The sequence below is a fragment of the Loktanella salsilacus genome (genome assembly GCF_900114485.1).
Taxonomy (GTDB): domain Bacteria; phylum Pseudomonadota; class Alphaproteobacteria; order Rhodobacterales; family Rhodobacteraceae; genus Loktanella; species Loktanella salsilacus.
Genome location: NZ_FOTF01000003.1, coordinates 1 through 57,671 on the forward strand (window position 1 = coordinate 1; position 57,671 = coordinate 57,671).

Genomic DNA, 57,671 nt, shown 5'->3' on the forward strand with positions numbered 1-57,671 from the left:
AAATCCCCCGCGGTCTGTGTTTTTTTGGTGTGGTGATCATAGCGTGAGCAAAACACCCGATCCCATCCCGAACTCGGCAGTTAAGTGCCACCGCGCTGATGGTACTGCGTCTTAAGACGTGGGAGAGTAAGTCATTGCCACACCTAATAAACACAGACACGTATCTCTCAACGATATAAAACAAACAAATACAGCGACATATGGACAAAAATAACGTCCAATAATGGCGCGGGATGGAGCAGCCCGGTAGCTCGTCAGGCTCATAACCTGAAGGTCGTAGGTTCAAATCCTACTCCCGCAACCAAATATACCCAGCAGTAACAACAAGCTACACGCCACCCTCGGGTGGCTTTCGGCGTTCGCGATTTGAGTGGTGCTACGCTGGTGCTACGTTTGTGGTCTGGCGGTGTACTCATTTCGCTAGCACCATGGTATAGATGTGACACATCTTTAAGGTTGCATGAAAAATCGTGATGCAACTTTTAGTGTGGCTACCCGCAGAGGCGTCTGCGATCTAGGTTTGGCTGGCTGACTGGTAGTCCCTTCTATCAGAAGCTATCGAGGCTAAATTTAGAGGTAGAGCATGGATATCGTAATTGAGAACTGCAATAATATTGATAGAGCATCTATAGCTATCAAAGAAAACTTTCTGAACATAAAATTTGCGGCGAATGGTACGGGAAAAAGTACCATAGCAAAGGCTATAACGCTCAATGCGGCTGAATCGGGCGACTTAAAGTCTCTGATGCCGTTTAAGTTTATCGGAGCGAATACGACGTCCGATTTCGCTGGCCCAGTGATTTCTGGAGCTGATGAGATAAAGTCTGTTGCCGTATTTGATTCCTCATATATCGATACTGTCTTGTTCAAGAAGGAAGAGTTGCTCAGTAATAGCTTTGAAATCCTAATTAAAAATGAAGAATATGATGAGAAGTTTGCTGACATCGAAGCACATTTTGCTGATCTAAAGTCTGTATTTTCGAATGATCCAAGTATTGATGAGATGCGCGAAGATCTTTTGACGCTGTTTAAGGCGTTTGGTAAGGCAACAAAGACATCCAGCTACTCAGCTGCGTCGGTTATTGGAAAGTCGACCGCAAAAGGAAATAAGATTTCGAATGTCCCGGCTGGTCTTGAGGCGTATTCTCCATTTCTTCAATCGGAAGAAAACGTTCAGTGGCTTAAGTGGCAAATGGAGGGGAAGCGGTATCTAGCTTTATCCGATGATTGCCCATACTGCACTCAGCCTGCAACGGATAAGCACGAAACTATTCTTCGGATTGACGAGGAGTACGACACCAAAACGATCGAGCATTTAAACGCTTTAATCGAAATTATAGAAAGTCTATCTGACTACTTTTCCGACGATGCAAATGGCACGCTTTCAAGCATTATCGAGAGTCAAACAGCATTGACTGACGAGGACAAGCTGTTCTTGAGTTCAATCAAGGATCAAATTGAACTACTTAACTCCAAGCTAACGGCATTGCAGGGAATCGATTTTCATAATCTTAAAGATGTAACGGATTATGATGCAAAGATTTTAGACCTAAGAATAAATATGGATCGGTTGCCGAGCATTTCTTCGAAATCGACGTGCGCGATTGTGAGTAAGTGCAATGAAAAACTAGATTTGATAGGAGCGAAGATAGGTCTCTTGAAGGGCAGTATCGCGGCTCATAAGAGACAAGTGGCTACTTTGATAAAGTCCAATGAAGATAGCATTAATGAATTTCTAAAGGATGCTGGCTTTGACTACAGTGTTTGTGTTGAATCGGCGGATAGAACTTACAGGATGCGTTTGAGGCACAATGATTTTTCATCTTTTGTTGAGCAAGGTTCTCAGCATCTTAGTTTTGGTGAAAAAAATGCTTTTGCACTGATACTTTTCATGCATCATGTTTTGAAGACTAAACCTGATCTCATTGTACTCGATGATCCTATATCATCATTTGATAAGAATAAAAAGTTCGCCATTATCAAGCGACTTTTTGTTTCCGCAAATAGTTTCCAAAACAAAACTGTGCTTCTGATGACGCATGACTTTGAACCAGTAATTGACATGATTTACACATTAAGGGGTCACTTTGAAAGTGTATCAGCTCACTTCCTTTCTAATCGATCGTCTGTTGTCTCCGAGTTGGAAATCGGTAGGTCTGACATTATCTCTGCATCTCAAGCTTGTATGTCGGCTGTAAAATCTGACGTGCATTTCTTGGTCAAGGTAATTCAGCTCCGCCGCTACTTTGAAATATCTGCTAATAAAGGTCATTCATACAATGTTTTGGCCAGTCTGGTGCATAAGAAGGTTGAACCTGAGCAATTTGGGGTTGATGGAAAGTTGGAAAGGATGGATGCAGCTGATGTTCAGTTAGCTGTTGATGAGATTCAATCATTGTTTCCGGATTTTGACTATGAGCAATATTTGAGGTTCATAAGAGATGATGGAAATCTACATGCGCTATATTTAGAATTGGAGAATGGCTACTCTAAGCTTCAAGTCTTTAGAATGATGGGCTTGATAAACAAGAGTAATTCAAGCACTGCTAAGTTTATCAATGAAACATATCACATTGAAAACGATTATATTATGCAGCTAGATCCAACGAGATTTCAGACAGTGCCAGACCATATTCTAGCTGCTTGTGATGCAATCGTCCTAGAAGCATTTGCCTAGCTGCTTTGCGCTGATTGAAAATGGTTTCAATTTCTTTGAAGCTATCTCACGCGCGATATTAAGGCATTTTCAATAATAGATGCTGAATTATGTCGTCAGTATCGTCAGTATCGTCAGTGGAAGCACTTACTGACGATACTGACGATCAATCACGCTCTTTCAATCCTGACGATACGCTCGCCTGATTGCCCTTGCCGCGCAAAGCTGATCTCGACGCCCATGCGTCGCAGGGGTGGCATGATGCGCCGGATGGCTGCTGAGAGTTTGTTCTCTTGGCGAGGGAAGCTGTAGGGATCATCCGTTAGCAGTGGATACCTATTGCGTAGGGTGGTTTTTAGCTCTGTCGTCGTACCCGACCAGCGTACATCGTCACGCATCAACTTCATGATGGCCAAGCCTACGGGGTTGCCCTCAACCGTTGCTTGGTCGCCTGAGTCCCTGTTCGCCGCGTATGCTCCCAAAAACGCGCCCTCAGGCCATCCAAGAGCAGGTTCGGCGGCAGACACCCATTTTGCAAAGTCGGCCATCCTAGGCCGCTCTGTGAGTCGCACAGAGGTGAGGTTGCCGAGGGCGGCTGATACGGCATCTAAAAGCCCCGCCAAGATACGCGGCATGGCAGCGTCCAGCTCTTTGTTGAACTCTCCCTCAAATGCTCGCTCAGATGGCGGAATGACGGGCAAAGACACGACTATTGCGCGGTCTGCCAAATCAGGACGGCCAGCGAGATCGGGGATGCCGTTCAGTAGGCAAGGCCGGGTGGCGCTAAACAGCATTTCATCCGCGTCCGTGTGCAGCTTGCGGGTGCCAAACCCGCCACCCGTCGCGATCCGGCAAAACGCATCCGCCATCATAGGCTTGATGGTCGAAAGGTTATCAAACGCCAGCACATGGTTGTGCTTTGCGGCGATGACCAAATCTTGCTCCGTATTGGGCGCACTGCGGGCAATCGGGTTTGCAGGGTCGATAAGGTTACGTAGGACGCGTGCCGTCGTACTTTTAGCGCTGCCCTGTTCGCCGTTTAGGATCAAAATGGGATACGGCCCCTTGGGATGGAAGCAGCCGATAAGCCAAGCGACCAGCATTTGAAAGTCAGCTTCTGTGGCCGTGTTCAGGAATGGGCGCAGCAAGTTGATATCGCCGCCACTGGTGGCGGGCATTGGCAACGGTTGCATCGACCGGGCACGGGTGAAGCGGGCAGGGGGGTGATCGATGACCTGCCAGCCCTCACTGTTGATCGCGACAGCTTTCCAATCCGCGCCCCCTAAGTCTACGTAAAGGGTGCGGCCCAAGGTGCCGATCCGGTTGAACACCGGATGGGTGTCGCTGCCAAACAATGCTTGGCCCTCATAGGTCCGGCGCTGATCGTCCAGGGCTGATTGCGGCAACATTTTTTCAGTCGCTTGGTAGTGCTGGAATGACAGGTACTTTTTGAATGTCGCGGACCCGATGGGCCAATGCTCAAAATGGCCATCAAACCGCAAAGTCGCAAAGGGTTCGCCGTCCGGCGTTTTCCAAACTTCGACATCTGCTAGGCCGGGCGGCGCTGGTTTGTCGTTCTGCGATACAGGGGGCGTACCCGCGTTGGCAGCGTCCAAAGGTTCGGCATAGGATAACAGGCGATCAATCAGAGCGTTGTCCCAGCCCTCGGCAACGGCGTCTGCCGCATCCCAGCCTTTACCGTACATAGGGGAATTCGGCCCTGATTTTCCCCCATTACGTACCTTTACCTTACATAGGAGGGTTTCCGAGATCGGAACGACCTTTGGCGAGGCCGCAAAATCCCTATGTAAGGTAATGGCGGCTTTTTCTACGTAAGAGAGGCCCGGTTCATCGAGGTCGGCCCATAGCGTTACGGTCCGATTGCGTAAGGGTGAGAGGTCGGCTTTCCGCAGGGCCTGACAGCCGCCGTAGGTTGTCGTGGCGAGGTAGCCAAGTGCCGTCAAAGCATCGGCGCATTTCTCGCCCTCAACCAAGACGATAGGCTGAGCTGGGTCGGCCAGCGTGATCTTGTCGAGGTTGTAGAGTGGGCGCGTGTCCGGCGATTTCCATTCATTGCGGGCGACATCAAACGGCATGAAGAATTTGCCGCCGTCCGGCTTGTTAAACCGATTGGCGATCAAGACGGGTTTGCCGTCGCGATTGCGATAGATGTAGCTGGTGGCGGGCCTGCCAGCCTTCGGGTGGGCAAGGGTTGCTAAGGTATTGGTCATGCCGCCACTCCCAAAGATGTTGCAAGTTCGCGGGCTGCGGCGGCTTGGGACAATCGGTTGAGGTAGGCGTAAAGGCTAATTGGATCGCCACCACGGTCATCAGTCGCAAAATCGGCCCAAAGTCCGTTCTCAAGGTTTATGCGAAAAGACCCGGCGCGACGATCCGCGCGGGTTGGGTTCAAAGCGACCCACTCCCGCCCATGCATGCGACCATCCGGCAACCACTGTGCAACCAGACTTGGCAACCGTGGTAAGCAAACGGCGTTCACGGCGGCAAACTTGATATGTGTCCAGTGGTGGCTCATGTCGCATCCCCCTGAAGACGGGAGGTGACAAAATTTGCTACGTCTTCGGCGCGATAGCGCACCAGACGGCCCGTTTTGACATAGGGCAGGTTGTAGCGCTTGGTGCAGCGCCAGACGTTGAGGGTTTCTTTCGATACACCCAGATATTCCGCCACTTCGGTGGGGGTCATCAGATGCGCGATCATCGATTTAGTCATTGCAGTTCATCTCCATTACATTTGAGCAATGAGGATAAATTGTCTGCTTTGCCCGCGAATGGCCAACAAAGGTGATCGTAAAAGCTGGGGCACAAATCGTGCCTGACTCTTGCGATAAGCGGCCCGGCAGTGGTCCGCTTTAGACCAAGAGCAGACACCATGCGGCGCTAGACTTTTCGTATCGAGCGATACAAGCTAAGTAACGGTCGGCATTGAAGAAAGAAGTTGCTCATTATGCTACGGTGGATTTTGAGAGTTTTGCTGATCGGCGTCATTGGTATCGCCGGGTACACTGCTTTTGAAACCTATAAAAAGGGATACTTTAGCATTCCTGACATGCCGGACGGCTCATACGTCTTCTCCTTTAAAAGTGGCATGCGTGGGATCGTCTTGGATGCCGATGTTTCCGATCCATCCGTCGCCGATATGCCGATGTTTCTCCGGAGAATAAATTTCGCCAATCCAGACCGGATTTACTTCGAAGTACCTGCCGACCTTGCGCCTTGGATTGCAGGTGCTTGGTCAATTTGCACCTCGCCATCTGAGGAAGAACGTATCAGTTTTGCAGCTAGTTTTTCAGAAAATTTAGAACAAAAACTCGCGCATGCACGTTTCGATGCTGTTTGTCGGATTGATGTCGACGGCGAGGAAGTGGTGCGCGGCTTACTCTATTCGGTCCCAAAGTTATGAAGGTCAGCTGGTCCGCTAAGGTGACGGTTGTAACTGGCACATATTGGAATCGCACCCGCCTCAGATATTAAGGACCCTTTCTGAAAGCGGTCACAATCTTTTGGCGCGTCACTTCACCGTCGAACAGCCGCAATACAAGCTCCATGACGTCTACCGCATTTGAGGCTGTCTGGCCGTGATCGCGGTGATGCATCCCTTCCGTAAAGGGGTAGGGAGAGGCTTGCAGCCAGTATCCCTTAATCGACATTAGGAAACGTTGCAGTGCATAATCGTTCGGTATCCGTCGATCGACAGATCGCCTCCGGTATTCCAGCATTTTTTCGGCAAGCTCTTCATCGGTATCTAAACGCATATCTGGTTCGCCATCCATGCTTTCAATAATTCGAAGTTTCGGTTTTCGCAGAATGGCGGCTTCAGTCCCGACTTGAAGATCGACTAACAACTCGCATAAGTGCCCGAACGACCGCCCATCATTTCCGACTAAATCAGAAAGCGTATTGCCGTCGGGTAGGTGGTGAAGTGTTTTAATGTTGCCCAAAGCTTTTTGGACCTGCCCGATAAGTGCAGGATGATCCATCGCAGCAAGCAGGGCAGAGTATAACTCTTGTGCTTTGCTGGTGACCGCATCCAGCGCGCGATTGTCTTCGCCTTCGGATTTCTGGTTCATGCGGTGAAGTGCGCCGTCTGTATAAGCCTCAAGCGCAGCACAAAAAGCCTGCTTTAGATCGTATGAGTTGATATGGTTTGGCTCTGGGTGAATAAGCGCTGCAATCTTCTCAAGCGGCAATTCATCCACAAAACTTGAAATTTGCGGCGCGGCTTCTTTGTCAAAATCAAACCTCTGCATTGGGTGAAGGTCATTATTCAGCATTTTTCAATCTCCCCATCCTGATCGCCCCGATATCCAAACATCGCATCAGTCGCTTTGTTGACGCTTTCGCGCACTGGATCAAGGTTGAGGCGGGCGTAGATTGCGGTCGATTGCTGACTGCGATGCCCCAAAGATTTGCCGATGATGTAGCCATTGGCTCCGGTTGCCGCCTGATAACTGCCCAAGGTCCGGCGCAGATCGTGAATCCGTAAGTTTTCAATGCCAGCTTCCGCCAGTATCCGCTCCCATGCTTTTTTAGGGTCGGCCAGATGGCCGCTTTTGCCGGACCCTTCAAACACCCATGGGCTTTCCGACACCAGTTTGCGGGCGGTTAGGATGGCCATTGCCTGTTTTGGGAGGTGGACCGTTTGCGGATCGCCATTCTTGGTCTGTTCAATGCGCCACGTTGCGGCGGCAAAGTTGATGTCACGCCAACGCATTGCAAGCGTGTTGGACTTCCGCGCCCCGGTCAAAAGCGAGATCATAAAGAAATCTCGCGCCGCCTCGTTTGCCTCGTTGGCTAAGGCGGCAAAGAAGCGGGGGAGTTCGTCACTTTGCAAAAACCGATCACGGCTTTGCTCTTTGAACTTCTTGACGCCAACAGCGGGATTCTGACCCTGCCAGCCCCACTCAATCGCCTTATTGAAGATCGAGCGTATCCGCTCAAGTAAGCGGTTGGCCTGATACAAACCGTTCTCTTTGCCGACCTTGGCGTGAAGGCGTTCAATCTCGGCGCGGTCAAACGACGATATCTTGCGCTTGAACCAGCGCGACAGGAACTTGTTCACTTCGCGTTCATCATAGGTCCAAGACTGCTTGTGAACTTTGGAGTACTTTTCCAGATATTCAGTGAACAACGCGCCAAAGGTCATTTCATCACGGATGGCCCGCTTGTCTTTCTGCGGGTTGGCTCCGGTGGCAATGTCACCCTTGGCAGCGGTGGCCAGCTTGCGGGCGTTCTCTATGCTGATATCTGGGAAGCGTCCCAGCAGCAGCCGCTCCGGGCGTCCCTCAATCCGTTTGTACAGATAGAACGACTTGGTTCCGGCGGGCGTGACGGCCAAGACCAAGCCCTTTTCGCGATCGTCGTAGTAGTAATCCTTCGCGTCCTTCTGGGCAGCGGGTGCCTTCAGTAAGGCGGCTTTCGTGAAGTTCAAATGATGACTGGTCAAACCACTCTCCCAAATCCGGTGCTACGCTGGTGCTACACTCTGGAGTAATTTCGGGCAATGACAGGATACGTAGGTTTAATGAGGATATGACTTAACATATTGAACTATATATAGTAAATAATTTTCAGTAACTTGTGGTAATGATTGGCCTGTGAGGCTCATAACCTGAAGGTCGTAGGTTCAAATCCTACTCCCGCAACCAGCAACGTCGAACAAGCCACCTTCGGGTGGATTTCTGCGTTCGCGCGCAAGCCGTGGAAGCGCATCCTGTGCTTCGCCGTCCGTTCATACCGCAATTGTGGCCAGCATCGCCTGCAGGGCTTAGTTCCCCTCAATCACAGCGCCATGGTCGGACAGGAGCGACTAGGGCCGCGCGACGTGGAAAGAAGGCCTCTCACCGTCTTCCCCACGTCAGTCAAAACAAAAAGCCATTCTTTTACCGGAAGGTTACCACGGCCAGCCCATGTGGCGGACCAAAACCCCATATCTCTAAGCCCTCATTAAGCAACAAGATGCGCAAGAGGCGTTACAACAACTGCCGAACTTGCTATCGGCAGATCATGGATATTGTTCTGATCACCGCGGTCATCGCATCGCTTTTCCTTGTTATCGGTGCGGCAGAGCCATTGGCCGCCCGCCTGCGTCTGCCCTACAGCGTGATCCTTGCGCTGCTTGGCATTCTGATCGCATCAGGCGCGCTGTTTTTCCTGCGCACTGACCTGACCGATGCGCTGAATCCGGTGGCAGAGGCGATCCTTGGGCTGCCGATCCGGTCCAATGTCTTCCTGTATGTCTTTTTGCCAACGCTTTTGTTTCAGGCGACGTTGGGCATGAACTTGCGCCGTATGGTCGATGACTGGGTTCCCATTCTTGTTATGGCTGTTGTGGCAGTGGTCGTGGCGACGTTGTCGGTCGGCTATGCGTTGTCGTGGGTCAGCACCTTGCCCTTGGCGGCCTGCCTGTTGATCGGTGCCATCGTCTCGACCACCGACCCGTCGGCGGTTGTCTCTATCTTTCGCTCTATCTCTGCGCCGCGGCGGTTAGCGCGCTTGATCGAGGGCGAAAGCCTGTTGAACGACGCCGCCGCTATTGCGCTGTTCGGCCTGTTCATGGGCTTCGTGATGCTGGGCGTGCCGGACCCCGAACTTGGCGATGCTTTGGCGCAGTTTCCCGTGTTGATCGGCGGTGGTGCGTTGACCGGCTGGCTGGCGGGGCGTGTGGCGGTTTGGATCATGGCGCTGTTCGGCCGGCACGAGCTTGCGCTGATCTCTGTCTCCGTTTCATTGCCTTATTTGGCCTATGTCGGGGCGGAACAGATGGTCGGCGCCTCCGGCGTGATCGCTGTGGTTGTCGCCGGTTTGACGGTGAATTTGACGGGGCCAGGTCGTTTGCCGCCGCAGGCTTGGGCGAACCTGCGGGATGTCTGGGACCTGCTCGCGCATTGGGCTGGCGCGCTGATCTTTATTCTGGCCGCCTTGCTGATCCCGCGCCTGTTAGAGGGTGTCACGCTAAGTGATTTCGCCTTGATCGGCGTTGTTGTCGTTGCCGCGATTGCATCACGTGCGGTTGTTTTGTTCGGCCTACTGCCCTTGCTGACGCTGCTGCGCCTGTCGCCGCGGGTTGATCGGCCGTATCGCACTGCGATCTTGTGGGGCGGGTTGCGCGGGGCCGTCACCCTAGCGCTGGCTCTGGCCGTCACCGAAAGCTTTCGCGTCCCCGTTGAGGTGAAGCGCCTTGTCGGTATCCTTGCCACCGGATTTACCCTGTTCACGTTGATCGTGCAGGGTACCACGCTGCGGTCTGTCATCGGTTGGCTGAAGCTCGACCGTTTGTCACCGATAGACGAAGCGCTTTCGCGGCAGGTGGTTGCTGTGGGACTTCAGACCGTCCGAGAGGAGCTGGCCCGCACGACCGAAGCCTATGCGCTGACCAAGGAAACCGTCCGGTCCGAGGCGAAGACCTTTGGTGAGCGGTTAGATGCAGCGGTCGATGCGGCAGAGGACGCTGACGACATTCTAGACCGGGACCGCATCACGCTGGGCTTGATCGCGCTTGCTGGCTTCGAGCGGGACACCATCCTTGCGCGGGTCAAAGAACGCACGATTTCGTCTCGGATGGCGGATCAAATCTTGTCTGACGCCGACCAGCTGATCGAGGCTGCGCGTGCAGGCGGTCGCAGCAGCTATCAAAAGGCGGCACGCCGCTCTATCGCTTATGGCCGCGCGTTTCGGACGGCTGTTGTATTGCATAACCGGCTCGGGCTGTCGCGGTGGCTGGTACGCATGACGGCTGACCGATTTGAACGGCTGTTGTCGCAGCAGCTGATCTTGCGCGATATCGACGCCTTTATTGATGGCCGTATCCGCCGCATTCATGGTCGCCGTGTTGCTGACCTGTTGCACGAGCTGATCGCCCGCCGCGCTGAAGGCGTCACCAAGGCGCTGGAGGGTCTGCGCCTGCAATATCCCGGCTACGCCGAAGAGCTAGAGCGCCGTTTCATCCGCCGCACAGCCTTGCGCTTGGAAGAGCGGGAATACGCGATCATGCGCGATGACGGACTGATCGGGGCAGAGGTCTATGCCACCTTAATCGAAAAACTGTCAGGTCGCCGCGCAGAGGCAGAGGCGCGTCCGCGCCTTGATATCGCTGTGCAGCGGGTTGATCTGATCCGCCAATTCCCGATTTTCGCTGACCTTGATGATCGGGCGCTCAAGGCGCTTGGCCGCTCGCTCAAGACAATTTACGTCGATGCGGGCCGGATCGTGATGCGCAAGGACACCCCGGCGAAAAGCGTATTCTTTATCGCATCAGGCGCTGTGGAACTGGAAAGCGCCGGGCAAACGTGGCGGCTGGGCCGGGGGGATATGTTCGGTCAGATGGCCTTGCTGCTCAGCAAATCGCGCCGGGCCGAAGTGCGGGCGATCGCGCCGTCGACGTTGCTCGTGCTGGACGAGGCGCGGTTCCGATCGCTGCTGTCGCGCAGCGCGGCATTGCAGGACGCGGTGCGTGCATCTGCTATTCAGCGCGGGATCAGCCTTGATCTGCTTCCGGTCGAAAACGACAGGGCTGAATAACGGTTCTCGACAAGGCGCCAATTAGGACGCCTTGCCGTTTTAGTCTGCCTTAGGCGGCCAGATCAGGCGCTTGCTTTGCCCCGGTCATGAACGCGACGGCGTCGGACATGGTGTAGTCCTTGGGATCAATCACGCAAAGTCGCTTGCCAAGGCGGTGAACGTGAATGCGGTCTGCAACCTCGAAGACATGGGGCATGTTGTGGCTGATCAGGATGATCGGAATGCCCCGCGCCCGCACGTCTTGGATCAATTCCAGCACCCGGCGGGATTCCTTGACGCCCAAGGCGGCTGTCGGCTCGTCCAGAATGATGACCTTGGACCCAAAAGCCGCCGCGCGGGCAACGGCGACGCCTTGGCGTTGGCCACCTGACAGCGTCTCGACCGCTTGGTTGATGTTCTGGATCGTCATCAGCCCTAGCTCTGTCAGCTTGTCGCGGGCGATCTGTTCCATCCGCGAACGATCAAGCTGGCGCAGGATTTTGCCGCGAAAGCCGGGTTTGCGCAGCTCTCGGCCCATGAACATATTGTCGGCGATCGACAGGGCAGGGGACATGGCAAGGGTTTGGTAAACCGTCTCGATCCCCTCTTTGCGCGCATCCGTGGGAGAGGTGAACTTGACCTTGCGGCCTTCCAAAAACACATCGCCCTCGTCTGGGATGACAGCGCCAGACACGGCCTTGATCAAGGACGATTTGCCTGCGCCGTTGTCGCCAATCACCGCAAGGATTTCACCGGGATACAGGTCGAAGTCACAGTTATCGAGCGCGGTGACCTTGCCGTAGCGCTTCACAAGGCCGCGGCCTTTAAGAATAGGTTCCATTATGCCGATACCTTTCTGATCCACTGGTCCACTGCCACAGCGCCGATAATCAGCGCGCCAATCAGCAGGAACGTCCATTGCGCGTCAGCCCCGGCCAAGCGCAGGCCCAAGGTGAACACGCCCACAATCAGCGCCCCAAACAGCGCGCCCAAAATCGACCCGCGCCCGCCAAAGAGTGAGATGCCGCCGATCACCACAGCCGTGATGCTTTCGATATTCGCAAGCTGCCCAGAGGTCGGAGAGACCGAGCCGATGCGCCCGATCAAAGCCCAGCCCGCAAAGGCACAGATCAGACCGGAAATCACGTAGACCGAAATCAACACGCCTTTGACGTTGACGCCCGACAGCTGCGCCGCCTCTGGGTCATCGCCGACGGCATAAACGTGGCGGCCCCACGCGGTCTGTTTCAGCACGTAAGATAAGAACAGCATCAACACGACCATGAACACGACGCCTACGGTAAACACCGCGCCGCCAACGTTGAACTTGGTGGCAAAGACTTGCAGCAGGGGGGCGTTCGCTTCGATGTCCTGCGCGCGGATCGTCTCGTTCGAGGAATACAAAAAGTTTGTGGCCAGTACGATTTGCCACATCCCAAGGGTCACGATGAACGGCGGCAGCTTCATGACGGCAATCAACCAGCCGTTAATATAGCCGCAGATCATACCGCACACGAGGCCAAGGGCGATCGCGACTTCGACGGGCAATCCGTAGCGAAATGTGAACTGCCCCATCACGACCGACGACAGCACCATGATTGCGCCAACAGACAAATCGATACCGGCCGTCAGAACCACAAGGCTTTGCGCGGCGGCGACGATGCCGACGATCTGGACCTGTTGCAGGATCAGCGTCAGGGCAAAGGGGGAAAAGAACTTCGACCCCAAAAGCAAGCCGAACACTGCAATGGACGCCAGCAGCACGAACAGCGGCACAAGCGCAGGGTTGACGTGCAGCGCATGCTGCAACTTGGACAGCGCGCCCTTTCGATGAGCGGCAAATTTAGCGACGTCTTCGGATTTGGTCGTCTTTATGACGGACTCATAATCATCGGCATGACCAGCCATTTTCAGTCTCCCCCCGTTCTGCAGGTAAATATCGGCCCGCACCGGGGCCGCGGCGAAAGGGGCAGGAAAATCCCGCCCCTTTCAAAGACACGCGGGCTTAGGCCGCGCGGGTCAAAGGGCGGCTTAGCCCCAGCACAGATCCGTGCCTTCAGCGACCGAGATGCTGTCGACGCCGTCAGCAGGTTCGTCCGTCACCAGCGCGACGCCGGTGTCAAAGAAATCCTTGCCTTCGGTGTTCTGCGGCTTGGTGCCGTCAGCAGCAAAAGCGGCAATCGCCTCGATCCCCTTGGACGCCATCAATAGTGGATACTGCTGCGCCGTTGCACCGATCACGCCGTCGGCGATGTTCTGCACGCCGGGGCAACCGCCGTCGACAGAGACGATCAGCACGTCGTTTTCACGGCCAAAGGACTTCAGCGCCTCATAAGCACCCGCAGCTGCAGGTTCGTTGATGGTATAGACCACGTTGATCATCGGATCGACGGCCAGAAGGTTCTCCATCGCCTTGCGGCCACCTTCTTCGTTGCCGGCGGTGATGTCATTGCCGACGATGCGCGCGTCATCTTCGTCGCCGATGACGTTAGGATCGCCCAGTTCAATGCCGAAGCCTTGCAAGAAACCTTGGTCGCGCAGCACGTCAACCGACGGCTGGCTGACTGCCAGATCAAGCATGGCAATTTTCGCATCAGCAGCGCCGTCGCCCAGCTTGGCGGCAGCCCACTTACCGATCAGCTCGCCCGCCAGAAAGTTATCTGTGGCAAAGGTCGCGTCAGCCGCGTCAATCGGGCTTAGCGGGGTGTCCAGCGCGATGACCAAAAGGCCAGCTTCGCGGGCTTGGGTCACAGCGCCAACGATGGACGATGTGTCGGATGCGGTCAGCAGGATACCCGATGCGCCATCGGCGATGCAGGTTTCAATCGCTGCGACTTGCGTTTCGTGATCGCCGTCCACCTTGCCAGCATAGGACCGCAGGGTCATGCCAGCTTCTGCGGCAGCCGCTTCAGCGCCTTCACGCATTTTGACGAAAAACGGGTTGGTGTCTGTTTTGGTGATCAGGCATGCCGATGCGCCGTGGGCTTCGGCCGAAGCCATGCCAGCGGTCGTAATAGCGGCCAATGCGGTGCTGATAAGCAGTTTCTTCATGGTGTCCTCCCTAGGAATTCCTCTGACCGAAGCCTCCACTCCGGCAGTCAGGCGACTCGCTTTTGCGCTCGCCCTGACAGCTAGAAACGACATTCCAATCATCCTGTCAATTAATTAATTAGGTTACTTTATTAAATAGAGGGCGTATCCTAAGGCGTGGAAGGCGATTATGTAGCGCGTATGGAAACTGCTTTGATCCAGACTATCAGCACGGGCCTCAGCCAAAGCGGCGTGCGGGATCATAACGCGCGCCTGCTGTTGTCACTGGTGCAGCGCAACGTTGCGTTGCCGGGCACGGATATCGCGCGGTTGTCCGGTTTGTCGGCCCCCACGGTGTCCAGTATCCTGCGCAAACTGGAATCTGACGGGCTGGTTGAACGCGGCGACGCCGTGCGCGGCAAGGTCGGCAAACCGTCGATTCCCATGCGCCTTGCGCCGACGGGGGCCTATGCTTTTGGGCTGAAAATCGGACGGCGGTCAGCGAATCTGTTGCTGATGGACTTTGTCGGCAAAGTGCGGGCCGAGGTTCATCTGAGCTATGACTACCCCCTGCCATCAGAAATTTTTGCTTTCCTCGAAGAGGGGATCAGAGCGTTGACTGCCGATCTGCCCGCCGATCAGCGTACGCGGATTTGCGGCATCGGCGTCGCTGCCCCGTTCGAGTTGTGGAACTGGCACAATCTAAAAGGCCCGCGCGCTAAGTCGTTCCAAACATGGAAGGACGTCAGCATTGCAAGCGAAATTGCGCGGTTCAGCCCGCTGCCCGTCATGGTCACGAATGATGCAACAGCGGCCTGCCAAGCCGAGCACATCTATGGCCGCGGTAAGGCGTTTCGGGACTACGCCTATTTCTTTATCGGGGCCTTTATCGGCGGCGGTGTCGTGTTGAATAATTCGGTGTTCGAGGGGCGGCAGGGCAACGCTGGCGCGCTGGGATCACTGCGCAGCATTGGGTTGAACGGCGAAAGCATGCAGCTTGTGGATGCCGCCTCGTTGCACCTGCTAGAGGCGCGCTTGCAAGAGGTCGATCAGGATACCCGCCAGCTGTGGACCGATCCGACCAGTTGGAAGCGGCTATCGCGCTATGTCGATCCTTGGCTCAGCCAAACCGCGCAGGAACTTGCTAAGGCTAGCCTTTCCACCTGCGCCGTCATCGATTTCGAGGCGATCTTGATCGACGGTGCCTTCCCTGATCACATTCGGCACGAATTGGTGACGCGGGTGCGGCGCTACGTGGCGACGCAGGATACCCGCGGCCTTATTGTTCCGGCGATCGAGGCGGGGAGCATCGGCGCAAACGCCCGGGCTCTTGGGGCTGCTTGCGGTCCGATCCGCGCGAATTTCTTTCTCAATACCCACCAAGGCTTGTCTGCCGCCTGACCCAAACGACGGCACAACCCGTGGTTATACGGCCCGCGCGGATATTCCCGGCGTTTTGCCGCCAACGCGTTGGCGGCGTATTGAAAGTTCCTTGCAAAGCATCATATTCTGCACCGCAGCAAGAATCGGAATTCCCACATGACTTTATCGCGCAACACAGCGCATCTTTCGCGACGGTCCTTTCTGTTGCGCGGTGCCTCATCCTTTGCAGCCATCGCTGCGGCTGCACATATGGCCGCGCCTGCCTTTGCGCAGAACGCTGCTCAGCCGGTGCCATTTTCGTTTGAAATGCTGATCGAACGGGCCCGCCAGACAGCAGCTGCGGACTATGTTGCGCCAAACACTGTAGGCGCGCCGTTTACCGATTTGGACTACGACGACTATCGCAACGTCCAGTTTAACGAAGACAGCGCGCTTTGGGCTGGTCCGGATGCGACGGGCGTGCTGCACGCCTACCACCCCGGTTGGTTGTTCGACAGCACAGTGTCCTTGTTCGAAGTCGTCGGCAGCGTCGCGACGCCGCTGACGTTCACATCCGACGATTTCGTCTATTACGGCGATGCCGCAGGCAAGATCGGCGCAGGCACTCCGCTGCCGGGCGTCGCTGGCTTCCGCATCAACATGCCCCTGAATGCGCCTGACCGCTTTGATGAAGTCGTGTCGTTTCTTGGTGCCAGCTATTTCCGCGCCCTTGGCAAAGACAACCGCTACGGCCTCAGCGCACGCGGTCTGGCCGTCAATACTGCCACGTCAGAGGCCGAGGAGTTTCCCCGTTTCAGCGCGTTCTGGTTAGAACGTCCTGCCTTGGGCAGCACATCCGTGACGTTTTACGCCCTGCTGGAAAGCGAATCCGTCGCGGGTGCCTACCGTTTCGTGCTGACCCCCGGCGAGACGACGACCGTCGACGTGACAACCGAGCTGTTCTTCCGTCAAGACGTGGCCCAGCTTGGCATTGCGCCGCTGACGTCGATGTTCCTGTTCGGCTTGAACGATCGCGGCAGCTTTGATGACTACCGCACGCGCGTCCATGACAGCGAAGCGCTGATCATCAATAGCGAGAACGACACGCTCTTCCGGGTGCTACATAACCCTGAAAAGCTGGCCAATTCGTATTTCAGCGCGCAGTCGCCGAAGTCGTTTGGCCTGGTACAGCGTCACCGTGCCTTTGATGACTACCTTGATGCGGGCGCGCACTACGAACTGCGCCCAAGCCTGATGGTCGAGCCGCAAGGCGATTGGGGCACTGGTATGATCCGCCTGATCGAAATCCCATCCGATCTAGAAGGGAACGACAATATCGTCGCCTTCTGGGTGCCGCAGGAAAGCTTTACCGCAGGCAGCAGCGCCAATGTGTCGTACCGTTTGCATTGGGGCATGGACCCCGTTGGGTCGCGTTCCGAACTTGCCCAAGTTTCGCGCACTTTGGCCGGTCACGGCGGCGTTGCTGGCGTAAAACCGCGCACGGATCAGCGAAAATTCGTCATCGACTACGAAGGCGGTCCTTTGGCGGAACCCTTTGGCGAGCAGGTGGTTGAGGCGCAGATAACGATCAGCGGCGGCAAAGTGCTTCAGCAAACGCTGCAGCGCATCGAAGGCCATGACGCAATGTGGCGTCTTGTGCTGGAGGTCGCGTCAGATGATGACGCCACAGTCGAGCTGCGCGCAAACCTTGCCGCCGGTGACCGGCAGCTGACAGAGACTTGGGTATACCAATGGCGAAAAGCATGACCTACGATTCCAGCGACGCTGTCGCTTTTCCATTCGACATGAAATCACTAGAGCCACCATTTGCCCCGCTCGATATGCCGCGGCAGGTGTTGGAACATGCTGAACGTCCGTCGATCATGAACCTCGTCAGCCGCCTCTTCTTGCGGAACGCCTGATTTGCAACCGCATTTAAGACCGCTGCGTACCCGCCTGAACCGCGTCGGTGCCTTGACGTTCGCAGCGCTGTGCACAGCCGCTGCCGCGGCGACGCTTGCGCAGGCTGGTTTGAACACTGGCTTTGACGCGTGGGATGCGGCTGCGGTCTTTTTGATTGCGATCACAACGGGTTGGCTTGCATGGGGCGCAGCGCAGGCTTTTGTCGGCCTGCCGAGCCTTGCGCCATTGCCGCGTGTTGGGCTGAGCATGCAATCCTTTCCGCCGACGGCGATCCTTGTGCCGATCTGCAACGAAAACCCGGTAGAGGTTTGCGCCCGCGTGCAGGCCATGCGCCTGTCGCTGCAAAAGGCAGGCGTGCCTGCGGATTTTGCCATCCTGTCCGACACCTCTGACCCTGATGCGCTGATCGCAGAGCGCAACGCGCTCGCGCCGCTTTTCTCGCTCGAGGATGGCCCGAACCGCGTTTATTACCGCGTACGCACCGACCGCTATGGCCGCAAGGCTGGCAACGTCGAGGATTTCATCCGCAAGGCGGGCGGCAATTATACCTACGTCGTGATGCTGGACGCCGACAGCCTGATGGAAGGCGAAACCATTCGCCACATGATCGCCCGGATGGAAGACAATCCCGGCATCGGTCTGCTGCAGTCGTTGCCCAAAATCGTCGGGGCCGGCTCTGCCTTTGGCCGGGCGATGCAGTTTTCGGCCAGCTTTCATTCGCCGGTTTTCGCGCGCGGCTTGGCGCGGATGCAGGGGCAGGCGGGTCCGTTCTGGGGCCATAATGCCATCGCCCGCGTGCGCGCCGTGTCGCAGTGCTGCGGTCTGCCGGAACTGTCTGGCCCGCCCCCTTTTGGCGGAACGATCCTGAGTCACGACTATGTCGAGGCTGCGCTTTTGGTGCGCGGCGGCTGGCAGGTCGAAATGGACCCCCGCATTGAGGGATCATTCGAGGAAGGCCCCGACAACCTGCTGGCCTTTGCCCGCCGCGACCGCCGCTGGTGCCAGGGCAACCTGCAGCACATCCGCTTGCTGAATGCCCCCGGTCTGCGTGGGTGGAGCCGGTTTGTCTTTGTGCAGGGCATCCTATCTTATTTGGTGTCGCTGGCGTGGGGCGCGTTCTTGATCGTGTCGATGTTGTCAGCTGCAACTGCTGGCGCACCGAACTATTTCCCGGACGCCTACCAGCTGTTTCCCAAGTTTCCCGACGATAAGACATTCCAAGTCATCGCGCTGGCCGTGGGTGTCGGCGGACTGCTTTTGCTGCCCAAACTCGCGATTTTTGCGGAATCCGTCGCCGCGCGGCGCACCTCTGGTTTCGGTGGCACAGCACGGGCCTTCGCCTCTGTCTTGTCGGAAACCTTGCTGACTGCACTGATTGCGCCGCTGATGCTGATGTATCAATCCCGCGCCGTGGCAGAAGTGCTATCAGGCCGCGATGGTGGTTGGCCCGCAACCGCGCGCGGCGAAGGGCGGCTTAGCCTGCTGGACGGCTGGCGCGCCGGTCGCTGGATTACGTTGTTCGGTGTGGCTGTGACGATCTTTGTCCTGCAGGCCGCCCCTGCGTTGATCGTCTGGCTCTTGCCTGTCACCGTGCCGATGATTATTGCACCGCTTCTGATTACGGTCACATCGTGGCCTATTTTAACAAGTGTCTTCCGCGTTCCGCAGGAAATGACGCTGCCCCCCGTCGTCGCGGATTATCGCAGACGGATGGCGCAGGACGCCGGAACAGAAGGAATACCAGATGGCGCGATCACCCGCTCGGCCTAAGGCACAGCTTAGCCCGGCCCGGCAAGGTTTGATCGCACCATCCCGCCCGCGTGATCCTCGGATCGACGCGTTTCGCGGGTTGGCGCTGATGATGATCTTGATCGATCACATGCCTGGCAATCCGTGGGAAGAGATCACTGTCCGCAACATCGGTTTTTCCGACGCGGCAGAGGCGTTCTTTATCATGTCCGGTATCGCGGCTGGCATCGCCTATTCCCCCGGCATCGCCCGCTGGCTGGCTGGCGAGTCGCGTTTGTGGGACGGCATGGCCCCGATGTGGCGCCGGTCTTGGACGCTTTATGTTGTGCAAATCGTGCTCAGCGTGATTGCCATCGGCTTATTCAGTTGGTCCGCTGGGGTGTTCTATCGGTCGGCATTCCGAGAGATGCATAACCTTGCAGCGATCTATGACAACACCGGCGCCGCGCTGATCGGCTTGCCGATACTGGGTTATCAGATCGGCTATGTGAACATTCTGCCGTCCTATATCGTGCTGCTGATCGCAGCGCCGTTTCTGCTGATCGCGGGGGTAAGGGCCCCATGGCTGACCCTCGCAGGGTCTGTCGCGCTGTGGTTTGTTGCTGGCGCGATGCGGTGGAATATCCCGATCTATCCGGGCAATGGTGGCTGGTTTTTGAACCCGCTGACATGGCAGCTGATTTTTACCATCGGCCTGTTGATTGGCATCCGTCACCGCCGCGATGAACGGCTAGTTCCTTATTCTAAAGCGCTGTTTGCGCTGACCTTGGGCTTTTTGATCTTCGCTTTCGCATGGCGGCATGTGCCAGAGCTGGGCGCGATCATGAACCATAAGATGGCGCAGCTTGGCCGTCTGGGCGCGCCCGGCAACATCGTGTCCCATAACAAGACCATGCTGGCATTGCCGCGCCTGCTGCATATTTTGGCGCTGGCCTATGTGCTGTCTTGCCTGCCCTTTGTGACGCGCATCTGCGCCCACCGCTATGCTGCGCCGCTGCGGTTGATGGGCGGGCATGGGCTACTGGTGTTTGGGCTTGGTACGATCCTCGCGCTCGTCGGGCAAATCCTGATGATCGTAGAGCCGCGCGTGACGTGGCTGCCTTGGGTCTTGCCCGTGATCGGTGTGTTAATCTGCTATATCGCTGCCCGCGTCGCCGACAGCGCCCGCAGCGCAAAGCCTGCGGCAAAGGCCAAAGTGCCTGCGCCGCAGTAGGGGCAACTAGATCGCTAGGTGCCGATCACACCCTTTTTCAGGATGATATTGCCGTAAAGCCGTGTCTCTCCGGTTTGGACGATCGCAAAGGCGGATTTGGCTCGTGTGTAAAACGCGAACCGTTCTAGCTGGGCGATCTGCGCCGGATTGTCGGCAGTTTGGGTGATGATGCTTTGAAATTCGGCGACGACAGGCGGGACTGCATCCGGATCACCGACAACTTGCATCACCAGTGCGGGGTACGGCACGAAGCTGTCCAGCGGCAGCAGGCTAAGGATCGCCTGCAGCGCATCGGTTGCGCTAATCCCGTCCAGACGGTGACACCGTTGGCCAAGCGCCGTGCCAGGAAAGTTGGCGTCGGCGATCACAATTTCATCGCCGTGGCCCATGGCCCGCAAGCTATGTAGCAGATCGGGCGACAAAATCGGCGGGATATTATGCAGCATGGGGCGGCTCCTGTGGGACGGGGGCATCTGGGCGGATCAGACCTTGGGATTTCAAATCTGTCCAGAGGGCTGCGGGGATTGGCGTTTCAAAGATCTGAACGTTCTGGCGCACTTCGCTTGGATTGGCGGCGCCGGGGATGACGGTTTTGACAGCTGGATGGCCCAGCGGAAATTGCAAGGCGGCGGCGATCAACGGCACCGCGTGATCTGCACACACAGCGCCCAGCTTGCGCACGCGGTCCATGATGTGATCCGGGGCAGGGGCGTAGTCATAGCGCGCGCCATCGATCGCGCCCGTCGCCAGAATGCCCGAATTATACGGCCCGCCCAGAATAATCCCAACGTCCCGCGCCACACACAGCGGTAAAAAGCTGTCCAGTGGGTCTTGTTCCAGCAGTGTATAACGTCCGGCAAGCAGGAAGCCGTCAAAGTCAGCCTCGCCCAGCAGGCGTTCGCAAATCTGCCAAGTGTTCACGCCAGCGCCAATCGCAGCAATCTGGCCCGCGCTGCGCAATTCGGTCAGGGCGCGATAGCCGCCTTGGCTAAACAGCTCGCGCAGCTTTTCGTCCTCTCCGGCCGCGCCATGAGTGCCGGCGTCGATATCGTGCAAAAACAGCATGTCGATCCGGTCTGTGCCGAGCCGGGCCACGCTGTCATGATAGCTGCGCATGATGCCGTCGTAGGTATAATCAAAGACGATCCGTTTCTGCGGCACATCGACAAAAGCCTCTGGCGTGACGTCTTGGGGTGCGCAGTCGTGCAGCACGCGGCCTACCTTGGTCGATAGGATCAGGGCGTCCCGGTCAAAGCGGGTCAAGGCATCGGCAAAGCGCAGTTCCGACCGGCCCAAGCCATACTGCGGGGCGGTGTCGAAATAGCGGATGCCCGCGTCCCAAGCCGCATCCAGCGTCGCCTGCGCATCCGCCTCTGTTATGCGGCGATAAAGGTTGCCTAGCGGGGCACCGCCAAAGCCAAGCTGCGTCAACGGCAAAGGGCGCTGCGTGCGATTGTTCAGGAGGGTCGTATCAGACAGTCGCATCATGTCACCTTGCTAGCTGGGGCGGAAATAATCGGGGAATTGCTTCTCAAGTGGCTCAATCCGGCTAATCAGCTGACCCAGATGAAAGGCCATCGCGGTCTTGGCGGCCTCTGTGTCTTGATCTGCAATCGCGTCTAGAACGGCGCGGTGCTCTGCCACGGCCTGCGCCGGACGGCCCAGTTCGGGCAGCACAAGGACGCGTGCGCGTTGCAGTTGTAGCGACATCTGCCCTGCGACCGCGGCAACCTTTGGAAAGCCCGTAAAGCTAAGGATCAGGTCGTGGAATTGCAGGTCTGCCTCAAAAAATCCTTGAAAGTCGGCGTCTTCAACAAGCAAACCTTGCAGGCGCAGATTGCGTGACAGTTGGACCAGTTGGGCATCGGTGCGGCTCTCGGCCACGGCCCTGACCGCGGCAACCTCCACCGCGTCGCGCAGAAAACTTTCCTCTTTCAGCGCGGCCATCGAAAAGCGGGACACGCGGGTGGCGGATTGGGGGATGATGTCAACCAAACCGTCCACGGACAGCCGGGCCAGCGCCTCGGCCACGGGGGACCGGGACACGCCTAACTGTTCGCACAGCGCGCCTTTGCGCAGGACCGCGCCGGGCGGCAGCGTCAGGTCAAGGATGCGATTTCGCAGCACAGTATAAACCCGCTGCCCCAAGGGGCCGTCCATGCCGTTGATATCAATTTCTTCGCTGACAAAGGTCATTGTCGTATTTTCCATAACTGACATGTTAGTTGACAGGTGCGCCAAGTCAATCTAGCCGTTGCTGTATTAACCCGCTTAATAGCCCGTCACAGGATTGCGCAACATGACGAAGCCACCCCGCATGCTAAAACTTCACCCAGACGACAACGTTGCGATCGCCTTGGGCGACATTGACACGGGCGATGTGGGTTTTGCGGGCGGGCCGACGTTGCTGCAGGCAATCAAGCAGGGGCACAAATGCGCGCTTGCCCCGATTGCCGCAGGCCAGAACGTGATCCGCTATGGTCAGACCATCGGGCAGGCGACCGCAGACATCGCGACGGGCGAACATGTGCATACGCAAAATTTGGGCATGGGCGCGCACACGCAGGACTACGCCCACGCCAGCGAGGCAAAGGCGCTTGCGCCCGCCGCCGAGGTGCGCACCTTTGACGGCTATCACCGCGCGGATGGGCGGGTCGGCACGCGCAATTACCTTGGCATTCTGACCTCGGTGAACTGCTCTGGCTCGGTTGCTAAATTCATCGCAGAGGCGGCAGAGAAGTCGGGCCTTTTGGATGAATTCCCAAATATCGACGGCATCGTTCCGATCACCCACGGCACAGGCTGCGGCATGTCGGGCGATAACGAAGGTTACACCACGCTGTTCCGCACCTTGTCGGGCTACGCGCAGCATCCCAACTTTGGCGGCATCCTGCTGATCGGCCTCGGGTGCGAGGTGATGCAGATCGCCGACCTTGTTGGCGGACGGCCCATCCGGGCCGATGGCGCACTACGCTATATGACGATCCAGCAAGAAGGCGGCACCCGCAAGACCATCGAAAAAGGGTTGAGCGAACTGCGCGGCATCGCCGAACTGGCCAATACCGCCACCCGGCAGCCCGCACCGATTTCGCACCTGATCGCGGGGATGCAATGCGGCGGATCGGACGGCTATTCCGGCATCACCGCCAATCCCGCGTTGGGCATCGCGTCTGATCTGCTGGTCCAGCACGGCGGCACCACGATCCTGTCCGAGACGTCAGAGATTTACGGCGCCGAACACCTGCTGACACGCCGCGCGGTATCGGTCGAGGTTGGCCTAAAGCTGATCGACCGTGTGCGTTGGTGGGAAGATTACACCGCCCGCAACAAGGGCGAAATGGACAACAACCCCAGCCCCGGCAACAAGCGCGGCGGGTTGACCACGATCCTTGAAAAGTCCCTTGGCGCTGTAGCCAAAAGCGGCAGTGCGCCGCTGACGGATGTGTTTTTATTCGCAGAAAAGATCGAAACGCCCGGCTTTGTCTTTATGGACAGCCCCGGGTTCGACCCCTGCTCTGTCACCGGGCAGATCGCGTCGGGGGCGAACCTGATTGCATTCACCACCGGGCGCGGATCGGTGTCGGGCTATATGCCCACGCCGGGGATCAAGATCGCGACCAATTCCGAAATGTATCACCGGATGTCGGACGACATGGACGTGAACTGCGGCGATATCGTCAGCGAGGGTGTCAGCCTGACCGATAAGGGTCGCGATATTTTCGAATTGTTCATCCGCGTGGCATCGGGCGAGCCCACAAAAAGCGAAGAGCTTGGCTTTGGCGGCGTCGAATTCGTCCCCTGGCAGATTGGCGCAGTGATGTAGCGCCGCGCCAAAACGGGACGGGACCAAGAGCTTGGGAGGGCTTTGTAGGTGAGTTATCTAGTCGAAATGCGGGGGATCGAAAAGCGTTTCCCCGGCGTTCATGCGCTCAAATCGGTGCAGTTCAATCTACGCCCCGGCGAAGTGCACGCCTTGATGGGCGAGAACGGCGCTGGCAAGTCGACCTTGATGAAGATCATGTCCGGCATCTATGCCCGCGACGGTGGAGAGATGTTTGTCGATGGCACCCCCGTCGCCCCTGACAGTCCCCGCGCGGCGCAAGATCTTGGCATTGGCATCATCCACCAAGAGCTGAGCCTGATGAACGATCTGACGGCCGCACAAAACGTGCTGATCGGGCGCGAGCCGCGGCGCAGTTTCGGGCGGCTAGACGAGCCTGAACTGAACCGACGCGCGGCTGAAATCTTTGCCTCGCTTCGCCTTGCGATGGACCCGCGCACAAAGGTCAGCACCCAGACCATTGCCCGCCAGCAGCTGATCGAAATCGCAAAGGCGCTGTCCTATAATCCGCGCGTCCTGATCATGGACGAACCCACCGCCGCCCTGAACGATGCCGAAATCGCAGAGCTGTTTGCTGTGATCGCAAAGCTCAAGGCTGACGGCGTCGGGATCGTTTACATCAGTCACCGCATGGACGAAATTAAGCGCATCGCCGACCGCGTCACGATCCTGCGCGACGGGGCCTATATCGACACGCTGGACGCAGCCGACACGCCGCTGTCCAAGATTATTCAGCTGATGGTCGGCCGCGAAGTCACGCAAAGCCGCGCCACCGTGCCGGACCTGTCGCAAGCCCCTGTCGCGCTAGAAGTGCGCGGCCTGTCGCGCGGCAAAGACGTGCGCGACGTCAGCTTTTCCGTGCGCAAAGGAGAAATCCTTGGCTTTGCCGGGTTGATGGGGGCAGGGCGGACAGAGGTCGCGCGCATCATCTTTGGCGCCGACCCACGCGACGCAGGCGAAATCCGGGTGGGCGGTTATGCCGTCGATATCCTCACGCCCCACGCCGCTGTGCAGGCCGGGATCGGGTACCTATCAGAGGATCGCAAACACTTTGGTCTGGCCGTCGATATGACCGTCCGCGCCAACATCGCCATGGCGAATATGGCGCAATTCACGAGCCGTACCGGTGTGCTGGACGAAGGCGCGATGAAGCGCATTGCCGTTGATTACATCAGCCGCCTTGGCATCCGCACCCCGTCCGATATGCAGGCCGTGCGTCTGCTGTCGGGGGGCAATCAGCAAAAGGTTGTCATCGCCAAATGGCTGCTGCGCGATTGCGATGTGCTAATTTTCGACGAACCCACGCGCGGCATCGACGTCGGGGCGAAGTCCGAGATTTACGCCCTGCTCGAAGACCTTGCGGCCCAAGGGCGCGCGATCATCGTGATCTCGTCCGAACTGCCAGAGGTCATGCGATTGTCCCACCGCATCGCGGTGATGTGCGAGGGGCGCTTGACCGGCATCCTGCCCGGCGGCGCGCAAACCACCCAAGAACAGATCATGGAACTGGCAACACGGCGCGACAGCGCATTGACCGTTGCGGAGGACGCATAATGACCACGACGACTGCAAACACCCCACAAACCATGCTGTCTCGCATCATCGCGGCGGGCACGCATCAGCGGGTGCTGGCCTTTGCGTCCCTCGTCGTGCTGCTGATCGGTTTCTCGATCGCTTCGCCGAACTTTATGCAGACCAGCAATATGATCGCGATTCTGCAGGCGACGTCGGTGAACGGTGTGCTGGCGGTGGCGGTGACGCTGGTTATCATCACTGGCGGCATCGATTTGTCCGTCGGCACGATGATGACATTCTGCGCCGTGATCACGGGGGTCGTGCTGACCTATGCGGGCATGCCGCTGCTGCTGGGCGTTTTTGCCGCCATCGCAACGGGCGCGCTTTGCGGCTCTATGTCAGGCACTTTCGTCGCTAAGATGAAGATCCCGCCCTTTATTGCGACGCTTGGCATGATGTTGATCCTCAAGGGGCTGTCCCTTGTGATTTCGGGCACCCGGCCGATCTATTTCAACGACACGCCGGGGTTTAGCCTGATCTCTCGCGGGTCAATCATCGGCGATATCTTTCCCGCCATGCCGATCCCGAATGGCGTGCTAATCCTGTTCATCGTGGCGGGCGTCACCGCCTATATTCTGAACCGCACCGTGCTGGGGCGCTATTGCTTTGCACTGGGGTCGAACGAAGAATCCGTGCGTCTGTCGGGCGTGAACACCGACCGCTGGAAAATCGCAATCTATGCGCTGGCGGGGGGCATCGTCGGCATCGCTGGCTTGCTGATCGCCTCGCGCCTAAATTCGGCCCAGCCCGCATTGGGATTGGGGTACGAGCTTGAGGCGATTGCCGCCGTCGTCATCGGCGGCACGTCCCTATCTGGCGGGCGCGGCTCGATCCTCGGCTCTTTGATTGGCGCGCTGATCATGGCGGTGCTGACCAACGGCTTGCGCGTGCTGTCGGTCGCGCAGGAATGGCAGACCGTCGTCACCGGCGCGATCATCATCCTCGCTGTCTATGCGGACATGATGCGCCGCAAAGGGGCCAGCTGACACAGCTTAGACCAAGACCCCGGCCTGCGAGGAGGCAGGCCGGGTCCATCAACCCAGGAGGAAACCACATGTTATCACGTCGTCTTTTGATTGGCGCATTTAGCGCCACACTCGCCCTCGGCTCTGCGCCTGCTGCCATGGCGCAGGATATTTATATCCCGCTGATTTCAAAAGGGTTTCAGCACCAGTTCTGGCAGGCTGTGAAATCCGGTGCCGATCAAGCCGCCGCAGAATTCGGCGTGCGGATCACGTTTGAAGGCCCGGACAATGAAACCATGGTCGATCGCCAGATCGACATGCTGGCCGCGGCGCTCGCCAATAACCCTTCTGCTATCGGCTTTGCCGCTCTCGACAGCCAAGCTGCCATTCCGCTGCTGCAACAGGCTGCCGATGCAGGCATCCCGGTCATCGCGTTTGATAGCGGTGTTGAAAGCGACATTCCCGCAACGACCGCCACCACAGACAACGTCGCTGCCGCCGCGCTGGCCGCTGACAAGATGGCTGAACTGATCGGCGGCGCTGGCAAAGTCGCCGTGGTCGCACACGACCAAACCAGCCGCACTGGTATTGATCGCCGCGATGGTTTCCTGAACCAGATCGAAGCGAACTATCCCGATATCGAAGTCGTCAGCGTCCAGTATGGTGCGGGCGATCAGCTGCAATCGACCGAGGTTGCCAAGGCGATCCTGACCGCCAATCCTGATCTGGTGGGCATGTTCGGCACCAACGAAGGCTCTGCCATCGGTATCGTCAACGCGATCCGAGAGATGGCCACCGAAGGTGTGACGATCATCGGCTACGATTCCGGAAAGGCCCAGACCGACGCAATCCGCGAGGGGTTGATGGCTGGCGCGATCACCCAGAACCCTGTCGGCATCGGCTATGAAACCGTCAAGGCCGCCGTCGCCGCCATGAACGGCGAGGAACTGCCTGCCATCATCGACACGGGCTTTTACTACTACGACCAGTCCAACATCGACGACGCTGAAATTCAGGCCGTTCTGTACGATTGATCCTTCCAATGTGCGGTCCGGCGAATGCTTGGGCCGTACAGCCATACGCAATTTCTGACACCCGAGGATACTATGAAACTTCTGCGCTACGGTCCCAAAGGCCAAGAAAAACCCGGCTGCCTTGATGCGCAAGGGCAGGTGCGTGACCTGTCGGACCATGTGGACGATATCGCTGGCGCTGGGCTGTTGCCTGACGCGATTGCCCGGCTGCAAACGCTGGATATCAACGCGCTGCCCATCGTGCGCGGCACCCCGCAGGACGATCTGCGCCTTGGCCCCTGCGTCGGGCAGACGGGTAAATTCGTTTGCATCGGCCTGAACTATGCCGACCACGCCGCCGAAAGCGGCCTTGATGTACCGCCAGAACCGGTGATCTTTAACAAATGGACCTCTGCCATTGTTGGCCCTGATGATGACGTCCTGATCCCGCGCGGATCGCAAAAGACCGATTGGGAGGTCGAGCTGGGCATCGTGATCGGCAAAGGCGGCAGCTATATCGAAGAGGCTGATGGGCTGGACCATGTCGCAGGTTTCTGCGTCATCAACGACGTGTCTGAACGTGAATACCAGATCGAACGTGCTGGCACTTGGGACAAAGGCAAGGGGTGCGACACCTTCGGGCCGACGGGCCCTTGGCTGGTGACGCCGGACGAGGTGGGCGATTTCAACGCGCTGGGCATGTGGCTAGAGGTTGACGGCAAACGCTATCAGAACGGATCGACCGCCACGATGGTCTACAAAGTGCCGCATCTGATTGCCTACTGCTCGCAATTCATGAGCCTTCAGCCGGGCGATATCATATCGACCGGGACGCCGCCGGGTGTGGGCATGGGACTGAAGCCGCCGACCTATCTGAAAGGCGGCGAGGTTATCCGCCTTGGTATCGACGGCCTTGGTGTGCAGACGCAAAACGTGCGCCGCGCAAGCTAGGCGAACAGGCAATTTGCGCCCGCTGGGGTGCACGAAGAAGGGCGGGGGTCATTAAGGCCGCCGCCCTTTTGCGTTTCCGCCCCTCTGCATCCTGCATCAGTACAGAGTCGCTTTTTCAAAAGCGTTCCGATTAATCTGTGCGCGACTCGCCCGATAAATGGGCGATAGGTCGCGCAATTGCACACCGATTAGGCGAATTTGGCGGGTGCCCTCGGTCAGAGGGGAATTCTCTGGAATGTGATCGGACCCAAGGGACAGGGTTTGACCGTGCCGTAATGGCATCATCGCCGCGCGGCCCATCGGACTGACCCGTCCCAAACGCCGCTTGGTGAAGTAACAAAATTGCTGCGGTCCAGCAGATGCCGCGCGCAGGCCTAGGTCCGCGCGGCGCACCGGAACCCGGCAGACAACAGGGGATGACCATGACCACACCAATGAAAACCGCAGCCCTCACACTCGCCGCCCTCGCGGCGTCGACCACGCTTGCGTCCGCACAGGATTGCGCAGAGCCGATCAAGGTCGGCGTTTTGCACTCGCTCTCCGGCTCCATGGCGATTTCGGAAACCACGTTGAAAGACGTCATGCTGATGCTGGTCGAAGACCAGAACGCCAAAGGCGGCGTGCTGGGGTGCCAACTGGAGGCTGTCGTCGTCGACCCTGCATCCGATTGGCCGCTGTTCGCTGAAAAAGCGCGAGAGTTGCTGACCGTGGACAACGTCGATGTGATTTTTGGCAACTGGACATCCGTGTCGCGCAAATCCGTCCTGCCGGTGATCGAAGAGCTGAACGGCCTGCTGTTCTATCCCGTCCAGTACGAAGGCGAAGAATCCTCTAAGAACGTCTTCTACACTGGCGCTGCTCCGAACCAGCAGGCGATCCCTGCCGTTGATTACTTCCTCGAAGAGCTTGGCGTCGAAAAGTTCGCGCTGCTTGGCACCGACTACGTCTATCCGCGCACGACGAACAACATCCTGCAGGCTTATCTGATGGACAAGGGCATCGCCGAGGAAGACATCTTCGTCAACTACACCCCCTTCGGCCAGTCCGACTGGGCGACCATCGTCGGTGACGTCGTGGCGCTGGGCGAAGACGGCAAGCAGGTCGGCGTGATCAGCACGATCAACGGCGACGCAAACATCGGCTTTTACAAAGAACTCGCCGCTGCTGACGTTAGCGCTGACGACATTCCCGTCGTTGCCTTCTCGGTGGGTGAAGAAGAGCTGTCCGGTCTGGATACGTCGAACCTTGTCGGCCACCTTGCCGCATGGAACTACTTCATGTCCTCTGAAACGCCTGAAAACGCTGACTTTATCGCAAAGTGGCACGCTTATATCGGTGACGATGCCCGTGTGACGAACGATCCGATGGAAGCGCATTACATCGGCTTCAACATGTGGGTCCAAGCGGTCGAAGCGGCTGGCACCACCGACGTTGACGCCGTGTCGGGCGCAATGATCGGCCAGACCTTCCCGAACCTGACCGGCACCATTGCGGAAATGCTGCCGAACCACCACCTGACCAAGCCGGTCCTGATCGGCGAGATCCGCGCCGACGGTCAGTTCGACATCATCAGCCAGACAGAGCCGGTTGCCGGCGATGCATGGACCGACTTCCTGCCTGAAAGCGCTGTGCTGACCAGCGACTGGAAGGACCTGAAGTGCGGCATGTACAACACCGAAACGCAGACCTGCGTGCAGCTGACCTCTAACTACTAATCGCAACTTCTGGGCGCGGGGATCCTCCTCGCGCCCGGTCTACACTTTGACTGAAAGTCCATCATGTTGCGCATTCTGGCCGCTCTGATCCTCTCGCTCGGCTTTGCATCCTTAGGGCAGGCGCAAGATCTGCAACCCGTCTTGCAATCCCATGCCAGCGAGATTGCAAAGCCCTCTCGCAGCAGCGTGTCGACCGCCCTTGATGCACTGGTCGCATCTGGTCTGCCGCAGGTCACGCCGTTCCTAGAGGCATGGACCGACAAGGGCATTTGGCAGCGCGACGCGGATGGTGTGTTCTTTTACGGCAGCGCCAAGGGCAGTGATCTGACCCTACGCGACGTCGACACGGACGCCGAAACTGTTGTCACCACAAACGGTTACACTGAACTGCGCCCCAACGGCGGTGTGCGCCGCGTGATCGGCACGGCGCTGGTGCAATTTCAGCTATCTGACCCGGACATCACCCGCCGCCTGTCGGCCATCGACTCCATCGCGCGCCGCCCTGACGCCGACCAGCTGGAGCCGCTTTTGGCGTCCATCGACGGCGAAGCTGACCGCGCTCTGAAGGCGCGTAAAATCCAGCTCGCGAACTTCCTCTCTGCCAGCTTTGCCCCCACTGTGGCGGACCGCATCACCGCCATCGACAGCCTGTCGCGCGACACCTCGATCGAGGCGCGGGCCGTCCTGAACCAGATCCTTTCCACCAAATCCGCCGTGGCAACGACCCTGCCAGAGGCCAATATCGCCCGCACATTAACCCCGGGCGATGACCTGACCGTGGCAGAGGCCTACGACCGTTTGATTGCTGCTGACCTTGCGCCGCCCGTGATCCCGCCTGCTGCCATCCGCGATGCGCTGGCCGCTAATATCATCGACGGCCGCGTCGGCGGCCTGCCCACCGCGCAGCTTGGGACCGACGCTGCCCGCGCGCAGGCCTATGCCGCATTGGCTGCCGCTGGCACCGTGGCGCCACTGGTCACCGCGCAAGACCAAACCGCCGCCGCCGCGCAACATGTCTTCTACGAGGTCTATGACCAAGACGACGCCGCCATAACGGATGCCGCCCGCGCCGCGCTGACGTCGGTCGAAACCCGCGTCGCCGCCGCGCGCTTTGCCGACCTCGCGCTCGATGCGCTCTCGCTTGCGTCCATCTACTTTCTTGCGGCCATCGGCCTTGCGATCACCTTTGGCGTGATGGGCGTCATCAACATGGCCCATGGCGAATTCATCATGATGGGGGCCTATACTGGCTATGTCGTGCAGCAGTTCGTGCCCGATTATACGCTGTCGATCATCATTGCCCTGCCGCTAGCCTTTGCCGTGACCTTTGCTGCTGGCGTGACGATGGAACGCCTTGTGATCCGCCACCTTTACCATCGCCCGCTGGAAACGCTGCTGGCGACCTTCGGCATCTCTATCGCGCTGCAACAGTTGGCCAAGAATATCTTCGGCACGCAGGCCCGCCCTCTGACCTCTCCGGGGTGGCTCGACGGCGCTTGGGTGCTGTCTGACGTGATCCAGATCAGCTATATCCGCATCGCGATCTTCGTTTTAGCACTGCTGTTCCTTGGTCTGATCATCCTGATCCTGAACCGCACACGGCTGGGACTAGAGGTCCGCGCCGTCACCCAGAATCCCGGCATGGCGGCCTCCATGGGGATCGACCCCGACCGCATCAATATGATGACCTTCGGTCTTGGTTCTGGCATCGCGGGCATCGCCGGGGTCGCCATCGGCCTCTACGCCAAGGTCACCTCTGAAATGGGTGCCGACTATATCGTGCAAAGCTTCATGACCGTTGTCGTCGGCGGCGTCGGGAACGTTTGGGGCACCCTCGCTGGTGCCTCTCTGATCGGGTTTTTGCAAAAGGGGATCGAGTTCCTGAACCCCTCCAACACCTTGGCCGCGCAAACCTACATGGTCCTGTTTATCATCCTCTTCATCCAATTCCGCCCCAAGGGCATCGTCGCCCAAAAGGGCCGCGCGGCGGCCGACTGATGCGCTGCTTTTCCCTTCTTCTGGTCAAAAATACCTCGGGGGTGCGGGGGCTGGCCCCCGCCTTCGCGGCACGCACCGCGCGGCGCAACTTCCGGATCCAAAGGCACACAACATGACCCAAGGCTTCCTCGTCACCAACCGCTCTGTCCGCTGGTTCCTGATGGCACTCGCCCTGTTCACTGCGGTCGTGGCTTTCGGCTCAGAGGCATCGGGCGCAGGCCTTGTCTCGACCTCGCTCGTCAAAACGCTCGGCAAGACCCTGTGCCTATGCCTGATCGCCGTCGCGATGGATGTTGTCTGGGGCTATTGCGGCATTCTAAGCCTCGGCCACTTCGCCTTCTTCGGCATCGGCGGCTACGCGGTCGGCATGTGGCTGATGTACGCCCGCACCGAGGGCATCGTGATGTCCAGCCTGCAGGCGCAAACAATCCCGCCCACCCCGGCAGAGGTGTCGGACGCCATCGGCAGCCAAATCTTTGGCGTCGTAGGCAGTTCCGACTTTCCGATGATCTGGGCCTTCGCCCACAGCCTGCCGCTGCAGTTGCTGATGGTCGTCCTCGTGCCGGGTTTTCTGGCGTTGATTTTTGGCTGGCTGGCCTTTCGCAGCCGGGTCACGGGCGTGTACCTGTCGATCCTGACCCAAGCGATGACCCTCGCGCTCTCGCTCTACCTGTTCCAGAACGACTCCGGCTTGCGCGGCAACAACGGCTTGTCCGGCCTGCAAAACATCCCCGGATTCGAGCAGACCTCACAAGCCACGATCAGCCTCGTGTTCTTCCTCGCCTCCGCGCTCGCCCTTGGCCTTGGATATGTCCTGTTCGCTTGGGTCGTGGCAGGCAAAATGGGCAGCGTCGTCAAAGGTATCCGCGATAACGAAGCGCGCGTGCGTTTTCTGGGCTACCGTGTCGAAGGCTACAAACTTTTTGTCTTCACGCTGACTGCCGTCGTCTCGGGCATCGCCGGGGCGCTGTATTACCCGCAGGCGGGCATCATCAACCCGGCGGAAATCGCGCCGATTGCCTCGATCTACTTGGCCGTCTGGGTCGCCATCGGCGGGCGCGGGCGGCTTTACGGCGCGGTCATCGGGGCGGCGTTGGTGTCGCTCTTGTCCAGCTGGTTCACAGGCGGCGGCGCACCGGATGTGAACCTTGGTTTCTACCGCATCCAGTGGACCGACTGGTGGTTGGTGCTGCTTGGCCTGTCCTTTGTTTGCGTCACGCTGTTCTTTCCCAAGGGCATCGGCGGGCTGTTCGATTACATCGTCAGGAAACCATCATGAGCAGCCTTCTTGAAGTCTCTGGCGTCAGCAAAACCTTCGACGGTTTCCGCGCGATCAACGACCTGTCGATCCAGATCAACGAGCCGGAGTTGCGCGCCATCATTGGCCCAAATGGTGCGGGCAAGACCACCTTTATGGACATCGTGACCGGAAAAACGAAACCCGACGTCGGCCGCGTCGTCTGGGGAGAGCGGAACGAGTCCCTGCTTGGCCTGTCAGAGGCCGAAATTGCGAATAAAGGCATTGGCCGCAAGTTCCAGAAACCCACCGTGTTCGAGGATCAAACCGTCCGCCAAAACCTTGCCATGGCGCTGAAAAATCCGCGCGGGCCATTTGCGGTGCTATTCCACCGCAAGACCGAGGAAGGGGCGGCAAGGATCGAAGAGATCGCGGCAGAGATTGGTCTCTCGGACCAGCTGACCCGCACCGCAGGAGAGTTAAGCCACGGACAAAAGCAGTGGTTGGAAATCGGGATGCTGCTCGCGCAAGACCCGCGCCTGCTGCTGGTGGATGAACCTGCCGCTGGCATGACGGCGGAAGAGCGGGAAAAGACCACCGATATCCTGCGCCGTGCGGCCCAGACCCGCGCCGTGGTCGTGGTTGAACACGATATGGAGTTCGTCCGCCGCCTTGATTGCAAAGTCACCGTCCTGCACGAGGGGCATGTGCTGGCCGAAGGCTCGCTGGACCACGTCACTGCCGACCCCATGGTGATCGACGTTTATCTGGGGCGGTCTGATGCTTGAAGTCACTGATCTTTCGCTGAAATACGGGCAAAGCCAGATATTGTATGACGTGTCCATGACTGCCCCCGTCGGGCAGGTCACGACCGTTATGGGCACGAACGGCGTTGGCAAAACCAGCCTGCTACGCGCATTGTCGGGGCGGCACGGCTACAGCGCTGGCACCATCACGCTGAACGGCGACGTGCTAAACCACCCCACCGCCGCGCAGGCCGCAAAGGCGGGAATCGCTTATGTGCCGCAAGGGCGCGAAGTCTTTCCGATGATGAGCGTGGCCGAGAATTTGGAAACCGGCTTTGCCTGCCTGCCCAAGGGCGAACGGCATGTGCCCGATTGGATTTTCGATCTGTTCCCCGTGCTGGCGGAAATGCAGCATCGCCGCGGCGGCGATCTGTCCGGCGGGCAGCAGCAGCAACTGGCGATTGCCCGCGCCTTGATTACCAAACCCCGCGTTTTGCTGCTGGATGAACCCACAGAAGGTATCCAGCCCAATGTGATCCAGCAAATCGGCCGCGCCATCGCCCAGCTGCGGGAGCGTGGTGATATGGCGATCATCCTTGTAGAACAGAACGTCGATTTCGCGTGGCGTGCAGCGGATAGCTTTGTGATGATGAAACGCGGCGCGGTCTGGCGCAGCATGGCCAAGTCGGACTGCACCCGCGAAGACGTCGTCGCGGCATTGGCGCTATAACTGCGTCCCCGCGTCGTGCCTTAACCTCACGCGCCCCTGCGTCGCGCCTTGAACTCACGCCCCTGCGGGGCGATACCCCTTGGACGGCGGCAGGGGGCTTGGCATGACGGATGCGGACAACAGCGAACAGGATGGCGCGGTTCTTGCGCTGGACGCTGTCTGCCTGACGCGGGGCGACCGGCAGGTTCTGCGCGATGTGACCTTGCACAGCCGCGCCCGGCGGATCGGGATCGTGGGGCGCAACGGATCAGGCAAAACGACCCTTGCGCGGGTGATCAGCGGCCTTGTCCCGGTGGACAGCGGCACGCTGAAGGTCTGCGGCGTTGATGTCGTCCGCGATCGCAAAGCAGCGTTGCGGACCGTTGGCATCCTGTTCCAAAACCCCGACCATCAGATCATTTTTCCCACCGTGCATGAGGAGCTATCCTTTGGCCTGACGCAAATGGGTCAGTCCAAAACCGAAGCTGCGCGCCGCGTTGCCGCGATCCTATCCGAATTCGGCAAGTCCCACTGGGCCGATGCCGCCACCCACAGCCTATCCCACGGGCAAAAGCAGCTTGTCTGCCTCATGGCCGTCATCGCCATGGCCCCCCGTGTGGTCGTGCTGGACGAGCCGTTCTCTGGCCTTGATATCGTCACGCGGATGCAGCTGGGCCGCTATCTGTCGCAGATCGCGGCGGCGGTCGTGCACGTGTCGCATGATCCGGCAAGCCTGCAGGACTATGACCATGTCGTGTGGCTCGACGCGGGCCAAATCGTGCAGCAGGGACCGGCGCAGGATGTGCTGGCGGCGTATGTTACGCAAATGAAAGCATTGGGGGCTGGCGATGATCTCTCTGACCTCGCCGGTTAAGACGCGGGCGCACCGCTGGCCTGCCGGGGTTAAGCTGGGGCTGCTGTGCGCCGCGACAGTCATCCTTTTCATGCAGCAGAATATCGCGTTCCAGGTGGCCGCTTTTGCCGGAACTGCCGCCATCTATTGCTTGCCCGGCACCGCCTTTGCCCGCGCAGGCGCGCGCGCGGTGTGGCGGCTTTGGCCGTTCGTCGTATTGGTCGCGGTCTGGCACCTGATCGTCGGTGCGGGCGAACAAGGGGCGATTATCGTCCTGCGGATGCTGACGGCGGTGGCGCTGGCCAACCTTGTCACAATGACCACCAGCCTCAGCCAGATGATCGCAGCCGTCATGTGGCTGGCCGCCCCTCTGGCAAAGATCGGCCTTAACACCCGCGCATTGGCTCTTGGCATCGCCCTCGTCGTGCGCTTTACACCAGCTCTGGCGGACAAGGGAACGGCGCTGACCCAAGCATGGGCTGCGCGGTCACCGCGCCGGGCCAGCTGGCGGATTATCGTGCCATTCGCCGTGCTGGCCATAGACGACGCTGAATACGTGGCCGAGGCGTTGCGCGCCCGCGGCGGAACAAACCCCTGAAAGGGCTAACCCATGGAACGAAATCTAACATTGATCGCGCTATTCGCCGCGCTGATCGCGGCGCTGGGCCTGATCCCGCAACTGACGCTGGCATTCGGCGTGCCGATCACAGCGCAAAGCCTTGGCGTCATGCTGTGCGGCACTGTTCTGGGTGCAAAGCGCGGCGCGCTGGCGGTGCTGCTATTCGTGCTGCTGGTGGCGATTGGCCTTCCACTGCTTGCTGGTGGTCGCGGCGGCCTTGGCGTCTTTGTCTCGCCCACCGCTGGCTTTTTGATCGGCTTTCCGTTTGCTGCGTTCATCACCGGCTTGATCGTTGAAAACTGGCGCAATGGCCCGCTGGCCTTGGTTGCCGGTGCCGCATCGGTCGTTGGCGGCATCTTGGTGCTTTATGCGTTCGGCATTTCTGGTCTGGCATGGGCATTGCAAAAGCCGCTGGCCGAAGCCGCATTGTTGGTCACCGCGTTTATCCCGGGCGATCTGATCAAAGCCGTCTTGGCTGGCGTGATCACCGCCGCACTGGCGCGTGCGCGTCCCGACAGCGTGCTGTCGCGCGCATGACCCAGACGGATGTCGACAGGTTACTGGCGCAGCGCCAATCGGTGCGCGCCTTCCTGACGGCACCTGTCACAGCCGCCGATGTCAGTGCGATCCTGACATCGGCGCGCCTTGCCCCCAGTGGCGGCAACTTGCAGCCGGGGCACTTTACAGCGCTGACCGGCGCACCGCTGAACGGCCTTAAGGGCACCTTGGCGGATGCCATCGCGGACGGTCGTCCGCAGATCGACGGCTATTCCTATTTCCCCGACCCGATGCCGCCGCAGTTCAAGGCGCGCCAACGCGGCGCGGGCTATGCGCTGTATGAAGCGTTGGGTGTCGCGCGGCGCGATCTGACGGGGCGGCGGGCGCAATTCGCCCGCAACTATGCGTTTTTCGATGCCCCCGTCGGCATTGTCGTGACGATTGAACAGGGCATGGGCAAGGGCTGCTACATGGACCTTGGCATGGCGCTGATGGCACTATTCATGGCCGCGCAGGGGCGCGGTTTGGCCGCGACGGGCATCGGCGCGCTGGCAAGTTACGGCGATCTTGTTCGGTCCCACCTCTGCCTGCCAGACGATCACACCGTCGTTTGCGGGATCGCGCTGGGCTATGCTGATCCGGCTGCCCCAGTTAACCAGTTCCGCACCGACCGGGCGGAATTCGACGAATACGCGCAGCTGCGCGGTTTCGAGGGTTAGACCTGCAACAGCAGCGCCGTCCCGATCCCGCCTGCCGCCGCGATGGCGGCAAGGCCGTGGCCGCCGGTCTTTTGCAACGTATGAAAAAGCCTCACCGCGTTGATCGCGCCAGAGGCACCGATGGGGTGCCCCCGCGCCAAGGCTCCGCCGCCGATATTGACGCGCGCGGGATCAAGGCCAATGCCTTGGACGCAGGCGATGGCTTGGACGGCATAAGCCTCCATGATCTCTGCTGTATTGATATTTGTAGATTTAAGGCCTGCCATTTGCATCGTCTCTTGCGCAGCCGCAATCGGTGCCGTCCCCGGCATATCTGGCCTGCCACCAAGCGTTCGCCCCCCGACGACACGTGCTTTTGCCCCCGTAAACCCTGCGGCGATCCTGTCCGAGACGAGGATAACAAAGCCTGCTGCATCGGCTGACACAGCGGCATTGGCCGCGGTAATCGTCCCTGCCACAGGCTGCGCGCGCGCGCAGGTTTTCAGGGACAATGACCGGGTAAATGCATCCTGCGTCACACCCGCAAGCGTGACGATTTCACGCTGCAAGACAGCTTGCGCCGTCCGTGCCTTGGCGTGGCTTTCCACAGCCCATGCGTCCTGGGCCGCGCGGTCAATGCCCAGCATCCGGCCCAAGTCATCCGCCGCCTGCGCCATGTCGGGATCGCGGTCCGGCCACGGGGTGAAGGCTGCCTGGTCATAGGGCACCGGCGTCCGTCCGTCGGCAAAGGTCTGCATGCGGAGCGGGCGGCGCGACGTGCTCTCGGCCCCGCCAGCGATAATGACATCAGCGCGGCCCGCAGTAATCAGGGCGTCCGCCAGCAGGATGGCATCCATCCCGCTGACGCATTGCCGATCTATGCTGAGTCCCGCAACCTGCGTCGGCAACCCCGCCGCCAAGGCGCAAAGCCGCGCTGGATTGCCGCCAGCGCCAAGCGCGTTGCCGACGATGACCTCGTCCACTTGGGCGGCGTCCAGTCCTGCGTCCGCCAAACAGGCCTGTATCACCGGGGCGGCGAGGTCGTAAAAGGACAGCGCAGCAAAGGCACCGCCAGCAGGCACGACGGCGGTGCGGCGGGCGGCGAGGATAACGCTCATGTTAGGTCCTGCGCCAAAATGGTGATCGCGGCGTAGTCCGGTTTGCCTGCGGGCAGCAGCGGCAGGGCAGGGACGAAATGGATGCGCTGCGGCGCGGCAAGGGGGCCAAGCTGCTTGCGGCAGGCGCGTAGCACGTCCGCTTCAGCCATATCGCAGTCGCCGCCCAAGACCGCGACCAGCCGCGCGCCGCGCCGCGCATCTGGCAGGGCGACAACGGCGGCCTGCGCCGTGGGGATAAGCGCCGCCAAAAACGCCTCTACCGCTTCTGGAAAGACGTTGTGGTCGGACACGGTAACCATGCGACTACTGCGGCCCAGCACAAAAAGGTTGCCATCCGCGTCCAAACGTCCGACCTCTCCAACGGTCAGGAAACCGCCCTTCCACTCTGTATCGCTGCTGCTGCCCTGCGCGTAACTGTGGAACAAGTAGGGGCTGCGCACCCAGATCACGCCCTTGGAATCAAGGCGCAGCGTCACGCCGGGATAGGGTTTGCCGACGGATCCGGCTGGCGTGTCGGCGTCGGTCCACGTGATAAAGCTTGTCTCTGCCGCGCCGTAGAACTGGATCAGCCGAGCGTTGGGGCAGGTTCTTGCGCTTGCCGTGATTGTTTGCGCAGACAACCGCCCGCCGCCGACCATGATGTGTTGCACGGCGGGTAGGGGGATGCTTGCCGCGCAGATCAGATCCAGTTGGACCGGCGTCAGGTAAAGCACCGTAGCGCCCTGCGCCGCCAATGTCGCAGCCCAGCGGTTCGGCCGCACCTGCGCCAAGCTGACGATGGTAGCCCCATGATGCGCAGCCTCTAACGCGGCATAAAGCGCGAGGGACGCACCAAAGCCTGAAAAGTACGCGACACAAGATTGCGGGCCAAGGTCCAGTGCCGCTGCGTTTACCGCAAAGCTGGCCTGCCATGATGCCGGTGTCCTGCGGATCACCTTGGGCGCGCCAGAAGAGCCTGACGTCTCGCACAGCAAATCCGCGCCGGAATGCCCCGCGACGCCGCCTTGGCCCGCGCGCAGGCTTGTCCCCGCCCGGATCAATGCGGCCAGCGCGGTCAGATCAGGGGGCGGCGCGATCAGGCGCGTATCAGGGTGCCAATGGAACGAGGCGGTCATTTACGGCGACTTTCAAAGGCGGTCAGCCCTGATGACAAATCGCATTTGCCCGCCTCATGCAATCGCGCCGTTAAAGCAATTCGTGCCAGCCCGTTGTCGCTTGCCGATAGCTGTGGCGGCTTTCAGGCACAAAGCGCAGGGTGTCAGCCGTTGCGGTCATACGCTGGGCAGTGATCTGATCGCCGTCCAGATCGATGATCGCGTATTCATTCGCCTCGCCGCGCAGGCGGGTCGACAGGCCGGTACCGCAATGGATTTGCAGCGTCATAGCATCGCTTTTCTGCGCGACGAACGGCTCTACCGTCCACGTGTGCAGGTGCCCGGACAGGATGACGTGCGGACCGCAGGCGGCCCAATAGGTCAAGGCGTCAGCTGCCCCTTTCATCACCTTCTTTTCGACCTCTGGTCGATGGTGGAACGGGTGGTGCGCCATGATGATGACCGGCTTGTCCCCTGCCGTACGTATAACCTTGCCAACCCGGTCAATCTGGCCTTGGCGGATAAGACCGCGCTGGTGGCTCCAGCGATGGGTCGTATCAAGGCCGACGATGACGGCATCAGCGGTTTCGATCATTGGTTCTGGATCAGGCGCGATCCAACGGCGATAGGCGGCGCGGGGGGCAAGGGCGCGGGCGATCACGTTAAACAGCGGAATATCATGATTGCCCGGCACGGCGATCCACGGGTGCTGCAACCGGTCGACAAACGCGCGGGCGTCGCGGAATTGGCTGGCGCGGGCGCGTTGCACAAAGTCGCCAGCGATAACGATCAGGTCGGGGCTCGCGGCGGTAATTGACTCCAGCAGCGGCGGCACCAGATCAGGTTGCGCGCGGCCAAAGTGTAGATCGGTAAGCAAAGCAAGGCGCATCAAGTGACCTTTTCCGCTGCCGCGTCTGGCACGCGAACGTGCAACGCGCCGGGGCGTATTTTGAAATGGTAAGGTCCCATCATCAGGGCATTTTCACCGTCCCGCGCGACAAGGCGACGCTTTTTGCGGGCAGAGATCGTGATCTCATGTCCGGTGTGCATCAGATAATCCTCTCCGCGGTGGATGCCCCCGAACAGGATCTTGGCCGCCCGCCACAGCAGTTGAATGCGGTTGTTATCAGGCGCGAGGATCAGCGCCAATTTGCCTTGCCGCACCGCATCAGCACCGTCGAAATCGTACTGCTCAAGCTGGTAGGCACTGCTAGCCACAAACGCCATAGGAGAGCGGACATGCATCGTTTTGCCGTCCACCGTGACCGTCATTTTTAGTGAGTTATACAGTGTCAGCATCGCCTTAATCACCGACCAATAGGCTGCGATCCGGCTGCGGCCCCATTGTTTGTAGACCCCCTCGCGCACGTCCAGCACCGTGGCATAGGCCCCTAGGCTGGCGTTGTTCAGAAACACTTTGCCGTTCACCTCTCCGACTGATGCGGGCACGATATGTCCACTTAGCGCTGTTTCCAGCGCCTCGGCCGGGTCTTCGGGGATACCAAGGCCGCGGGCGAAGAAGTTGAAGGTGCCCATGGGCAGAACGCCCAGTGCGACGCCTGTGCCGACCAATCTGGCGCTGACGCCGCAGACTGTACCGTCGCCGCCTGCCGCCACAATCGTTGTGTATCCGGCCGCGATGGCGTCCTGCACGGCGCGGTCCAGTTCGCTGGGATGATCTAGCAACTTTAGGTCTGCGCGCGGATCATTGCGGATGCTGTCAATCAGGGCGGCAGTGGCTGGCGCGTCCTTCTTTTTACCAGAGGCTGCGTTGAGGATGACGCATATTTCGGGTTTCGTCATCGCTCTTCCCTTCGGTCCACCGCGGTTCAAATGCGCGAGATGGGTAAGTTGTTCCACGGTCCATGTGTTTCACATCTATCGCAGCCAGTCGCACGAACGTGAGAAGATTTCCCCTGCCGCGGTCCTAAATTTCATGGTAACTTAATGACGGGCAAAGCGCCGCGCGTGCGCCAAACCCCGGGCAGCGAACAGGAATCAGATATGACACAGACATTCTCGCGCCGGACGGCGCTTGGCATTGCAATCGGCAGTCTTGCCGCGCCGACATTGCTGCGGGCGCAAACGCTGCCCGGCGGCGTGACCCGAAACGTCGCGGCGTTCCGTACCTATGATTGGCAAGAACATTTTGACACCCTGTCCGGCATGCCGATGCTGGTCGCCGATACGCAAGCCCGCGCGATACATTACTGGGATGCGCAAGGCGGCGACTACCGCGTTTACCCGACCTCTGTCCCGAAGACGGACGAGCTGACGAAGCGCGGCTTTACCGAGATCGTGCGCAAAAAGGTCGGCCCGGACTGGACCCCGACTCAGTCGCAAAAGGAACGCTTTGGCTGGGAATATATCCCGCCCGGTCCCGAAAGCCCGATGGGCACGCACGCCATGTACCTCAGCTGGCCTGCCTATGCGGTTCACGGCACCCATGACACCCGCAAGATCGGCCGCCCGTCGTCCGACGGCTGCATCGGCCTTTATAACGAGAAGATCGCAGAGCTGTTCGAGCTTTGCCCGCTCGGGACCAAAGTCCGCATCCTTTAGGGCGCGATCACATCTAGTATTAAGGCCGCCGGGGATGACCCGGCGGCCTTTTGCGTTTCAAGGCAGATAGGTTTCAATCGCGCGCCCGTTGCCGCTGGCGTAGTCGCGGCCGACTTGCATCCAATCAATGCGCCCTGCCGCGCTCCAATCTGGCTGACCCGTCGTGGCGGGGATCGTTGTGATATGGTTTGGCACAGGCTGGGTCGCCGTGCCGCTGCGGTAGGTCACGATGCGCTGGCCTTCGGTGAAGTCATCCATCGTCTGCGCCCAAACCCCCTCTGGCAGGATCAGATCCAACGCCCGCGCCTTTGGGTCATAGGCGGCGGTGAACAGCGTGCCAAAGCCTTCGGTATAGCGGTCCTGCAGCAATGGTGCGCGGCGGAACTGGTGCGACAAAGACCGGGGTGCGCCGCGCAATGTGCGCAAATGGGCATGGCGTTCATGGGTGCGGGTAAAGGCCGGACGGTCCGCTTGGCTGCCGTCGCTTTGGTGGTTCGTGGCAATCGCCTGCGGCATCTGCCGCGCCCCGCCGCCGGGATATAGCTCGACACTCGCCGTCCGGCCCGCCGCATCGGCGATGACAACGTTATAGGCCATATGCGATGGCACGCGGTCCAATACGGCCAGTGCCTGATCCACCGTTTCGCAGGTTTCCAGCACATAGCGCAGGATCGTGGTGATGCCGAACCCTTTGCCCGTCTGGGTCCGTCCGCCATAGGCCAAGGCAATCGATAGGCCCGCGTCGTTGATCCCGTCCGACAGTCCCCACAGGAATTCGACCATGCCCATCACGCGCCGCCCGGTCCAAGCGGTATGCAGCATCAACCCTTCGTTCAGGTTGGGCGACAGGTCATAATTGCGCACCAACCGCACGTCGTTCTCGTCGGACACCGCCGCAAGCGAGCAGCCGCCAAGGTATTGCGGCGGGCACCACGTCGACAAAAACCGCGCAGCCCGATCCCCGCCACCAGCGAGTGTGACAAGGCGGTCGTAGGTGGGGATCAATTCGGGCATGTGCCGTTCCAGCGCCGCACGGCAAACGGCCCGGCTGGGGCCATTGTCGCCGCCGCGGGCGACGAACCATGGCTCATATGCAGGCCATGACCGCGCCCAGCGGGCAGCCCATTTCGGGCCGGGGGACGCCTCTGATACAGCGTCAAAGGTCAGGGACATATCGGTCATTTCGGTGCCTTTCCGGCAAGATCAAAGAAGAAACGCACCATCTCGGCGCTCGCATCCGGGCCTTTGGCGTCGGTATAGCTGCCACCGGGCTGGCCGCCGGACCACGCATGACCCAAGCCCGCGATTTCCCAATGTTCCAGCAAAGCGCGACCATCGTTTCCGCGCGATGTGCGAAGAGTCCAGTCGCGCCCGTTGGTGATGCCGTTCGTGTCCGCCTCTATCGTTTGGGCGGCGTGGTTGATCGCATGGGCCGCGATACGTGTGCCATTGATGGGGGCGACGGTGCTGTCGCTGCCGCCGTGAAACACAATTGTTGGCGGCATCGGGCCGGGGGCCGCAGGCTCTGCCGCTTGGCCGTTCATCGCGGCAAAGGCTGTGGGTACATCGCGCGCGGCCGAATAGGGCAGGCCGGAATGCGCGCCGACAGCGGCAAAGACGTCGCCATAGGTCTGGCCAAGGATCACTGCCATGGCCGCCCCGGCGGACAGGCCAGCCACAAAGGTGCGATCTGCCGTGATGCCGTAGTCTGCCGCGATTTTCTGGGTCATGGCCGCGATGATGGCAGGCTCTCCGCGACCGCGCAGCTGATCGCCCCGGCTGAACCAGTTCCAGCACGACTGCGCATTGTCGCCCCGCGATTGCTGGGGATACAGCACGATGAAACCGTCCCGGTCGGCATGGGCGTTCATCCCCGTGCCAGCGGCAAAATCAGCCGCGTTCTGCGTGCAGCCATGCAGCATCACGACCAATCCGGTCGCGCCGTCTTTGGCGGACTCTGGCACATGCAGCAGGTAATCGCGCGCTCCTGCGTCACAGGTAAACTGGTTCATGCCCGGTGCAGTAGCACCGGAAGCTGTGCCAAAACTGGGCATCTGCGGCATAGTCCAGTTGGCCATGGGGCTGGCCGCATCGCCGCCGGGCATCAGCCCATGTTGCGACAGGGTGCGGCGGACAAGGTCATTGGCTGCGGTCAGGCGTGCGTCGTCATTCGCCCGGCGCGGTGCGCCAGCGTGAAAGGGAAACATGATATCGGTCCTTGTGATGGGGCGCGTCGCCCCGAAAAATCAGAAAATACGATCAGACAGAGCGGCTTTGACCTCTTTACTGGCCTGAAGCGCGCCCAGAACGGTGATTGAACCGATCGTGGCTAGCGCCAGATCCGGGCTCACATCAGGGGCAATGCGGGCCAGACCCACGACCTTGACGTGCAAGACTTCGCCGGCGCGTTGCAGGCCTTCCAAATCGGCGCGAGTATAGTCGCGCAGGCCCAGTTCCATTGTGTGGCGTTCAATCGACTTGCTGACCGCCTCTGTATGGGTGCCAAGCTGATTGCGGATCGCGGTGCGGATAAAATCGGTGCGGTTGGAATAGAACCCCTCCTGCACCAGCAAATCGATCCGGCCCAGATCAACATAGCCAAGGTTAATCGTGATCTTTTCGCTGTCCGGCGTTTTGTCACGTAGCTGTCTGATGTTGCTCATGGCGTTTCTCCATCTGTGTGGATGGTATGTGGATGTATTATGCCCTTGCGCAAGTCCGCTGCGATGAATTGGCAAAGTATCAGGCGAAGTCTTGCGGTCGCGCAGCTTTATCGGTTTTATCGCTGAGCGCCGAACTGGCGTATTGATGCAAGGAATGGGCGACATGGACTTTTTGGCACGCGTAACGGCGATGGTTGGCGGCACGATGGTGCTGCTGCGGCGCATGTCGGCCCCGACACTGCAAGCGGTCGGAGCCGCCCCCAGCATCCCCCAAGCGAAAAAGCAGGGCCTGATGACGCTGAAAATGCCGACAGCGCAGGGCTGGTCGGACGGCCACGTACCCACGACCGCGCCGGGGCTGAAGGTCAACGCCTTTGCCAGCGACTTGCTGCACCCCCGCTGGATCGAAGTGCTGCCAAACGGTGACGTTTTGGTCGCCGAGGCGCTGCAAGAAGCCAGCAAACCCAAAGGTTTGATCGACCGCGCCGCACAGGCCACCATGCGCCGCGCCCGCGCGCTGGGCGTCAGCGCGAACCGCATTACCCTGTGGCGCGACGTCGATGGCGACGGCATCGCAGAAGAGCGGCACGTCTTTTTGGAAAACCAGCGCCAGCCGTTCGGCATGGCCTTGGTGGACGGTAAATTCTACGTCGGCAACACCGACGGCATCGTGGTCTTTGACTATACCGAAGGCGCGACCAAGCTCGAAGGACCGGGTCGCAAGCTGGTCGATTTCAAGCCCGGCGGCCACTGGACGCGCAGCTTGATCGTCTCGCCTGATAAAACGAAAATCTACGCCGGTGTCGGATCGCTGACCAATATCGCGGACGAGGGGATGGAGGCCGAAGAAGGCCGCGCCTGTATCTGGGAACTGGACCTTGCGACCGAAAAGGCTCGCATCTTTGCCAGCGGGTTGCGCAATGCTGTCGGCACCGCGTGGGAGCCTGTGACAGGCAAGCTGTGGACCGTGGTCAACGAACGCGACGGGTTGGGGGACGAGACGCCGCCCGATTACCTGACCAGCGTGCAGGACGGTGGCTTTTACGGTTGGCCGTTTTGCTATTGGGACCGCATCGTCGACGACCGCGTGCCGCAGGACGCGGCCAAAGTGGCCAGCGCGATCACGCCGGATTACGCGCTGGGCGGGCATACCGCGTCGCTGGGCCTGTGCTGGGTGCCTGACGGCACGCTGCCGGGCTTTGGCGCAGGCATGGCGATTGGCCAGCACGGATCGTGGAACCGCTCAACCCTGTCCGGCTATCGTCTGATCCACGTGCCCTTTACGGATGGCAAACCATCGGGGCCGCCCCGCGATATCCTGGCAGGCTTCCTCGCGCCGGATGAAAAGGTGTCTTACGGTCGCCCCGTGGGCGTCACTGTCGGGGCCGATGGCAAGTCGCTGCTGATGGCAGATGACGTGGGCGATATCATCTGGCGTGTGACCGCGGCGTAATCGCCTAGGTTTCACCCAGCGGGATCACATCAACGGACTGGCGGCTTTTCTGGCCGCCACTACCGCGCAAAATCCCCCGGATCGGCGATACATCCGCATAGTCGCGGCCGTGCGCCACAATGATATGCGATTGATCCGCGACACGGTCATTGGTTGGATCAAACGCGAGCCAGCCGGCATTCGGGCCGCACCACGCCCGCACCCAAGCATGCATCGCATCCGCGCCCTCTAGCCGCGGCATGCCTTGCGGCGGCTGGGTGCGCAGATAACCGCTGACATAGCCCGCGGGGATACCGATGCCGCGCAGGCAGGCGATCATAATGTGGGAAAAGTCCTGGCAGACGCCGTGCCGTTTCGCGAACGCCTCGCTCGCGGGGGTGTCTACGGTCGTGGCGCTGGGATCAAATCGCATCAGCCCATGCAAGGCGCGGCCGACGGCAATGATCGCCTGCGCCGTCGTCATGTCGGACGTGATATGCGCCGCCGCAAAGCGCGTCATGCTCGCATCAAGCGGAACACGGGGCGAGGCGGCCGTAAAGTGAACGGGGCTGTCCGGTCCCATATCGCGGCACCGCGCCACAGCGTTGGCCAGTGCGGACAACGGCAATGACGGCGCGGGCGCGGCGGATGGCGCTGTTTTCTCGATCCGCGCTTGCACCGACACCTCGACCCCTTGGTGCGGGGCATTAATCGCAAATTCGACGACGGCATTGCCAAAGAAATCCACGCGGTCATGGCGATGTGCCGGGGCGGGGTGCAGGTTCAAAAGACCCGCAATCAAGCGCTGTTCGCCGCCCAAATCGCGCGGCATCACACAGACCAGATGTCGCCCGGCAGAGGCGAAGCCAGCGTAGTCCGTCGCAATCGTCAGGCGGATGTCGTAAATCATTGCAAGAACGCGCTGTTCAGCGTGATGGACAGGGCCAACACCTCTGATAGGGCCGCATTGAGGGCTTTGGTGTCCAATGTTTCGACCCGGTGCACGGCAAAGCTGGTCTGCAATGTGCGCACGCCGCGTTCGAAATCGGTCATGTAGCCTTGGGGCGCGGTCGCGGTCAGCCCGGTGACCCGGTCCAGCAGCACGTCCAGTTGAAACCGCACCGCCCGCGGGTTCGCCGGGTCCAGCGCCAACAGGTCAATCACAGAGTCGCGGCTGGCGATAGTGGCATAGCGCTGGCGATGCACGATCATGCTGTCGCCAATTTCCAATGCAAGGTCGAGCGCCCCGTCAGGTGCGGCGGGATCGGCCCAGCGCGCCAGCAGGCTTGTCGTCATCGCAGCCCGTTCCAGCGCGCGGCCCATCGTCAGAAAATGCCAACCCGCCGTGCGATACATGTTGTCTTGCGTCAGGCCCGCAAACCCGACCGCTTTGCGGAGCAGCACGCCCGTCGCCAAGGCCGCGTCATCGCCAAAGCGCGCGGTCTTTTGCATCTGCTTTAGCGTCATTTCCATATCGGTCAGGGCCGCCCAGCCATCAACGCTGAACCGGTCGCGGATCTGGCTTGCGGCGTTCACCGCGCCGGACAGGGTCTGACACAGCCCTTGGGGCAGGGGGGTGTCGATCTTGACCCCATGAACCGAAAGTTGCCCTGCGATCGTACCCAGCAGCACGCCAGATGCACCCTCTGACCGGCGGCCATGATAGGCGCGCAGCAGGCGCAGCTGACCTTCTGTGCGTTCGATGTAACGGCCCAGCCAGAACAGGTTATCTGCCGCGCGGCTTGGCAGCGCTTCGGTGCTTGCGCGTTGAAATGGTGTGCTGGACGGGGCAGGCAACAGGGTTGGCGTCGCGACGGGGGTGTCGGCGACAACCCAGACGTCGGCCACCGCACCGCCGCGTCGCATTGATACGGCAGAGGCATCCTGCCCCGCGCCAACCCGCGCGAAACCGCCGGGCATGACGTCCCACCCATTTGGGCCGCGCGCCAAAAAGACGCGCAGCGTCATCGGACGCGGCACCAAGGCACCGTTCTCAAAGACGGGGGTCGTTGAAAGAGTGACCAGCTCTTTGGCCATTAAGCTTGGCGCGTTCGCGGCCAACCACGTGCTGACTTGGCTGTCTTCGCTGTGAAATAGCGTGCCGCCAATCGCATGGGGCGCGGTGCCCTCGTGCGGCATCCGGGTCGCCTGCGCCGGCCCGATCATCATGCGCGACGCGTGGCGCTGGACGTGGGCCAACTGCTTTTCCCCGCCGCACCACCATGTGGCGACGTTAGGCAATTTCAGGTCGGCCCCGGTCAACGCCCGGCTGATCGCAGGCAGAAACGCCATCAGAGCCTGCGTTTCCAGCACACCCGCGCCCAGCGCATTGACCATGGTCACATGGCCATGCCGGATCGCAGACATCAGCCCCGGCGTGCCAAGTTGGCTGTCGCTGCGCAGCTCCAGCGGGTCGGACCACACGCTATCCATGCGGCGCCAAAGCACCTCGACCGGAAGGGGGCCTTTGACGGTGCGGGCATTCAGCCGTCCGTCCTGCACCGTCAGATCGCCACCTTCTAGCAGGGGCAGGCCCAGATAGCGGGCGATATAAGCCTGTTCATAATAGGTATCGGTCAGTGGGCCGGGCGTCAGGATCGCGGCAGCGCTATTGGCGTCGGATTTCAGCCCGGACAGGGTGGTGCGGAAGGTGTCGAAAAATCCCGCAAGCCGACGCACGTTCGCGTCCGCGTAAAGTTCGGGAAAGACATGCGTCGTCGCGATCCGGTTTTCCAGCGCAAACCCCGCGCCAGAGGGCGCATCGGTCAGATCCTGCAGCACCCACCAGCGCCCATCAGGGCCGCGTCCCAGTTCGAACGCGCAAAAGTGCAAATAGGGCGTGTCCTCGGGCTGCGCGCCGACCATCGGGCGCAACCATTCGGGGTTCGCGGCAATCAATTCGGCGGGCAGGTGCCCCTGCGCGATCAGATCGTTGTCACCGTAAAGATCAGCGGCAATCTGTTCCAGCAGATCGGCGCGCTGCATCAACCCTTCGGTGATGGTGTCCCAGTCCGATTGGGCCAGCACCACAGGCACGGGGCTATAGGGCCAGTCGCGCGTGGCGGCATTGGTGTCGCCATACTTGCGGAAAAACACGCCCGCATCCGCCAGATGCTGCTCGCCTCGGCCAAAGGCCTCTGCCACCTCTTGGTTCGACATCGCCGACAAATGTTCGATCAGCGGGGCCCAGACCGGGCGCATGTGGCCCGCTGCGTCACACAATTCGTCCGGAACACCCGGCAGGGGGCGGTAGCTGTCGAACAGCGACCGCCCAGCGGACGTCACAGGCCGGGTTTGCGGCGCAGATCCAAAGTCATCGGACATGAGGGGTGGGGTGTTTCTGAAACTGGTTCATAATTCCCCGCACTATGACCATGCGGTTCGAACCGGGCAAGGCGGCGTGCTTCTGCCTCGTTCCCATTGACGGGGAATGTATCATAATTGCGCCCGCCCGGATGTGCGACATGATAGGTACAGCCGCCAATCGCGCGGCCCGTCCACGTGTCATAGATGTCGAACCTTAGGGGCGCGTTAACAGGCAACTTCGGATGTAGCGCAAGCGGAGGTTGCCACGCCTTGAACCGCACAGCAGCAACAGTTTCGCCATTCCGGCCGGTTGGTTGCATCGGCATCATCCGCTGGTTGCAGGTCACCGTATAGCGGCCCGGATCGGTCGCCGTCAGCTTGGCCTGCAAGCGTTCGACCGAACTGTCGGTGTAGCGCACAGTGCCGCCAATCGCGCCAGTTTCGCCCATGACGTGCCACGGCTCTAGCGCTTGGCGAATTTCCAGATTGACGCCTTCCACATTGACTTCACCGCAGAAGGGGAAACGGAATTCTGCCTGCGCTTTGAACCATTCGGGGTCCAGATCAAAGCCGTGCTGTTTCAGGTCTGCCAGCACCTCTAGGAAGTCCTGCCAAACCATTTCCGGCAGCATGAAGCGATCAAGCAAGGTCGTGCCCCAGCGTGTCAGATTGCCTTTGATCGGGGCCTTCCACATGCGGGCAATCAGAGCGCGGATCAGCAGCTGCTGGGCCAGCGACATGCGCGGGTTTGGCGGCATCTCGAACCCGCGGAATTCCACGAGGCCAAGGCGGCCAGTGGGGCCGTCCGGGGAATACAGCTTGTCGATGCAAATCTCGGCGCGGTGCGTATTGCCGGTGACGTCCACCAGCAAGTTGCGCAGCAGGCGGTCCGTCAGCCAAGGGGCGGGCACATCGCCTTCTTCTGGTGTCTTGATCTGATCAAGGGCGATTTCCAGCTCGTACAGGCTGTCCATCCGCGCCTCGTCGATGCGGGGGGCTTGCGACGTCGGGCCGATGAACATGCCCGAAAACAAGTAGGACAGCGACGGATGCCGCTGCCAATGCAGGATGATTGACCGCATCAAATCGGGGCGGCGCAGGAAGGGGCTGTCACCGGGCGTGACGCCACCGACAACAACATGGTTGCCACCGCCGGTCCCGGTGTGACGGCCGTCGATCATAAATTTATCAGCCCCAAGACGTAGCTGTCGCGCCTCTTCGTATACCACTTCAGTCGTGTTCACGACGTCGTCCCAGGTGTGGGCAGGGTGGATATTCACCTCGATCACGCCGGGGTCGGGGGCGACGCGGATGACGTTCAGGCGCGGGTCTGATGGCGGGCCGTAACCTTCGATATGCACAGGCACGCCCAGCTTTTTCGCGGCGGCTTCGGCTGCACCGACCAGTTCGAGGTAGTCTTCGACCTCTTCCACGGGCGGCATAAAGATGCACAGGCGGCCATCACGCGGCTCTACGCTGACAGCGGTGCGGACTTTGCCCTTCAGATCGCTGATGACCTGTTCGGTGCGGTCCTGAACCGGCTCTGACGCGGTAAAGCTGGCGCGCGCCTGCCGCGATTCCTCGTCCGCCTCTTCGCCCTTGTCCACGCGGTAGGTCGGCAGCGGTCCGCGGTCCTGCATCGGATCGCCGACGATAACGTGGGGATAGGACGCCTCTGGGATATGCTCTAGCGAACCTAGCGGCAGGCGGTAGCCGACAGGGCTGTCGCCGGGAACAAGGAACAGGTGCCCGCGCCGCATTTCCCAAACTTCGGACAACCATTCGGACTTGGCCTTGGCCTGCCATTTTTGGACGGGGAGGACATATCCAGAGGGTTCATTCAACCCGCGGGCAAAGACGCGGGCCATACGGTTGCGCGCCTCGGCGTCAGCGAGCTCGTTGTTTTCTGGCGTGACGTTGACGGGCAGGTTGCCCTCTTTCAGAACCCAGTCGGCAGGGTCTTCAAACGCAGGAATCACGTTCGCGGGCGGCACGCCGAGCGTTTCCGCCATGCTTTGCAGCACGGCCTGCGCCTGCTCTTTGGTCGCGCCCGTCGCATCCTCTGCCGCGATCAGATCGGGGTCGGTCCAGATCGGTTCACCATCGCGGCGCCAGTACAAGCTAAAGGTCCAGCGGGGCAGGGTTTCACCCGGATACCATTTGCCTTGGCCGTAGTGCAAAAATCCGCCGGGGGCGAAACGCGCCTGCAAGCGGCGGATCAACTGGTCGGCAAAGATGCGTTTGGTCGGACCGACCGCGCCGGTGTTCCACTCTTCTGCTTCGAAGTCGTCGATGGACACAAATGTCGGTTCGCCGCCCATGGTCAGGCGCACGTCGCCATCATTCAGTGCCTGATCAACCGTGTGGCCCAGCGCATTCAGCTTGTCCCAAGCAGCGTCGGAAAACGGCTTGGTGATGCGCGGATGTTCGGCGACGCGGGTGACGGTCATGTCAAAATCGAACGTGACCTCGGCATAGCTGGCCATGCCAGAAATCGGCGCGGCGTTGCTGTAATGCGGGGTCGCCGCCAGCGGGATGTGGCTTTCGCCCGTCAGCAGGCCCGATGTCGGATCAAGGCCGACCCAGCCTGCGCCGGGCAAATAAACCTCGCACCAGGCATGCAGGTCCGTAAAGTCGTTTTCCGTTCCCTGCGGGCCACTAACGGCCTTCAGGTCAGGTTTGAGCTGGATCAGATAGCCGGACACAAACCGCGCGGCCAGCCCTAGATTCCGCAGCAGATTGACCAGCAGCCAAGATGTGTCACGGCACGATCCCTTGGCCAGTTGCAGGGTTTCCTCTGGCGTTTGCACGCCGGGTTCCATGCGGACAATATAGCCGATGTCGCGGGCCAGCCGCGCATTCAGCCCGACGACAAAGTCGATGGTGCGCTGCGTGTCGCGGGAAATGCTGGCAAGGTAGCTGGCGAATAGCGGCCCCTCGTCAGTGGTGCGCATATAGATCGACAGGTCGTCGACGATGGCGTCGGGGTAGGTAAAGGGGAAGTCCTGCGCACTATCCTCAACGAAAAAGTCGAAGGGATTATAGACGCTCATATCAGCGACGACATCGACCTCGATCTTGAATTCGGTCACCGGGTCCGGAAAAACATATCGGGCCTGCCAGTTGCCGTAGGCGTCCTGCTGATAGTTCACAAAGTGGTTCGCAGGCGTGACCTTTAGACTGTGCGACAGCACCGGCGTGCGGCTGTGCGGCGCGGGGCGCAGGCGAATGATCTGCGGCCCCAACGTGACAGGGCGGTCATATTTATAGTGGGTCAGGTGGCGGATCGCGGCAAGGATGGACATGGTCAACCTTTCGATAGAGTTGCCCGACTGTCCCACGATGCAGGCGACACCTCCACCCGCATTCGGGTTTTGGGCGGGTCCGGCCTAGCGGGTGCCTATTTATTGGGCGAAGTTGCTGCGTGGATCAGATCATTGATGAACTGCAGCTTGGCCATAACGCTTTTATTCAGCACAAACGGATATAGATCCGGCTGGCCCATGGCGCGGTTCATATTATTCAGCGCGACAGTGACAGGCACCCACGCCTCGATCACCGGGGCGATGTCGCGGGCCTTGTAACCATCAAGACGGACCTGACAGCCATCCAGCGACAAGGCATAAGACGTCGCCGTTTCAACCCCGTCGGCAATATGCATCCAGTGGGCCCAAGTCTCGGCAAAATCCTCCCACGGGTGGGCTGTGGCATAGGCGCTGATATGCGTCTGCCGCCAGTTCTGCGGCGCGCCGTTGTCATAGTGCCGCTGCAAGGCGACGCTGTAGTCGGTGCGTTCATCACCGAAAAGCGCGCGATAGCGTTCAATCTGCGGGCTGCCGTCCACCAGCATCGCCCAGTAATAATGGCCAATTTCGTGCCGCATGTGACCGATCAGGGTGCGATAAGGCTCGTCCATCGCGGTGCGGCGCGCGACGCGAACATCGTCATCGCTTTCGGCGATGTTGATGGTAATCAGCCCTGAATCGTGACCCGTCATCACAGGGGTGACGCCATTTGGCCCCTCGGCGTCAGCCAGAAAGTCAAAGGCCAGCCCCATGCCCGGGTCCTGCGCGCGGGTTGGGCGGGGCAGGGACCAGCGGATCAGGGCATAGATCAGTTGACGCTTTGCCAATTCAACGTCGCGCCAGCGCGACAGGTTTCCCTTGGTGCGGGCGTCGGGGACGATGCGGTTGTGCTGGCAAGCGAGGCAAAAGCTGCCCGGCACCGACTTGACCGCCATCCAGTTGCAACCCGCCGCCTGCGCATTGGCACACAGCACAACATCCGGCCCAATCGCGCGCATCACCAGCGCATTGGCATCAAACCCCAGCCGTGTACCGCAGTTCACGCAGGACTGATTGCGAAAATGCACCTCTTTCGCGCAGGTGGGGCAAGTAAAGCGTTTCATGGGGCTACCGTTCAGGTGATGAGGCCGAAAGGTAGCATGGCGCAGGACCATGGCAACGGCCCCTCGCGCCAAACGCTGTCCGCTAATGCGATCAGCCGCTAGGCGCGTCGGCTGCGATCATGCTGCAGCACCGCCGCCTCGCTGACCGACAAGACGCGCCGGGCATAACCGCCGTAAGCGCCGATATCGCTGCGCAAGTCGGGTACGCGCGCGAACAGGCGATCCTTGTCCGGTGCGGCAATCGTCGCCAGCGCGGCAGAGGCGGGATGGAAGCTTTCGGTCGGCACGTTGTTGGCAAAGACGATCTGATGCTGCGCCAGCATCACGTGGATGTAGGTGACCGCGGGCATGCCGCGCTCGCGCAGGACTGCATAATCGTCGATTAAATCGCGAGCAGTGACAAGGACTTCGTCAGTGTTGAACAGCGCGCGGGCCCGCGGTCCACGCAGCACGATACGGTGGTCAGGCGACACGAGCAGGCCAGCATCGGGCACGTCGCGGTCCAGTGCCCCGGCCCGCAGTCGCACGGGCAGCAAGTCCGGCATCGCCAACATCCGGGCCCCCGTCACGCGGCGGCGGCCGATCCATAGGATTTCTGCGGCACCATTGTCTTGCGTCTGGACCCGGTCGCCTTCGCCCAAGCTAGCCACATCGCGCGGGCCGTCCGGTGTCAGGATCATTGTGCCGGGGGTGAAGCAGATGACACCCTTGGGTGCCTCTTCCGCCTCTGCCCGGGTGGCTGCGTCGATGTCGTCTCTGACGATCCAAAGATCAGTGCGGCGCGGCGGGATATCGTTCAGGAACATCAGCAGCGGTTTGCGCCCAGCGCCGCGCGGGATCAGCGTGACATCCCAGGTGTCATGCCCGTTGGTCACGGTAAAGGATTTGTCGAAAAGCGGACCCTGCAGCACCATCGGGGCAGGACGATGCGCGACATGCGACGACGCGAGCAGCCGCCGCACGGTGAGTGCGGCGCGCTTGCGCAGATCTGCCTGTCCCTCGGATGGTCCCAGCGGAAGGATGGCGTTTGGACCATCCACGCGCACCGGCTCTCCGGTCCATGACCAGACGGCGCCTGTGCGAATACAGCGAACCGGCGCAGAGCTGCGCCCGTCCAGTTCCGTTTGCGACCAAGGGATGACGAACGTGCCGGAAAAGCCCGTTTTCATGCCTGTTTACTCTGCCTCATCTGCCTCGCGTCGTTAATCGCGCGGGGTCATGGGGCAACGGTATCAAGCTGGCGGGGCGGCAATCAAGCGGCAGCGGCGCTAAGTCCGTGTTTTTTTGTCAGAAGTTGAAATTAAGTTTCAATGATCCAACAACTTGGCCTTCGTCCTGCGCTTCGAATTCGCGGCTTAGGTAGGTCGCGCCGTAAAAGAACGAAATCCCCGGAACTGGCTGCCAATTCACACCAGCCCTAGCGCGTGTGCGGGTGGGGGACGCAACATAGCCTTGGGACGACGGCAAAAACAGACTGTCTTTTACAGCCGCCACATCGCCGCCAAGCACGAAACTTACGCCTGTTTCGTCGTCTTGGGTGCCGCGATAAAGTTGCCCTGTTACAACATCGCGCAGCAGTACGTCGCTTTGTCCGACCTTTCCGATCAGCAGATCAGCCCCGGCGCGGACCATATCCTCTGCCCCGGCCTTCGCCTCGACAAAGGGGCGCAGGGTCGCGGTAGGGGTCATGCTGTAGGTATAACGCGCCTCTCCGCTGCCCTGAAAAGCGAATTGGTTCTTTAAGGCATTGCCGGTCGTCGGGCGTGGCAGGCTGAATGCGCGGTGGTATGCCGTCTGAAAGTCATCCAGCCCGGTTTGCGGACCGATCGCCAAAACATCGCCGCCAAGGCTAATCTCGGCTGGGCCAAGGTCATAATGGGTGTGGGCCCCGACGCTGATCATGCCAACATATGGGCGATCGCGGGTGCGGCGGGTGGGGGCAATGATTTCGGTGCGAAAACGATATTCCATCACCTCGCCAATGCCGCGCAGGTTGCCGTCATAGGGTTCTGCCGCGCGCAAGTGGCTGAAAACATAGCTTCCGGTGCGCCAGCGATCAAAGCCATCACCGAACAGATCGTTGTTAAACAGCCGGCCATTCCCGATAGACTGTTGGGCCGTCAAATTGCTTTGCGCGCCCGCCTGCCCGGCTGAAAAACCGGTAAATAATGCGCAAAAAAGGATTAGGGCCAAATGGCGCATGTCATGTCCTATCGTTCGGCCCCCGCCGTATTCCGCCTTGATAATGCAGGCGAGCTTACCTGCGCTAGCGTCCAGAATCCGACAGTCAGAATCATGGCGCTATAGCAACACCCGGTGCCCCGCTACTTCGCCTTAACTTGCAGCCATATGGGTTAAAAAGGCGTGAATAGCTTGCGTTTGTGTGCAGAAGCGGTTGGTATGACGATACGCATCTGCAGGCCGGTATGGCCGACTGATCCGACGAAAGGGACACCATGCCAACGACCCAGACCCAAGCGCCGGAAGCCATGGTTGACCATAATGCCGCCAAAGCCATTGTGACGGGACATTGCGCCGACCCCTTCGCGCAACTGGGACTGCAAGATCGCGGCGCGGGCCTGTTGCTGACCGTCTTTGTGCCGGGCGCAGATACGGTCAAGGTGCTGACCGGCAAGGTAGAGGCGGACATGACCGCGCTCCCTGATTATCCCGGCCTTTTTGTTGCAAGCTTGCCAAAGCGGCCAAAGACTTATCGTCTTCGGGCCAGTGCGCAGGGTCATACGTGGGACTTCGACGATCCCTATGCCTTTGGCCCTGTGCTGACGGATGACGACATTTACTACCTCGGCGAAGGCACGCACCAACGCCTGTGGGACGCGCTGGGCGCGCATGTGATGGAACATGAGGGCGTGCGCGGCACTCGGTTTGCGGTTTGGGCCCCCAATGCGCAGCGCGTGTCGGTTGTCGGCGATTTTAACCTATGGGACGGACGGCGTGCGCCGATGCGCAAACGCAGTGGCGGCGTGTGGGAAATCTTTATGCCCGGCATGGGTCCCGGTGATGTCTATAAATACGAGATCGTCGGCATCAATGGCGCGCGCCTGCCGCTGAAAGCTGATCCCATGGGCTTCGGGTCAGAGCATCCGCCGCGCACCGGATCGGTCGTGCGCGATCTGTCCGGCGCCAGGTGGCACGACGCGGATTACATGAAAACACGCGCTGCGGCGCAGAACATCGACGCGCCGATCAGCATCTAC

48 protein-coding genes, 1 tRNA gene and 1 rRNA gene (1 of these 50 running past the window's edge) are annotated in these 57,671 nt (G+C 59.8%); 27 read left to right on the plus strand and 23 right to left on the minus strand.

Going from position 1 to position 57,671, the window contains the following annotated elements; translation table 11 throughout:
- Positions 1-28 precede the first annotated feature (28 nt).
- The 3 genes from rrf to BM131_RS02870 all read left to right on the plus strand — a co-directional run bounded on the left by rrf (position 29) and on the right by BM131_RS02870 (position 2,677).
- Positions 29-143, plus strand: a 5S ribosomal RNA gene (gene rrf / locus BM131_RS02860).
- 84 nt (positions 144-227) lie between these two features.
- Positions 228-304 (plus strand) — tRNA-Met (locus BM131_RS02865).
- Between the two features lie 279 nt (positions 305-583).
- Positions 584-2,677: an AAA family ATPase gene (locus BM131_RS02870; RefSeq protein WP_090185381.1), complete on the plus strand. Its 2,094-nt coding sequence runs from the start codon at positions 584-586 to the stop codon at positions 2,675-2,677.
- Positions 2,678-2,826: 149 nt separating this feature from the next.
- Here the strand turns inward: BM131_RS02870 and BM131_RS20475 are convergent, their stop codons facing one another.
- Entirely contained in the window at positions 2,827-4,887 is a 2,061-nt protein-coding gene (locus BM131_RS20475) for a hypothetical protein (protein ID WP_090185383.1), read from the minus strand.
- Between the two features lie 301 nt (positions 4,888-5,188).
- Positions 5,189-5,389, minus strand: a complete 201-nt coding sequence (locus BM131_RS02885; protein ID WP_245754118.1) for a helix-turn-helix domain-containing protein — start codon at positions 5,387-5,389, stop codon at positions 5,189-5,191.
- Between the two features lie 234 nt (positions 5,390-5,623).
- Here BM131_RS02885 and BM131_RS02890 point away from each other — a divergent pair, with 234 nt between their 5' ends.
- Positions 5,624-6,079, plus strand: coding sequence for a hypothetical protein (locus BM131_RS02890; RefSeq protein WP_090185392.1), 456 nt, complete (start codon positions 5,624-5,626; stop codon positions 6,077-6,079).
- A 67-nt stretch (positions 6,080-6,146) separates the two neighbouring features.
- Here the strand turns inward: BM131_RS02890 and BM131_RS02895 are convergent, their stop codons facing one another.
- The gene (locus tag BM131_RS02895) at positions 6,147-6,950 is read right to left on the minus strand and encodes a hypothetical protein (RefSeq protein WP_090185394.1); all 804 of its coding nucleotides are present in this window, start codon (positions 6,948-6,950) and stop codon (positions 6,147-6,149) included.
- Positions 6,944-8,122, minus strand: coding sequence for a tyrosine-type recombinase/integrase (locus BM131_RS02900; RefSeq protein ID WP_090185397.1), 1,179 nt, complete (start codon positions 8,120-8,122; stop codon positions 6,944-6,946). The genes BM131_RS02895 and BM131_RS02900 overlap by 7 nt, the downstream gene beginning before the upstream one ends.
- Positions 8,123-8,682: 560 nt before the next feature.
- Here BM131_RS02900 and BM131_RS02910 point away from each other — a divergent pair.
- Entirely contained in the window at positions 8,683-11,196 is a 2,514-nt protein-coding gene (locus tag BM131_RS02910) for a cation:proton antiporter (RefSeq protein WP_090185399.1), read from the plus strand.
- Between the two features lie 49 nt (positions 11,197-11,245).
- On the opposite strand, the gene BM131_RS02915 is transcribed toward BM131_RS02910, so the two are convergent.
- From BM131_RS02915 to BM131_RS02925, 3 genes are all read right to left on the minus strand, one after another.
- Positions 11,246-12,016 (minus strand): ATP-binding cassette domain-containing protein, encoded by a 771-nt coding sequence (locus BM131_RS02915; protein ID WP_090185402.1) that lies wholly within the window; start codon positions 12,014-12,016, stop codon positions 11,246-11,248.
- A complete protein-coding gene (locus BM131_RS02920; protein ID WP_090185405.1) occupies positions 12,016-13,083 on the minus strand; it encodes an ABC transporter permease in 1,068 nt (355 codons plus the stop codon). The genes BM131_RS02915 and BM131_RS02920 overlap by 1 nt, the downstream gene beginning before the upstream one ends.
- Positions 13,084-13,206: 123 nt before the next feature.
- On the minus strand, positions 13,207-14,226 hold the full coding sequence (locus BM131_RS02925; RefSeq protein WP_090185407.1) for a substrate-binding domain-containing protein: 1,020 nt from the start codon (positions 14,224-14,226) through the stop codon (positions 13,207-13,209).
- Between the two features lie 180 nt (positions 14,227-14,406).
- Here BM131_RS02925 and BM131_RS02930 point away from each other — a divergent pair, with 180 nt between their 5' ends.
- The 5 genes from BM131_RS02930 to BM131_RS02945 all read left to right on the plus strand — a co-directional run bounded on the left by BM131_RS02930 (position 14,407) and on the right by BM131_RS02945 (position 20,452).
- The gene (locus BM131_RS02930; protein ID WP_090185410.1) at positions 14,407-15,606 is read left to right on the plus strand and encodes an ROK family transcriptional regulator; all 1,200 of its coding nucleotides are present in this window, start codon (positions 14,407-14,409) and stop codon (positions 15,604-15,606) included.
- A gap of 138 nt (positions 15,607-15,744) precedes the next feature.
- Positions 15,745-17,334, plus strand: coding sequence for an OpgD/OpgG family glucan biosynthesis protein (locus tag BM131_RS02935; RefSeq protein WP_090185414.1), 1,590 nt, complete (start codon positions 15,745-15,747; stop codon positions 17,332-17,334).
- Positions 17,331-17,489, plus strand: a complete 159-nt coding sequence (locus BM131_RS20200) for a hypothetical protein (RefSeq protein WP_175499139.1) — start codon at positions 17,331-17,333, stop codon at positions 17,487-17,489. The genes BM131_RS02935 and BM131_RS20200 overlap by 4 nt, the downstream gene beginning before the upstream one ends.
- Position 17,490: 1 nt before the next feature.
- Positions 17,491-19,260: a glucans biosynthesis glucosyltransferase MdoH gene (gene mdoH, locus BM131_RS02940; RefSeq protein WP_090185416.1), complete on the plus strand. Its 1,770-nt coding sequence runs from the start codon at positions 17,491-17,493 to the stop codon at positions 19,258-19,260.
- Complete coding sequence (locus tag BM131_RS02945; RefSeq protein ID WP_090185418.1) at positions 19,235-20,452, plus strand: OpgC family protein; 1,218 nt, start codon at positions 19,235-19,237, stop codon at positions 20,450-20,452. The genes mdoH and BM131_RS02945 overlap by 26 nt, the downstream gene beginning before the upstream one ends.
- Before the next feature lie 14 nt (positions 20,453-20,466).
- On the opposite strand, the gene BM131_RS02950 is transcribed toward BM131_RS02945, so the two are convergent.
- From BM131_RS02950 to BM131_RS02960, 3 genes are read right to left on the minus strand one after another with little or no spacing between them, the layout of a single operon-like run.
- Positions 20,467-20,898: an RbsD/FucU family protein gene (locus tag BM131_RS02950; protein WP_090185421.1), complete on the minus strand. Its 432-nt coding sequence runs from the start codon at positions 20,896-20,898 to the stop codon at positions 20,467-20,469.
- Positions 20,888-21,937 carry an aldo/keto reductase gene (locus BM131_RS02955; protein WP_090185423.1) on the minus strand — a complete coding sequence of 350 codons (1,050 nt, stop codon included), beginning with the start codon at positions 21,935-21,937 and terminating at the stop codon, positions 20,888-20,890. The genes BM131_RS02950 and BM131_RS02955 overlap by 11 nt, the downstream gene beginning before the upstream one ends.
- Before the next feature lie 12 nt (positions 21,938-21,949).
- Positions 21,950-22,663: a GntR family transcriptional regulator gene (locus tag BM131_RS02960; protein ID WP_245754119.1), complete on the minus strand. Its 714-nt coding sequence runs from the start codon at positions 22,661-22,663 to the stop codon at positions 21,950-21,952.
- 88 nt (positions 22,664-22,751) lie between these two features.
- Here BM131_RS02960 and BM131_RS02965 point away from each other — a divergent pair, with 88 nt between their 5' ends.
- The 14 genes from BM131_RS02965 to BM131_RS03030 all read left to right on the plus strand — a co-directional run bounded on the left by BM131_RS02965 (position 22,752) and on the right by BM131_RS03030 (position 37,891).
- Positions 22,752-24,275 (plus strand): UxaA family hydrolase, encoded by a 1,524-nt coding sequence (locus BM131_RS02965; RefSeq protein WP_090185425.1) that lies wholly within the window; start codon positions 22,752-22,754, stop codon positions 24,273-24,275.
- A gap of 48 nt (positions 24,276-24,323) precedes the next feature.
- Entirely contained in the window at positions 24,324-25,847 is a 1,524-nt protein-coding gene (locus BM131_RS02970) for a sugar ABC transporter ATP-binding protein (RefSeq protein ID WP_245754120.1), read from the plus strand.
- A complete protein-coding gene (locus BM131_RS02975) occupies positions 25,847-26,854 on the plus strand; it encodes an ABC transporter permease (protein WP_090185430.1) in 1,008 nt (335 codons plus the stop codon). The genes BM131_RS02970 and BM131_RS02975 overlap by 1 nt, the downstream gene beginning before the upstream one ends.
- A gap of 68 nt (positions 26,855-26,922) precedes the next feature.
- On the plus strand, positions 26,923-27,867 hold the full coding sequence (locus BM131_RS02980; RefSeq protein WP_090185432.1) for an ABC transporter substrate-binding protein: 945 nt from the start codon (positions 26,923-26,925) through the stop codon (positions 27,865-27,867).
- A 72-nt stretch (positions 27,868-27,939) separates the two neighbouring features.
- Positions 27,940-28,797 (plus strand): fumarylacetoacetate hydrolase family protein, encoded by an 858-nt coding sequence (locus BM131_RS02985; protein WP_090185435.1) that lies wholly within the window; start codon positions 27,940-27,942, stop codon positions 28,795-28,797.
- A 422-nt stretch (positions 28,798-29,219) separates the two neighbouring features.
- Complete coding sequence (gene urtA, locus BM131_RS02990; RefSeq protein WP_175499141.1) at positions 29,220-30,512, plus strand: urea ABC transporter substrate-binding protein; 1,293 nt, start codon at positions 29,220-29,222, stop codon at positions 30,510-30,512.
- A gap of 63 nt (positions 30,513-30,575) precedes the next feature.
- The gene (gene urtB, locus BM131_RS02995; RefSeq protein WP_090185438.1) at positions 30,576-32,510 is read left to right on the plus strand and encodes an urea ABC transporter permease subunit UrtB; all 1,935 of its coding nucleotides are present in this window, start codon (positions 30,576-30,578) and stop codon (positions 32,508-32,510) included.
- A 112-nt stretch (positions 32,511-32,622) separates the two neighbouring features.
- Positions 32,623-33,789, plus strand: coding sequence for an urea ABC transporter permease subunit UrtC (gene urtC / locus BM131_RS03000; RefSeq protein ID WP_090185441.1), 1,167 nt, complete (start codon positions 32,623-32,625; stop codon positions 33,787-33,789).
- Complete coding sequence (gene urtD / locus BM131_RS03005) at positions 33,786-34,535, plus strand: urea ABC transporter ATP-binding protein UrtD (protein WP_090185444.1); 750 nt, start codon at positions 33,786-33,788, stop codon at positions 34,533-34,535. The genes urtC and urtD overlap by 4 nt, the downstream gene beginning before the upstream one ends.
- Positions 34,528-35,223 carry an urea ABC transporter ATP-binding subunit UrtE gene (gene urtE, locus BM131_RS03010; RefSeq protein ID WP_090185445.1) on the plus strand — a complete coding sequence of 232 codons (696 nt, stop codon included), beginning with the start codon at positions 34,528-34,530 and terminating at the stop codon, positions 35,221-35,223. Before urtD ends, urtE begins: the two co-directional genes overlap by 8 nt.
- Positions 35,224-35,326: 103 nt before the next feature.
- Positions 35,327-36,076 carry an energy-coupling factor ABC transporter ATP-binding protein gene (locus tag BM131_RS03015; protein WP_090185448.1) on the plus strand — a complete coding sequence of 250 codons (750 nt, stop codon included), beginning with the start codon at positions 35,327-35,329 and terminating at the stop codon, positions 36,074-36,076.
- Positions 36,051-36,653 carry an energy-coupling factor transporter transmembrane component T family protein gene (locus BM131_RS03020; protein WP_090185450.1) on the plus strand — a complete coding sequence of 201 codons (603 nt, stop codon included), beginning with the start codon at positions 36,051-36,053 and terminating at the stop codon, positions 36,651-36,653. The genes BM131_RS03015 and BM131_RS03020 overlap by 26 nt, the downstream gene beginning before the upstream one ends.
- A gap of 12 nt (positions 36,654-36,665) precedes the next feature.
- Positions 36,666-37,211: a biotin transporter BioY gene (locus tag BM131_RS03025; RefSeq protein WP_090185452.1), complete on the plus strand. Its 546-nt coding sequence runs from the start codon at positions 36,666-36,668 to the stop codon at positions 37,209-37,211.
- Entirely contained in the window at positions 37,208-37,891 is a 684-nt protein-coding gene (locus tag BM131_RS03030; RefSeq protein ID WP_090185454.1) for a nitroreductase, read from the plus strand. The genes BM131_RS03025 and BM131_RS03030 overlap by 4 nt, the downstream gene beginning before the upstream one ends.
- Here the strand turns inward: BM131_RS03030 and BM131_RS03035 are convergent.
- From BM131_RS03035 to BM131_RS03050, 4 genes are all read right to left on the minus strand, one after another.
- Positions 37,888-38,988 (minus strand): thiolase family protein, encoded by a 1,101-nt coding sequence (locus BM131_RS03035; RefSeq protein WP_090185457.1) that lies wholly within the window; start codon positions 38,986-38,988, stop codon positions 37,888-37,890. The two genes, BM131_RS03030 and BM131_RS03035, sit on opposite strands and share 4 nt — an antisense overlap.
- Positions 38,985-40,103 carry a class I adenylate-forming enzyme family protein gene (locus tag BM131_RS03040; protein WP_090185459.1) on the minus strand — a complete coding sequence of 373 codons (1,119 nt, stop codon included), beginning with the start codon at positions 40,101-40,103 and terminating at the stop codon, positions 38,985-38,987. The genes BM131_RS03035 and BM131_RS03040 overlap by 4 nt, the downstream gene beginning before the upstream one ends.
- A 70-nt stretch (positions 40,104-40,173) precedes the next feature.
- On the minus strand, positions 40,174-40,971 hold the full coding sequence (locus BM131_RS03045; protein ID WP_090185462.1) for a metallophosphoesterase family protein: 798 nt from the start codon (positions 40,969-40,971) through the stop codon (positions 40,174-40,176).
- A complete protein-coding gene (locus BM131_RS03050; protein WP_090185465.1) occupies positions 40,971-41,885 on the minus strand; it encodes a diacylglycerol/lipid kinase family protein in 915 nt (304 codons plus the stop codon). The genes BM131_RS03045 and BM131_RS03050 overlap by 1 nt, the downstream gene beginning before the upstream one ends.
- 201 nt (positions 41,886-42,086) lie before the next feature.
- Here BM131_RS03050 and BM131_RS03055 point away from each other — a divergent pair, with 201 nt between their 5' ends.
- Positions 42,087-42,644 carry a L,D-transpeptidase gene (locus tag BM131_RS03055; RefSeq protein ID WP_090185997.1) on the plus strand — a complete coding sequence of 186 codons (558 nt, stop codon included), beginning with the start codon at positions 42,087-42,089 and terminating at the stop codon, positions 42,642-42,644.
- A gap of 57 nt (positions 42,645-42,701) precedes the next feature.
- Here BM131_RS03055 and BM131_RS03060 read toward each other — a convergent pair whose 3' ends face one another.
- Genes BM131_RS03060 through BM131_RS03070 form a run of 3 tightly spaced genes read right to left on the minus strand, consistent with a single transcriptional unit; the run spans position 42,702 to position 45,307 of the window.
- On the minus strand, positions 42,702-43,826 hold the full coding sequence (locus BM131_RS03060) for a C45 family autoproteolytic acyltransferase/hydrolase (protein WP_090185468.1): 1,125 nt from the start codon (positions 43,824-43,826) through the stop codon (positions 42,702-42,704).
- Complete coding sequence (locus tag BM131_RS03065; protein WP_090185471.1) at positions 43,823-44,851, minus strand: extracellular catalytic domain type 1 short-chain-length polyhydroxyalkanoate depolymerase; 1,029 nt, start codon at positions 44,849-44,851, stop codon at positions 43,823-43,825. Before BM131_RS03065 ends, BM131_RS03060 begins: the two co-directional genes overlap by 4 nt.
- A 39-nt stretch (positions 44,852-44,890) precedes the next feature.
- Complete coding sequence (locus BM131_RS03070; protein ID WP_090185473.1) at positions 44,891-45,307, minus strand: CopG family transcriptional regulator; 417 nt, start codon at positions 45,305-45,307, stop codon at positions 44,891-44,893.
- Between the two features lie 163 nt (positions 45,308-45,470).
- Between BM131_RS03070 and BM131_RS03075 the strand changes: the two genes are divergently transcribed.
- Complete coding sequence (locus tag BM131_RS03075; protein ID WP_090185475.1) at positions 45,471-46,760, plus strand: PQQ-dependent sugar dehydrogenase; 1,290 nt, start codon at positions 45,471-45,473, stop codon at positions 46,758-46,760.
- Between the two features lie 4 nt (positions 46,761-46,764).
- Here the strand turns inward: BM131_RS03075 and BM131_RS03080 are convergent, their stop codons facing one another.
- From BM131_RS03080 to BM131_RS03105, 6 genes are all read right to left on the minus strand, one after another.
- The gene (locus BM131_RS03080) at positions 46,765-47,649 is read right to left on the minus strand and encodes a transglutaminase family protein (protein WP_090185478.1); all 885 of its coding nucleotides are present in this window, start codon (positions 47,647-47,649) and stop codon (positions 46,765-46,767) included.
- A complete protein-coding gene (locus BM131_RS03085) occupies positions 47,646-50,063 on the minus strand; it encodes a circularly permuted type 2 ATP-grasp protein (protein WP_090185480.1) in 2,418 nt (805 codons plus the stop codon). The genes BM131_RS03080 and BM131_RS03085 overlap by 4 nt, the downstream gene beginning before the upstream one ends.
- On the minus strand, positions 50,021-53,350 hold the full coding sequence (locus tag BM131_RS03090; protein WP_090185483.1) for a transglutaminase family protein: 3,330 nt from the start codon (positions 53,348-53,350) through the stop codon (positions 50,021-50,023). The genes BM131_RS03085 and BM131_RS03090 overlap by 43 nt, the downstream gene beginning before the upstream one ends.
- Positions 53,351-53,445: 95 nt before the next feature.
- Positions 53,446-54,453 carry a zinc-binding metallopeptidase family protein gene (locus tag BM131_RS03095; RefSeq protein WP_090185487.1) on the minus strand — a complete coding sequence of 336 codons (1,008 nt, stop codon included), beginning with the start codon at positions 54,451-54,453 and terminating at the stop codon, positions 53,446-53,448.
- 98 nt (positions 54,454-54,551) lie between these two features.
- On the minus strand, positions 54,552-55,622 hold the full coding sequence (locus BM131_RS03100) for a Hint domain-containing protein (protein ID WP_090185490.1): 1,071 nt from the start codon (positions 55,620-55,622) through the stop codon (positions 54,552-54,554).
- A gap of 118 nt (positions 55,623-55,740) precedes the next feature.
- On the minus strand, positions 55,741-56,655 hold the full coding sequence (locus BM131_RS03105; RefSeq protein WP_090185492.1) for a lipid A-modifier LpxR family protein: 915 nt from the start codon (positions 56,653-56,655) through the stop codon (positions 55,741-55,743).
- A gap of 254 nt (positions 56,656-56,909) precedes the next feature.
- On the opposite strand from BM131_RS03105, the gene glgB reads away from it, so the two are divergent.
- Positions 56,910-57,671: the 5' end (the start) of a 1,4-alpha-glucan branching protein GlgB gene (gene glgB, locus BM131_RS03110; RefSeq protein ID WP_425434300.1), read on the plus strand. It continues 1,443 nt past the right edge of the window; 762 of the gene's 2,205 nt are visible here — the first part of the coding sequence; it begins with the start codon at positions 56,910-56,912; its stop codon lies off the right edge, out of view.

Excerpts from the sequence above, each read along its gene's own strand:
- BM131_RS02870 (WP_090185381.1), top strand. The coding sequence starts at position 584 with ATGGATATCGTAATTGAGAACTGCAATAATATTGATAGAGCATCTATA.
- BM131_RS20475 (WP_090185383.1), bottom strand. The coding sequence starts at position 4,887 with ATGACCAATACCTTAGCAACCCTTGCCCACCCGAAGGCTGGCAGGCCC.
- BM131_RS02885 (WP_245754118.1), bottom strand. The coding sequence starts at position 5,389 with ATGACTAAATCGATGATCGCGCATCTGATGACCCCCACCGAAGTGGCG.
- BM131_RS02890 (WP_090185392.1), top strand. The coding sequence starts at position 5,624 with ATGCTACGGTGGATTTTGAGAGTTTTGCTGATCGGCGTCATTGGTATC.
- BM131_RS02895 (WP_090185394.1), bottom strand. The coding sequence starts at position 6,950 with ATGCTGAATAATGACCTTCACCCAATGCAGAGGTTTGATTTTGACAAA.
- BM131_RS02910 (WP_090185399.1), top strand. The coding sequence starts at position 8,683 with ATGGATATTGTTCTGATCACCGCGGTCATCGCATCGCTTTTCCTTGTT.
- BM131_RS02915 (WP_090185402.1), bottom strand. The coding sequence starts at position 12,016 with ATGGAACCTATTCTTAAAGGCCGCGGCCTTGTGAAGCGCTACGGCAAG.
- BM131_RS02920 (WP_090185405.1), bottom strand. The coding sequence starts at position 13,083 with ATGGCTGGTCATGCCGATGATTATGAGTCCGTCATAAAGACGACCAAA.
- BM131_RS02925 (WP_090185407.1), bottom strand. The coding sequence starts at position 14,226 with ATGAAGAAACTGCTTATCAGCACCGCATTGGCCGCTATTACGACCGCT.
- BM131_RS02930 (WP_090185410.1), top strand. The coding sequence starts at position 14,407 with ATGGAAACTGCTTTGATCCAGACTATCAGCACGGGCCTCAGCCAAAGC.
- BM131_RS02935 (WP_090185414.1), top strand. The coding sequence starts at position 15,745 with ATGACTTTATCGCGCAACACAGCGCATCTTTCGCGACGGTCCTTTCTG.
- BM131_RS20200 (WP_175499139.1), top strand. The coding sequence starts at position 17,331 with ATGACCTACGATTCCAGCGACGCTGTCGCTTTTCCATTCGACATGAAA.
- BM131_RS02945 (WP_090185418.1), top strand. The coding sequence starts at position 19,235 with ATGGCGCGATCACCCGCTCGGCCTAAGGCACAGCTTAGCCCGGCCCGG.
- BM131_RS02950 (WP_090185421.1), bottom strand. The coding sequence starts at position 20,898 with ATGCTGCATAATATCCCGCCGATTTTGTCGCCCGATCTGCTACATAGC.
- BM131_RS02955 (WP_090185423.1), bottom strand. The coding sequence starts at position 21,937 with ATGCGACTGTCTGATACGACCCTCCTGAACAATCGCACGCAGCGCCCT.
- BM131_RS02960 (WP_245754119.1), bottom strand. The coding sequence starts at position 22,663 with ATGGAAAATACGACAATGACCTTTGTCAGCGAAGAAATTGATATCAAC.
- BM131_RS02965 (WP_090185425.1), top strand. The coding sequence starts at position 22,752 with ATGACGAAGCCACCCCGCATGCTAAAACTTCACCCAGACGACAACGTT.
- BM131_RS02975 (WP_090185430.1), top strand. The coding sequence starts at position 25,847 with ATGACCACGACGACTGCAAACACCCCACAAACCATGCTGTCTCGCATC.
- BM131_RS02980 (WP_090185432.1), top strand. The coding sequence starts at position 26,923 with ATGTTATCACGTCGTCTTTTGATTGGCGCATTTAGCGCCACACTCGCC.
- BM131_RS02985 (WP_090185435.1), top strand. The coding sequence starts at position 27,940 with ATGAAACTTCTGCGCTACGGTCCCAAAGGCCAAGAAAAACCCGGCTGC.
- urtA (WP_175499141.1), top strand. The coding sequence starts at position 29,220 with ATGACCACACCAATGAAAACCGCAGCCCTCACACTCGCCGCCCTCGCG.
- urtB (WP_090185438.1), top strand. The coding sequence starts at position 30,576 with ATGTTGCGCATTCTGGCCGCTCTGATCCTCTCGCTCGGCTTTGCATCC.
- urtC (WP_090185441.1), top strand. The coding sequence starts at position 32,623 with ATGACCCAAGGCTTCCTCGTCACCAACCGCTCTGTCCGCTGGTTCCTG.
- urtD (WP_090185444.1), top strand. The coding sequence starts at position 33,786 with ATGAGCAGCCTTCTTGAAGTCTCTGGCGTCAGCAAAACCTTCGACGGT.
- urtE (WP_090185445.1), top strand. The coding sequence starts at position 34,528 with ATGCTTGAAGTCACTGATCTTTCGCTGAAATACGGGCAAAGCCAGATA.
- BM131_RS03015 (WP_090185448.1), top strand. The coding sequence starts at position 35,327 with ATGACGGATGCGGACAACAGCGAACAGGATGGCGCGGTTCTTGCGCTG.
- BM131_RS03020 (WP_090185450.1), top strand. The coding sequence starts at position 36,051 with ATGATCTCTCTGACCTCGCCGGTTAAGACGCGGGCGCACCGCTGGCCT.
- BM131_RS03025 (WP_090185452.1), top strand. The coding sequence starts at position 36,666 with ATGGAACGAAATCTAACATTGATCGCGCTATTCGCCGCGCTGATCGCG.
- BM131_RS03030 (WP_090185454.1), top strand. The coding sequence starts at position 37,208 with ATGACCCAGACGGATGTCGACAGGTTACTGGCGCAGCGCCAATCGGTG.
- BM131_RS03035 (WP_090185457.1), bottom strand. The coding sequence starts at position 38,988 with ATGAGCGTTATCCTCGCCGCCCGCCGCACCGCCGTCGTGCCTGCTGGC.
- BM131_RS03040 (WP_090185459.1), bottom strand. The coding sequence starts at position 40,103 with ATGACCGCCTCGTTCCATTGGCACCCTGATACGCGCCTGATCGCGCCG.
- BM131_RS03045 (WP_090185462.1), bottom strand. The coding sequence starts at position 40,971 with ATGCGCCTTGCTTTGCTTACCGATCTACACTTTGGCCGCGCGCAACCT.
- BM131_RS03050 (WP_090185465.1), bottom strand. The coding sequence starts at position 41,885 with ATGACGAAACCCGAAATATGCGTCATCCTCAACGCAGCCTCTGGTAAA.
- BM131_RS03055 (WP_090185997.1), top strand. The coding sequence starts at position 42,087 with ATGACACAGACATTCTCGCGCCGGACGGCGCTTGGCATTGCAATCGGC.
- BM131_RS03060 (WP_090185468.1), bottom strand. The coding sequence starts at position 43,826 with ATGACCGATATGTCCCTGACCTTTGACGCTGTATCAGAGGCGTCCCCC.
- BM131_RS03065 (WP_090185471.1), bottom strand. The coding sequence starts at position 44,851 with ATGTTTCCCTTTCACGCTGGCGCACCGCGCCGGGCGAATGACGACGCA.
- BM131_RS03070 (WP_090185473.1), bottom strand. The coding sequence starts at position 45,307 with ATGAGCAACATCAGACAGCTACGTGACAAAACGCCGGACAGCGAAAAG.
- BM131_RS03075 (WP_090185475.1), top strand. The coding sequence starts at position 45,471 with ATGGACTTTTTGGCACGCGTAACGGCGATGGTTGGCGGCACGATGGTG.
- BM131_RS03080 (WP_090185478.1), bottom strand. The coding sequence starts at position 47,649 with ATGATTTACGACATCCGCCTGACGATTGCGACGGACTACGCTGGCTTC.
- BM131_RS03085 (WP_090185480.1), bottom strand. The coding sequence starts at position 50,063 with ATGTCCGATGACTTTGGATCTGCGCCGCAAACCCGGCCTGTGACGTCC.
- BM131_RS03090 (WP_090185483.1), bottom strand. The coding sequence starts at position 53,350 with ATGTCCATCCTTGCCGCGATCCGCCACCTGACCCACTATAAATATGAC.
- BM131_RS03095 (WP_090185487.1), bottom strand. The coding sequence starts at position 54,453 with ATGAAACGCTTTACTTGCCCCACCTGCGCGAAAGAGGTGCATTTTCGC.
- BM131_RS03100 (WP_090185490.1), bottom strand. The coding sequence starts at position 55,622 with ATGAAAACGGGCTTTTCCGGCACGTTCGTCATCCCTTGGTCGCAAACG.
- BM131_RS03105 (WP_090185492.1), bottom strand. The coding sequence starts at position 56,655 with ATGCGCCATTTGGCCCTAATCCTTTTTTGCGCATTATTTACCGGTTTT.